The sequence below is a fragment of the Rhizobium azibense genome (assembly GCF_004342325.1).
GTDB lineage: Bacteria > Pseudomonadota > Alphaproteobacteria > Rhizobiales > Rhizobiaceae > Rhizobium > Rhizobium etli_B.
The window spans coordinates 113,900-171,570 of sequence record NZ_SMBJ01000010.1 but is presented as its reverse complement, the minus strand read 5'-3'; the positions used below and the strand labels follow the sequence as shown (position 1 = coordinate 171,570).

Genomic DNA, 57,671 nt, shown 5'->3' with positions numbered 1-57,671 from the left:
TATGCTTTTGCCCGGAGCCCCGCGGGGTCTCCGCCCTTGCGGGTGACGATCCCTCGCGCGTAGATTTTATGACAACCTGCGTTACAGAACAGGGAATTCTTGCAACAGCCGCGGCAATCAAGTCAATATTCAACCAACTAATGTTTTTGGGGAGAAGAATGGCGGGTTCCAAGTTTCAGGAGGCTTTGCGCGGTGTTGCAGCACGTATGCCAACGGTCGTCCGTGAGTATGAGATCATGCGCATTGCCGCAGCCGTGGGCGGGAGAGATGGCATAAAATCGGCCGATGCTGCCCGTCGCGAAGTACTTATTTGGGCGCAGAAGCGCGTGGGCGGCTTGCTGCCTGATCAAGCTTGGAGCGGCAATGATTTCGACCATTTCGCTGGTGGGCGGAATTGTGTTGGCGTCCGCATTACCAATGGAGGCTCAGATATTTGGGCCATTCGGATCGATGATCCCGACAAAACCGTGCCGGGTCGGAATTGGACAACCGAAGTTGTTGTCGGATTGCAGCCAGGTCAAACTGGCCAACTTAGGTTTCGATGCCACCAGCGATCCGTATTCACATCGTTTGTTCCTTGCGGAAAACCTGCTGAAACAGGATGGAACAGCGCAATGTGATCGCTGGATGAGGTCGCTGGCGGCACAAGAGAGTGTCCGACGCACCAAGCTGGGGCGAGACGTTCTGGCGTTTGCGCCGATCCGAAACGCCAGCCTTCAACTTCGCCAGACAAAGCTTATTAGCGAAGGGGCAGATGATTCTGAGCAGTTGGCAGCTGCGAATACCCGCATTGAAGCGCTTGAGAAGCAGGCTAACGACGACCATGCTACACTTGAGTTTTTCTCCTCCGAGCATGAGAAGTCGGAACTCAGGGCTGAAAGTGCCGAGCAACAATTGCGTGCTGCTGGCTTTAGAATTCGCCAGCTTCTTGACCAAATTGCCAACCAGGGTGGTTCCGCCGACACGGCATTGTCGCTCCCTACGTCCTGGGGCGAGTTTGCCCACTGGTGCGATACGCAGCTGGCGGGCCGACTGACATTGGCCCCCGCCGCCCGTAGGATGGTCAAAGACCCGATATTTGAAGATGTGGAGCAAGCCGCACGTTGTCTTGTTTGGCTTGCCACCGCTTGTCGCGAACGAAGAATGGGGATTGGTGAAGGGACATTGCGCGACGAGCCTGTCGAGGATGGCGTGCGGAATGCGCATTGCGGCGGAGATCAGTTCGATCTCGACTGGCAGGGACAACGCTACACCGCGGATTGGCACATTAAATCCGGTGGAAACACGCATGATCCAAAGCGCTGTCTTCGTATATATTACTTCTGGGAGCCCGCAAGCGAACAAATCGTAGTTGCTGAGATGCCTTCCCATCGTCGTACCGACGCGACTTAAGAATACTACGCCTTTCGTTGCTTGACGGCGTAGCAAAAGGGCTCGGGAGCCTGCCACCAAAGCAGGGACGGTTCGTGCTTCGCTGTTTCCGCCGCCATCCCTCTTTGGCGAGGGTGACGGACGGCTCCAAACGAAGCAGGTTAACCAGCTTGCTGGCTCTCGGGAGCGGTAGGTTCGGCGCTTACGTCCCGATGACCGGCAACGCCAACGACGCTTCATAGCTGCCCCCGCTGGCGCCATCGAAATCAAACTCATAGAGTGTGAGCGGCCCGATGGCGGTCGCGCGCTGGCCGAGGAAGAATGAGAATGCTCCCGGTACTGCCATGAACAAATGAACCCTTTGTCCCGGCGCTGCGTCGCGCAGAGACTTGATTTTGGCGACAAGAGATTCCGCCAGCTCGAATGCGTGACGGCCGCAAGTCACGGCGCGGGCGCCAGGCGCCGTCGCAATCCGCGCGTCAAGGATGGCGCGGGCTTCGGGCAGCGACGCAGCCGCATATCGGGACACAGCAGCGGCGACGTCATGGGTGAGACTTACTGTAACTATTATTCCATCGCCCTGCGGCTTGACATCATGCTCACTGAAGGCCCATGCCGGCCAGGCAGGATCGTGAGGCTGGTCATCGGGCGCCCACACTGCGCGGCCCGTCGTGCGTTGCTCCAGCTCGATGAGACGCCCCGATTTGATATTGAGGACAGAACCCGCCGCAAATGAAAGTGTCAGATGGGCATCAAGGATAAGCTTGATCCGCTCGCTCTCGCGCGCGGCTTCGAGAAGGAAGGTCTTCAGTGCCGGATACAGCGTTCCCCGCCAATCAGAGTCCGGCCGTATCTGGCGGTCGGCAAAACCGGGCACAAGGTTGAGCACTTTGGAACAGCGGTCTTCCAGCGGGTCTGTCGCATGTTCGAAGGACTTGACGCCATATACGCGGGGACGCCCTTCGCCGGGCTCACCGATCAGGCTCTCCTTCTCGCAATGACCGCGGAAGTTAGCGCGCGTGAATTCCAGGCGGCCCTGCGCGGCCCATTGATAGACCACTTCATCATAGATGAAGGCACTCTCGTTCGGAGGGCTGCGTTTCAGCCCCACTGCCCGAAAATGCAGATCCAGGATCTCGCGCAGACCATCGAGGGATTCCGACGTTTCTGAAAACGCGAGGGTTCGCGCGAGGATGCGCAATTCGTCATCCGTGACACCAAGGTGCTCTCGCCAAAGCTTGCGCACCCTTCCCATGGCACTGTTATCGGTGGCGGTTCCGAAAAGCATGCCGACACGAAGGGTGTGCGAACGCTCGTTGACGAGCGCGCGCAACGGGTCAGCGCGATCGATGCGCCAGTTGCTGGCGAGCCGGAAGCGCGTGCCCATGCCGTCGGGCGCGTGGTCGCGCTGTGCCTTGATGGCGCGCTGCAAGTGAGACCGCGCCGTCGCCCCGAGAAACGCCGGGTCGGCCAGCTTGGCATGGCCGTAGCTGTCGGGGCTGACATGCCATTTGCACTGGACATGCTCCCGGCGCAACGGATGTCCCTCCTGATCGAGGAGAGCCGGGTCATACTCGACCCACATGTCATCGAACCCGTTTGCGCCGCTTTCAAAGCCGACTTTTACGACGGGACTATGGGGATCGAGAAGCAGCGCCGCCTTTTGCCAAAAAAGGCGCGCTTGATAGGCCGCTCCATCGCGGGCGACGATGACAGCTTGGGTCAAGGGCAGTTCTCCATAAATGAGGCTGTCACGTTGCCTTGCCGTCGCGGAAGCGCGGCGTGGCCTTCATGGCATGAATGATCTCAACGGCGCGTTCGAACCGAACAGGCCGGTCGGGATACGCGTCGAGGATCAGTGTCGGCAGCAGGCGCTGCGTCAGGTCTGAGAACGTGTAACCGACCGCGTCCTTCTCCCCGCCGGTCAGCTTCACGATATGATCGATCTGCGTCTTGTCGAACCCCAGCTCGGTCAACGGGTCTTCAATCACGGCACGGCGCTGCTTGTCGCCGGGCCGGTCGAAATCGAAAATCTCGGCAGCGCGCCGCTGCACGGCCGGGTCGATGGCCGACAGACGGTTGGTACAAAGGACAACGGCCACCGGCAACTGCTTCTCGGCAAGCCGATCCACGCCGCGGATGAACGCGTTAACGCCTGCCCTGTCCTCATGATGCATCTGTGCGCTTTCGCGGCTCTGCGTGACGGCATCAGCCTCATCGACCAGAAAGATAATCCCGCCCGACGCCTTGCCGGACGAACGCTTGAGTTTTTCCGCGGCGAGCAGTGTGGCGTCGAATGCCGCCGAAAGCAGCCTCGTCATTTCGCCGACCTTGCCGCTGCCCCTCGTCGCAAGCGATAGGGGATAGAGTGTGACGCCGATCTTCTCCTGCCGGGCGACGGCGTCGCCGACGGTTTCGGAGAGGGCGGTTTTTCCCGTGCCGACATCGCCCGCGAGAATTACCAGGGGCGGTCGCCGCTCCAGATAGTCGAGCGCGATGGACGCGTCCTTGTGGTGCTTCTCCGCCCACTCGCGCGGGCCAGCGGGATTGACAAGAACGCCGAGAACCTTGGTGAGGCGCGTTTTCGCTTCATCGATGCCGACAAGCCGTGCGAGTCGCCGCGCCGCGCCCATATCGGGGAAATCCAGGCGCCGGTCGAAAAGGTCGTCGATCGAAAGGGAATCACTCATATTTTCCTCACTGTGCTGCGGCCGAGGCCACGGCCGCCGGCGATGTAGTTGAGATCTTCAGTCCAATAACCGGATTCAAGAGGCGGCTCGGTGCCCGATGTGCGCTGGAACGGACAGCCGTTTTCAATGGCCTGACGTTCAGCGGGCGTCTTGCTCCACCAGTTATTGCTGTACGAGAGAAACGAGGTGAAGCTTGCACCAGCGACGTCAAGGCGTGGCCTAATCTTGCCCGGATCATCATCCGAAACGAGGATGCCGCCAGAAAGGGCGCGGTAGCGCACCACGGCCTCCGTCCACTTGCCGTCGCGCTTGAACCCGTATGTGACGGTGTCCACGCAATCATGCCTCAGGAACTCGACGATCTCTTTCTCGTAGTCGTTGATCGTCGCGTCCGAGGGCACGCCGTTATAGAGCGACTGGAACCTCAGAAGGTCGGTGGCGACCTTCGAGGCGATGCGCCGGGCATGGGCGATCGTGAAGGCTTCAGTATCGGTGGTTGAATAGGAGCTCATACTGCCTCACACATTGAACGTCGCGCCAAAAATCTTCTGCCAGTAGCGCACGGTCTCGCCCTTGGTGATCGCGCGCAGCGCCGAGTCGATCGCGTCACCGGCATCAAGGGCGGCTTCAACGATCTTTTCCTTATTCTGCTGGGTGTAGAGGGCGCTGACGTTGTTCTTGTTGTTCACGGGATCCCAGATGCGAACGCGCGCGCCCGTCGCGGCACAGGTCGCCGGATCGTAATAATCGCCAAATGCGATGGCCGTCTCGAAGTCATCGTTGGCGATGAAGGCAAACACCTTCCCCAACGCAGTTGGATAATCACTGACCACGAGGCCGCGATCGGCGAGATAGGCGACGATCAGTTCGATCATGAAAGACTTGAACCGGAAATTCTCGTCCTGCTGCTTGATGAGCTGGCTCCAGAACTTCACGAACCGCACGATTTGCGCGAAATGCTTGTCGTTGGCGGTTTTCCGCTTGCGGATGAATTCGAGGTGCATGGGCACGCTTGTCATCAGCTTCTCGCCGGTGTCCTGCGAGACAAGGTCGCCTCGCCACTGCGGATCGCCAGAATAGAGAATCGGAACGATATCGACTTCGTTGCCGGTGGAGATGAAGTTCACGCCGACAGAGTAGGTCTTGCGCTTGATCTGCTCGGGCTTGAAGTTCGGGAATGCCGTTTCCAACTTCTTCGCCAGCCAGTCTACCAGGTCAGAAATTTTCTCGGGAGCCGACCCGGAAGAAACGTAGCAGCCGACGTCGATGTCGCTGATCGACTTGAGCGCCGTACCCTTGGCAAGGCTTCCCGACAGCATCATCTTACGGAGCGCGAAATCCGGGTGCTCAGCCAGGTAAGTCTCCAGGCGGTCTCTCAACCGGTTGGCCTGCGCCCGCAAATCCGATGCGTCCTCGCGCTTCAGGTTCACCCGTTCGTCGGCAAAACGAACCAGATCCGCATGACTGACGTGGTCGCGGCTCATGTTATTCACCTCTCTCGATTGACGATTCCGTACTCATGAGTTAATTTAGTATATGGATCGCGTTTAGCTGTCAATATAGTTTCTATACCCATCTGTGAGGTTGTAATGAATGATGAAGTGACCGGCATCCGGTGGGGCGTCGAACAGCGTATGGAGTTCATAGAATTCCGCCTGTTCTGGGAGGGCGGGGTTCGCCGCAAGGACATCATCGATATGTTTGGCGTCTCGGTACCGCAGGCGTCCAAGGATTTGACGCTTTATCAGGAGCAGGCGCCGGGGAACGTGGAGTACGACAAAAGCGCTAAGCGCTATGTCGCCGCGCGCGATTTCAAACCGAAATTCCTGCAGCCGGATTCGGACGGCTATCTTTCCCGCCTGCGCACGCTCGCGGAAGGACTGGCGAAACCGTCGGAATCGTGGATCGGCTATCATCCGGACTCGGATATCGCCCTCACCCCCCATCGGGAGGTCGAACCTACGGCGCTGCGGGCTGTTCTCGACGCCATGCGCGACCGGAAATCCATTGAGGTGCTTTATCAGTCCATGAACGATATCCGCACCGAGCCTGTATGGCGGCGGATGTCACCTCATGCCTTCGGATATGACGGGTTTCGATGGCACGCGCGGGCCTACTGCCATATCGACGAAAAGTTCAAGGACTTTCTACTGCCGCGGATTTTGGAGGTGCGTTCGCCCGGCCCAGGGGGAGCCCATGGCCATGACGACCTGCTCTGGCAAGAGCTCGTTGAGGTTGAGATTACACCGCATCCGCAGCTTACCGACAGCCAGAAAATGGTGGTGGCAAAGGATTACGGCATGCGGGATGGCAAGGTTGTCCTGTCTGTTCGCTACGCGATGTTGTTTTACGTGTTGAAAAGACTTGGCTTGCTACGTGATCCGGAGAAGGAGAAGCCGCGCGCACAGCATATTGTTTTGCTCAACAAGGACGATGTTCAGGCGGCACTGAAGCGCGCCGAGTTTTATGACTCAGCAGCTGCTCGAAGCGATTCCCCCAAAGCCTGATTTACCGGCGCGTCCCCATCGCCGCAGCCATGGCGGGTGACGATGCTTCGCGCAAGAAAGGGCTCTGGATCACATCTCCGAAGCAGCCGGTTTCTGCTTCACTGTTTCCGCCGTCTCCCCTTCCGTCGGTGAGGGTGACGGACGGCTCCAGACGAAGCAGATTACGAGAGTGAATACTCCCGGCACCGATTGGCGCGGATCTATATTAATTCTGGAAAATAGCTCTCCGCTTACGCCTTGCGAGTTGTGGCTGAAATAGCCATTATGGATCGACTTTTGCGGGACTCATCCTTATGAAGATAATGGCAGCTAGGGATGCCAAAAACGCGTTTGGGCTCTTGTTCGACACGGCGCGTGCAGAGCCAGTTATGGTCGAAAAGCATGGACGCCCGGTGGTTGTCGTAATGAGTGTTGAGGAATTTGAGCGGTTAAGCCGTCAACAAGAACAAGGTCGTGCTCCTAGAAACGGAGTCTCTGTCGATCAGTGAATCGTCCAAGGGGGGATGATGTCAGGTAATAGCGTCGCCAAAGTCATAAGCAAGCGGAACGTCTCGCCCTCAGCTTTAATTACCCGCTTCGCGTGTAGCTAGGGGATGGTGGTGAAACGCGATCTTCTTTCTGATTTGCTGCACGTTCGGCTTTTGGTCGGCTATCTCGGTGAGGCCGATCAATATGGCTGGTGGAAGACAAACTTCTATCAAGCAGCCAGCCAGCATTTTCTTGAACCCATCTTCCCGCGAACGAGCCACCTTGCCAGGTATCATGGTGTAGTGGAGGCCGCACGGCGCGTTCACGACGAAAGTCTCAGCGTTGGCTCCTACCATTTATTCCGGCTTCCGGAAGAGCTTGAGCATGATCTCTACGCCCTGATGACCAGCGATGCCCACAAGGGGCCGCTGGGAACAATCAGCCAGGGCAAAGACTCGGCACTAAGCGCCCTGCGGTCGCATGCGTCGGACACGGCAACGTCCGGTGAGGGCCCCGTTTCGATTGGCAACGTCGACCTTGCGCGGACTGCTGGGATTTCAGGTCAAGTAGCGGGCATCTACGCAGCCGCCTATACGCACGGAACCAAGGCGTTTCCGTACATGGTGAGACAGTAGCCATGGCGGGTGCCCCGTACACAACGCAGCTCCAAGCCGGGCTGGGATTGGTCAGCGAGACCAAGGCCCTGCTCGACCTTTGGACGCCCGGCATGGGCGCGGGGCGTTTGCAAGAGGTCGCGCGGGAATCAGGGCGCTTTCCCACCGTAACAGCGCGTCGCCTGCGCAACATTGTGGCGGAGTGTTTTGCTCCGCGGTATTTGGTAGGCGGAGCGGCTCCGGCAGCGCATCTAAAAAAATTGGCGGCCTCGATTCCGGCCGCCGATCTGTTGCAGCTCATGCTGGTCTTTACCTGCCGTGCCAATCCCATCTTGGGTGGGTTCATAAGGGAGGTTTACTGGCCGCGCTATGCTGGTGGATATACCGAAATCAGCAATGACGACGCAAAGATGTTTGTAGAACGCGCCATAGATGACGGGCGCACGTCAAAGCGATGGTCTGAGACCACCGTGCGCCGCGTTTCCGGCTATTTGACTGGATGCTGCGCTGACTATGGACTTCTCGAAAAAGGTCTGCGGTCAACGCGCCGCATATTGCCATACCGGGTTGCCCCTACCGCAGCCGGATACCTCGCCTATGAGCTGCACCTCGCAGGACTGGGAGATAATGCTGTTCTTGCCCATGAAGACTGGCAGCTCTTCGGCATGGGGCGGGAGGATGTGCTCGATGAACTCAAGCGCCTGTCTTTGAAAGGGCTGCTCATCGTCCAAGCCGCGGGCGACGTTGTCCGCATCGGCTGGAAATATCAAACTATGGAGGCGCTCTGCGATGTCATCTCTTAGAGCCGACTTTGACGAGCTCCGTGAGCGCATCAAGCATGGTCGCGAGCTTGGCCACGCCAGCTTCGAGCCAATCTTTTATCTCGTGTTTCCGCCGGAGCAAATTCTGGAAGTGAAGCGGCAGACGCCTGCCTGGCTATCTAAGCTTCATCAGGATCAATGGGAGGTGCATGTTTTTTCCATTGCTGAGCACCTCTGGGCCTTGCTGAAAGAAGACCCGTTTTGGGCGTTGTGCGTAGCCGAGGACAAATCCGCGCCGCTTGATTGGCAGCGCTCTAACAGGGCCCTCGCTGACATCATCTCGACAGGAAACGGACTGCTCGCCAGATTGGAAGACATGTTGGCGGCGCAAGAAGGCAAGAAGAACGCCCTTGTGCTCGTGACCGACCTTGAAGCTCTGCATCCGTTCATCCGTATTGGGGCAATTGAAAGCCAGCTCCAAGGTAAGTTTCATGTGCCTACCGTCTTCCTCTATCCCGGCGTGAGAACGGGCAAAACGAGACTGCGGTTTCTGGGGTTCTATCCAGAGGATGGCAACTACCGATCCGTTCATGTCGGCGGGTAAGCAACACTACTTTTTAGAGAGAACGATATGACGATCCGCGCCCTATTTGACCCGAGCAAAGACATACAGCGCACCATTGAAAAGGTGATTAGCTACGGCGCGTCGCAAGAGAGCCGCCTCAAGGCAGAAATCTCGGAATATGTCGTCACCGAAAGTATCGAGGAGCAATTCCGCAAGCTGCTTGATCGCATGCAGCTCGCCATGGAAGCGGGCGGCGAGAATGAAATCGGTGTTTGGGTCTCAGGCTTCTACGGATCGGGCAAAAGCTCGTTCACGAAATATCTCGGCATGGCTTTCGATGACAAGCGCACCATCGACGGGACACCTTTCCTTGGTCATTTGCAAGATCGTTTGCATAAGGCCCAAACAAAGGCACTGCTCGGCACAGTAGCGAAAAGATTCCCTGCTGCCGTTGTCATGCTCGACCTTGCGAGTGAAATGCTCGCGGGTGCTACGATGGAGGACGTGTCAACCGTCCTGTATTTCAAAGTGCTGCAATGGGCCGGCTATTCCCGCAATCTGAAGGTGGCCGCATTCGAGCGCATGGTCGAAAAAGACGGCCGCATGGGCGACCTCGAAAAGCATGTGGCGGCTGCGCTCCCCGGCGCAACATGGGCGCGCGTACAGAACAATCCGCTCGCCATCGACGGTCTCATTCCGAAAATCGCGCACGAGATGTATCCCGCTCTGTTCCCAGAGCTCAAATCCTTCTCTTCCAGCACAGAAGGCTTCTACGAATTTGAAGATCAGCGCGTGAAGGCGATGATCGACATCGTCAGGGAGAAGAGCGGCAAAGAGAACATCATCTTTATCATCGACGAGGTCGGCCAATATGTCTCGTCTCGCGATAACCTGATCCTTAACCTCGACGGGCTTGCCAAGAATCTCAAACGGATCGGTGACGGCAAAGTATGGATTATCTCAACCGCGCAACAAACGCTCACCGAGGATGATCCACGTGCCGCGCTGAACTCCGATAAGCTCTTCAAGCTCAAGGATCGCTTCCCGATCCAGATTGATCTTGAATCAAACGACATCAAAGAAATCTGCTATCGCCGCCTTCTTGGAAAGTCGGCCGCTGGCGAAACCGAACTCGGCAAGCTGTTCGATGCCCACGGCCAAGCACTGCGGCACAACACAAAGCTTCTGGACGCCAAATACTACGATGCGGACTTTAGCCGCGAGAGCTTCGTAAACCTCTATCCGTTCCTGCCAGCACATTTTGATATTCTGCTCCACCTGCTTGGCGCTTTGGCGAAATCAACGGGCGGCATTGGCCTGCGATCCGCGATCAAAGTCATTCAGGACGTGCTTAAAGGCGAAGGCGGCTCCAAGCCTATGGCGGACAACGCTGTCGGCTGGCTGGCCACAACCGTAACGCTGTTTGACGATCTGGAGAAAGATATTCGCCGGGCTTTTCCGTCGATCCACCAGGCTGTCGGCAAAGTGCTCGTCCAGTACCCGGATTCCGATCTTCACCAAGAGATCGCAAAAACCATCGCCGTTCTGCAAATCCTCGGAAATCTGCCCGTGACCGTGCAGAACGTGGCTGCCTTGATGCAGCCCGGTATCACGGCACCATCGCGCGTTGACCAAATCCGCAAGGCCATCGAAGAAATGCTTGCGCATGTCCGCGTGCCTCTGGGTGAGAAAGACGGAAATCTCGTCTTTTTGAGCGAGCGCCTCCGTGACATCGAGGAGGAGCGCGGCGGCATTGCGTTGCGCTCGGTCGACTTGAAAAACATCTTCGCGGCGAATCTGCGCGAAGTGTTTGATCCGCTACCGCGTCATAACCTTCAAGGCACAATGGCCGTTCATACCGGGCTGAAGTTTCAGTCAGGCAGCGCCATCACCAGTATCGCCGGCGATCAATATGCCATCCAGACCGCTGTTGAGCTGGTTAAGCCAGACGATGCCGATACGGCGCGCACGCGTATGATCGACGACTCGCGCGGTCGCCAGAATCGCAATGTGATCGGACTTGTTGCCCGAACGAACCCTGAGATCGACGATCTGACCGCAGAAATCTATCGCTGCCAGCGCATTGCCGAGCTTCATCGCAACGAGTCAGAGCAGGAAATCAGGGACTATTGCGCCGGACAGATCGAGCGTGCGGCCAAACTCGCCACGCAGCTGAGAAGCAAGATCAAGCAATCGCTTCAGGCGGGCTCGTTCATTTTCCGCGGTCAGGTGACAGCTGTGTCCGCACTCGATCCTGATCTGCTGGAATCGTCAAAGAAGCTGCTGTCAGGTGTCGCGGGCGAAGTGTTCGACCGCTACACCGAAGCGCCCGTCCGTGTTGCCACAGACAATGCCGAGAAATTCCTGAAGGTCTCTAACCCTGCGGCGCTGGGAAGCACTCTTGACCCCCTGGGTTTGGTGCAGACGGTCGCAGGCAAGGCAACGTTCCGCACCGACCACCGTGCGATGACGAGCATCCGAGATTACATCGACCGTCACGGGATCGCCAACGGCAAACGACTGCTCGACGATTTTGCAAGCGATCCGTTCGGATGGTCTCCTGACACGACACGCTACATCCTCGCCGCCATGTTGATGGCCGGAGAAATCAAGCTCACCGTATCCGGGCGCGAGGTGACGACGGCCGGGCCGCAGGCCATCGATGCGCTTAAGACAAACAACTCGTTCCGCCAAGTGGGCGTCTCGCTACGACTAGAGCGCCCCTCCAATGAAACGCTCAGCCGCGCCGCTCAACGTTTGACGGATTTGGTCGGCGATGTCGTGATTCCGCTGGAGCAGGAAATCAGCAAGGCGACAGCCAAGCATTTCACACAGTTCCAGCTGGAGTACGGAAATCTATCTGAACGGTTGAGCCGTCTCGGTCTCGGTGGTAGCGACCGCGTTAAGAGCATGAATCAGGAGCTTGCCGACGTTCTGTTCACTGACGCTTCTGATGCGCCCCAGCGGTTGGGAGCCGAAGACTCCTCAATCTACAACAATCTAAAATGGGCCCTTGAGGTCAAACGCGCGCTAGATAACGACCTGGATGCCACGCTGGACGAACTCCAGAACCATCGCCGCGAAATCGCGCAGCTGCCCGATACGGGTATCCCCGGAGACCTTCGCAGAGACTCGGCGGAAGCGCTGCAATCCATTTCCGAGAGATTGAAGTTGGATGATTTCTATCGTCATGCGGCGGATTTCAGCACGCAACTTACCGAGACCAAAGCCAGGGTGCGCGATGCTGTTGCCAGCCTCGCAGAACGCCAAAAACAACGCCTCAAAGATGGCCTGGATGATTTGCAACGCGTCCCTGAATGGAGCGAGCTGACACAAGAGGAGCGCAGCAACGTTGCCGCCAGCCTTGATGCGCTGGAGATAACGGTCGGCAACGACCTGGCGGGCCTGAAAAAGCTCGTTGCTCGAGACTACGACATCAACAGCACCATTGATGACTGGCGCCGCTCTATCCAGCGCCAGGGGCAAGAACGGATAATGCAACGCATTGCGGAGCAGCAAAAAGGCATGGAGGAAGAAGGGCCTCAAAAACTATCAGAAGCCGTCGCGCTGCCTCGCAGGGTAACGACACTTGCTGAACTGAACGCCCTTATCCAGCGTCTTAGCGAGCTGCGTGGACAGTTCTCGTCTTACCAGGACGTGGAGCTCTCCCTCATCATCGAGGGAGAGAAATAGCCATGGCGTTCGATCAGGCTACCCGCAATCGCTTGCAGCGTTTCGTCAATGACGCGCGTAAGACTCTGGAGGAGGAGTTTACCCGCCAGCTCCAGCTCGACTACGGCCTTGATCCGAAGTCCGGCATCGTCACGCCCATCGAAAACCTGCGCCACCTCAATGACGAGCAGCGTGAGACAGCCCGCATTCTGCGAGACACGCTCGATCACTACTGCGCTGGTGGCAACGCGACCGCGCTTGAAGGGCTTGATCGTATCGTTCGGGAGCAAGCCTTCACAGTTTTGAATCGCCTTGCCGCTCTGCGCATGGCCGAAGCGCGCGGGCTGCTGATTGAATCGGTTGGTAATGGCTATCAGGCTAAGGGATTTCAGCTCTATGCGCGCCTCATAGGCACGGGCTTGGGAGAAACGGGCGAAGCCTATGCCGTCTATCTTCAGAGCGTTTTCGATGAATTGGCGCTCGATTTGCCTGGCCTATTCGGGCGGTTTGCGCCGCAGGGGCGGCTCTTTCCACGCGAGCCTGTCCTTCTCCAGATTCTCAATCTCATCAATCATGGTGAGATTGAGCCGCTCTGGGCCGAAGACGAAACTATTGGGTGGATTTATCAATATTTCAATTCCAAGGAAGAGCGCAAAGCCATGCGCGACGCTAGTCAGGCGCCGCGCAACAGTCGTGAACTCGCCGTGCGCAATCAGTTTTTTACGCCCCGCTATGTGGTGGAGTTTCTGGTCGACAACACGTTAGGGCGACTGTGGTTTAACTGGACGGGCGGACATACGGCCTTACGTGACCGCTGTCAGTATCTGCTCGTTAAGCCGGACGAGAAGCCCGAACCTCTCAAGCGCCTGCGTGATCCGCGGACAATCAAGCTGCTCGATCCGGCCTGCGGGTCGATGCACTTCGGGCTCTATGCGTTCGATCTCTTCCTAGAGATTTATCGGGAAGCTTGGGAGTGGGAGAAGGCAAACGGGCCAGGCAGCTTGGACAATGAGACGGGCGGGAGCAGCGATCTGAAGCCGCTTTTGCAGACCTATGCCGATCAAGCCGCGTATATGCACGATGTCCCCCGACTCATCATCGAGCGGAATATCTATGGCGTCGATATTGACTCGCGGGCGGCGCAGATTGCGTCCTTGGCGCTGTGGCTGAGGGCGCAGCGCGCCTGGCACGAAGACGGCGTGAAGGCGAAAGATCGCCCTCAGATTGGAAGCGGTCATGTCGTCGCGGCTGTGGCACCTCCAGCTGAGGTGGAGCTGCGCAAACGGTTCATGAATGAGCTTGATCCGCTGGATGCGGAGCTGTTTGAAAAAACCCTGTTCCTCTTGAAAGGGCTGCCGGAGCTAGGGGTGCTTTTGCAGGTGGAGAAAGAGTTGCCAGCGCTGATCCGGAAGGTTTTTGGAGATCATGGCAGGCTCTTCAAAGCCGAGGATACGGCACAATGGCAGAAAGCGGAGACAAGGCTGCGCGAGGCGTTGACGGACTATGCTCGTGCGGCGCGCTCTACCTATCAAGGGCGACTGTTCGCGCATGACGCGCTTCAAGGGCTGCGGATGATCGATCATTGCCGCGAGGTATTTGACGTAGTTGTAATGAATCCGCCGTTCGGTGCGTTGGCTGCGAATACTAAAGATGAGCTCATCAAGTCCTACCCTGCAAGTAAAAACGACTTACTCGCCATCTTTGTTGAGCGTAGCTTAGAGTTAATGCGTAAGGGTGGCCGTCTGGGCGCCATTACCTCGCGCACCTGCTTCTTTTTGAAGAGTTTCAAGCTTTGGAGAGAGGATGTCGTTCTTGGACTGGCTAAACCTGAGGTCTTAGTTGATCTCGGTTTAGGTGTTATGGACGATGCTCTCGTTGAAGCCGCTGCGTACGCGCTGGAGAAGACGTAATGACGATCTTTTTTCGTTTGCTAGAAGCCATTGATAAGCGCCCGGTGCTCGATCAGCTGTCACTGTCATTTCGATCCAACTGTAGCGATGGACGCATTTTTCAAACAAATACGGAGTCCTTCAAGGCTTTTCCTGGGGCTTCATTTGCTTACTGGGTTGGAGAATCGATCCGAAGTGCGTTCAGGACACACAGCGCATTCGAAAGCGCGGATACAGGATTCGTGGCGCGGCGAGGCGTAAACTCCAATGATGACTTCCGCTTTCTGCGCTCCTGGCATGAGGTTGTTGCCGAGTCTGAAAGATGGGTTGCCCATCCGAAGGGTGGCGAGTTTCGTCCTTTTTATTCCGACGTCAACTTGGTGGTGGATTGGTATTTAGGTGGCGCATATCTGGAGGCGCCGCGTGTAACTGAGAAAGTTTATAAATCCGCAATTGTGCCTAGTAAGGAGCTGTATTTTCGCCCCGGTTTAACATGGTCTCGTAGGACAAAGAGCCGGCTTTCGATGCGGGTTATGCCGCGCGGATGTATTTTTGGTGACAAAGGCCCAGCCGTAATTGAACAAAATGACAATGAAGAGAACCTGTTTTGGGGTCTGGCTATATGCTTGAGCAGCGCATACCATAAACTTGTCGAAGTCCAGTTGGCAGCTGCCGATGCACGCCCGGGCGGTGCCGCTCACTCATTTGAAGTCGGTGTAATTCAAACGACGCCAAGCCCAATTCCTAACGACGCCGAGAAGGAGCGTCTCGCCGAATTGGCGCGCCGTGCGTGGTCTCTAAAGCGAACCCTTGATACGGTAGTGGAAACTTCACATGCGTTTTCTCTTCCATACCCTTTGCGTCAGCGTATTGGCGAATTTGATCCATCATCCATCGAACTTGAAGTTGCTGGTATCCAATCTGAAATCGACCAGATCGCATTTGACCTTTATGGATTTGACGAAAGGGATCGTGCGATTGCGTTTGATCCTTCGCACTCGACACAAATAGGTGTCAGCGAAGAACCGGGACTAGCAGAGGATTCGGATGAGGAAGAAGGTGCCGATCTAATCGATGAAGCTGACGCTTTAACAAGCTGGGCTGTTGGTGTAGCTGTTGGCCGCTTCGACTGGCGTTTAGCTACCAACGAGCGCGCAGCGCCGTCTGAGCCTGACCCGTTTGATGCTCTTCCGACTAAGAGCGCCGGTATGCTTCCTGACGATGCCGAGCCGTTCCACATCAACTCTGGGATTCTGGTGGATGATCTGGGCCACTCGCACGATCTGGCCCGGCTTATTGAAGAAGTGTTCGCCCGCGTAGATGCACCCGTGCCTGGCGATGTGCGCCGTTGGTTGCGGCGCGACTTCTTCCCCCTTCATTTGAGGCTGTACAGCAAAAGTCGCCGCAAGGCTCCAATCTACTGGCCGTTGTCCACACCGTCGGGTAGCTACACGCTCTGGCTCTACTACCCAAGCCTGACCAGTCAGACGCTTTACACCGCCGTCAATGACTTCATCGATCCGAAGCTCAAGCACGTTGGTCGTGATGTTTCGTCTCTGCGGGAGAAGGGTGGCGCACGGTCGCGTGAAGACGAGAAAGCGTTTGAGATACTCCAGGCGCTTGAGCTTGAGCTGATCGAGTTGCGTGACACGCTGCTGCGGATCGCGCCGATTTACCGGCCGAACCATGACGATGGTGTCCAGATCACCGCCGCGCCGCTTTGGCAGCTCTTCGGCCACAAGCCCTGGCAGAAGGTGTTGAAGGACACCTGGGTCAAGCTGGAGAAGGGCGACTATGACTGGGCACACCTCGCCATGGCCTATTGGCCCAGCCGCGTGCGCGAGAAATGCAGAACGGACAAATCACTCGCCATCGCTCATGGACTGGAGGATTTGTATGAAGACGCACCCGCACCAAAGACGCGCGCAGGAAAGAAGGGGGAGGGTTCGTGAAGTTTCCAGTTTGCGTTGCAAGGCCGAATGCTTTGCGCCACTCTCCAATTATTAGATCGCGGTGCGGTTGTGTTATGTATAACGCTTTGGACGCTACATTAATATGAGTATAGCGACTTTCATAAGAGACCAGATATTTTTACCCCGCCTGCGCCTGGCGGGCTGCATTGTCGTCTACGATTCTGAGAGGCGGTATCACGATCAATGCGTGAGTCTCGCCAATGAGCGAACGACCGTCGTGGATGCGTCGGAGAGCGGGATAGAGGCGCGCGAGGCGGCGCTGTCGGCGCTGCAAGAAGTCGGGAAGCCCAATTCCGGGTTGGACGGCGTCTTGATCTACGTGCCGACAAAAAAGCCTCAGACGGACGAGGAGATGCAGGTTGATCCGTTTTCAATCTATGGAAAATGCGGCGCGGTCTTCCCGCAGGATGATGGCGATGAGTATCTTAGCCTGTGCTTGAGAGCGCGGCCTGACCATATCACCGAGATTCGCAAGGCGTTCGCCGCGATGCCCGCAGGCCCCGCCTTTGCCGTTATTGATGCTATCGGCGGAGGCGCGAGTTGGCCGCATCTGCGGGCAGCTCTAGGCGTGGAATCCGGGCGTGAAATCCTCGCGGCGTTGCTGGTGCCAAATGATCGCCAATCGGTGGCGTTGAAGAGCGCGGACGCTTGGACTGATGAGGCGCGCGAGTTTTTGCGCACCACCCTGTCCATGACCGTGAAGACACGCGGCAAGACCTGGGGTTCTTTTGCGGACGAGCTGTGGCGGTATGTGCTCTTCAGTGAGTTCGTGTTCGATCTCCCTGGCGCTCTACCGGCATCGTTGAAAGACGTTCCGCATGCGCCGCCTGAAGCGCGACCTGTTGTTGAGGATGTTTGTGATCGCCTGCGCAATGATCCGCGCTGGCGTTCAACCTATGTCGAGCGGGCAGAGACGATTGAAGCCGAGTTCGATCTGCCGAATCAGTGCGCGGCTATAGAGGATTTGGGCGAGCGCGATACGTTTCCGTTCGAAGAGCGCACCTACCTGCGGGTGGCGATCAAGGGAATTACCACGGCCGATGTTGATGCCGCGCGGCGCGTCCTAATGAGGCATAAAAATTCTGTTTGGCTTGGCAAAGGAGAGAGCCAGGCTCAATGGGAGCTTGTTCGCTCTGGCCTCAATCTGATCGAAGCATGTGAGGATTATGAACGCCAGCTTCCCGATCATGCACGATCGCAGTCAGACCTGATTGACTTCTATGTAACCACCCTGCGTGAAGTGGATCGCTTGCATCGCGAGTTTGAGCAGGCCGTTGGGGAATTCATTGATCCCCATGGCATGATGCAGGAGGTCGTCCAGCAGGCGCGGCTTCGGTATCGCCGTATGGCAGAGCGCGTGCAAACGCTGTTTATGAAGCATCTCAGCGCATCAGGATGGCCGCCGGCAGGGCGTCTTGCTAATGTTGATGTCTTTGATCATTTTGTGGGAGAGCGGCTCAAGGATGCGGGGCGCCGTGTTGCCTACATATTGGTTGATGCCCTGCGTTATGAGCTCGGTGTGGCACTCGAAAAGATGGTCGCGGAAGACGGGCCTGTTGAGCTTCAGGCAGCCTATGCCCAGCTGCCGACCATCACGCCCGTGGGCATGGCGAGTCTTCTCCCCGATGCGCGCGCTCAGCTCACTCTTAGCACCGAGACAGGCGTACTTATGCCTAAGTTCGGCAGCGCTCCGGTCGCGAATGTCGGCGCGCGGATGGATATCCTTCGCAAGCGATTTGGCGACCGCTTTAGCGAGATGCTACTCAGCGATTTTGCGCGGAACAGATTGAAGATTGCGTCCACGGTCGATCTTTTGGTGCTGCGATCAACGGAAATCGACAGCCAGCTCGAAAACAATCCTGAGACGACATTAGGACTCATACCTGCGACCCTAAAGCTCGTGCGCGTTGCTTTGCACAAGCTGAAAGGAATGGGATTTAATGAGGCTGTCATCGTGACCGATCACGGCTTCTTTCTCAATGCGCAGGCCGATCATGGGGATGTGTGCAGCAAGCCTCCTGGCAAATGGACGATCAACGCGCATGACCGGATGTTGCTGGGCGCAGGCAATGAAGATGCTCATAACCTCGTCATCGCGCCCGACAAACTCGGCATACGCACCGACGCGCCTCAGACTGCTCTACCCCGAACTATGGCCCCCTACAGTAGCGGCCATCTATATTTCCACGGCGGTGCCTCGCTAGCTGAGGCTATTGTGCCGGTAATTGTGGCGCGCCTTGATGCAGCCGAGCAACCGTCTGTTTCGCGCGCCACAGTTGAGCTCAATTATCGCAATGGCTCAACGCGGATAACCACCTATGTGCCCGTCATCGAAGTCTCTCTTGTCTCCGATGACATGTTCTCGCAAGGCGTGAGTGTCGAACTCCTGCTAGAGGCGCAGGACGCCAAAGGGCGTGTAGTAGGGGAGCCGCGCCCGAGCGCCGACGTTAATCCGGCTACACGGACAATCACCCTGCTCCCTGGCCAGCGCAAGCAAATCGCTCTAGGCATGGATAGGGAGTTCGAGGGCAAATTCACGATCAAAGCGCTGAATCCCTCGACTTTGGCGAGCTATAGTACCCTCACCTTAGAAACGGACTACACAGTATGAGTGACAAGGATCACCTCGATACGAAGCTGCTCGCGGCCTTTGACGGGAAGGTGGTTCGCAAAGATCTGCTGCACCGGATCAAGAAAGGAACCAATGTTCCCACGTTCGTCCTTGAGTTTCTCCTGGCGCGCTATTGCGCCAGCGACAACCAGGCCGAGATCGATGCAGGCATGGAAGCTGTCCTCGCCACGCTCCAAGACAACTACGTTCGGCCCGATGAAGCGAATGCCGCGCAATCAAAAGTAGCGACCAAGGGCAACCATCGCTTCATCGACAAGGTTCATGTGCGCTACGTGGAGAAAGAGAAGCGCCATTGGGCTTCTCTGGAAAACTTCAATTCACAGCGTATTGCTATTGGCGAAAAATTCTACCGCGATAACGACCGCCTGCTCGAAGGTGGAATATGGGCGGAGGTCACCCTTGCTCATAACGACATCGAGGAGGACAAATACGCGTTCTACATCGAAGAATTGCGGCCGATTCAGTTGTCGCGCTTTGATTTTGCCCGCTATGCCGAGGGCAGAAATGGCTTTACGCGCGATGAGTGGATCGACGTCATTATGCGCTCGGTCGGGCTGGAGCCATCCAAACTTGACCAGCGCGTGAAGATGCACTTCATCGCTCGCCTCGCCGCATTGGTAGAGCCGAACTACAACTATATTGAGCTTGGGCCACGCGGCACCGGCAAGTCGTACTTCTTCAGTGAGTTTTCGCCTTATGCTACCCTGATTTCAGGTGGCCAGGCGACGAAGGCGACGCTGTTCTACAATAATGCCCGTCGCAAAGTCGGCCTTGTCGGCTATTGGGATACCGTAGCTTTCGACGAGGTTGGGGGTATCAAAGTGCGCGACCCTGATACCATTCAGATCATGAAGGACTTCATGGCCAATGGCCGGTTCTCCCGCGGAGCTGAAGTTATCGCCGATGCGAGCTTGAGCTTTGTCGGAAACATCGACCTTTCGGTTCAGCAGGTTGTCAATTCGACCGAGTACGACCTGTTTCAGCCGCTGCCTCCAGAACTTGATCTGGCCGTGATGGATCGCTTTGCAGCCTACATTCCAGGCTGGGAAATGCCGAAGAACAGCAGTGCGTTTCTGACGAGCCGCTATGGCTTCATTACCGACTACTTGGCCGAGGCCTTCCACTACCAGTTCAAGCACACCAATCGGTACGAGGAAGTCAGCCGCCGGGTTCGCCTCGGCAAGGCTGTCGAAGGTCGAGACGAGAAGGGGATTAAGAAAACAATCTGCGCCTTCCTGAAAGTGCTGCACCCGAATGGGGCCCCGACTGATGAAGAGTTCGAAGAGTACGTCGCATACGCGGTTGAGTGCCGTCGGCGCGTCAAAGAGCAGATGAACAAACGCAAGCCCGATGACGAATTTGCAATGATTGGGCTTTCTTACGTGAACGCAGCGGGTCAAGACGTTGTGGTCTATTGTCCGGAATCCAAAAACGCAGAAGCTACTCAGCAGCCCGCGAGACGCCGTCTCCGGCAAAGCGGAGAGCAAGCCGCCGGTGAGGCCGCGCCCAACTCATCCGTTGGCGCTGAGAACAGCCAGCCACCATTGGCGGAGACACCAGTTACGACGTTGTCCGTGCCTGACGGTAGTGTTTCCGATCTTAAGGAACAGCATTTCAACATTCTCTACGGTGACACCGGGCACAGCTACGAGTCTATTCTCGGGCCCTACCTGCGTGGGGCTAAGTCCGTGGTGATAGAAGATCCTTACATTCGCATGCCGCATCAAATCCAAAACTTTGTACGGTTCTGCGAGACGGTTCTGCGCCACAGCGTTGCCAAGAAGATTGCCTTGACCACAAGCTATGATGACAAAACCCAGTTCGCGGACATCTCAGAAAAGCTTGAGGAATTGAAGCAGAGCCTGCTTGAGCTTGATGTCGAGCTGGAGATAAACCTAAATGCAAAGCTCCACGACCGGGAAATCAGAATCGATAATGGCTGGGTTGTTAAGATCGGCCGTGGACTGGACTTCTATCAGAAGCCTGGAGGTTGGTTCGAGGTGGGGTCTCACGATCTAAGCCTACGCAAGTGCTTAGAAACGAAGGTTGACATATTCCGCAATTCTTAGGAGCCGATGGATCAGTGAAATACCGCGCGGGAACCAGAGGATTATTGAGACAAATGCACCGCAGTAACTAAGTAGATCGACAGCGTTCTCCCTTCGCGCTGGCGATCGTGCGCCAGCGTTAGACGGGAATCGTGTCGAGATCGGCTTTGTGAGGCGGCTCTCTGTGTGCAGCTAATACAGGGTCTCCGACCGTCAGATGGGCGGCTTGATATGACACGCGAGGTTTGTCCTTCTTCAGCGCCATGAGAACGACCTTGTTGCCGTTGCGACCTGCCACGATGCGCGCAATCCAGTTCTCGGCCGTACGGTGAAATGCTATGTCGCCTGCTTCCGCGGCCTCTCCCTGCCGCAGAGGTAGCTGGTTCTGGCCAACATTCGAGCAAATATCGGCCAGGCGCTGAATATCCTTGAGCCAATCCAGCTCGCTGGAAGTGAGGCCGCCGATGCTCTGGCGCGCAGTCTCCGTGACGGTTCCGTCTGAACCAATAGTCTGTGCAAGAGCCAGCACCATCGCGTTCTGTTTCATTCGTTGCTCGCATGCCTCGGGCGTTTCCCAGTGGGGCTTTTGCAAGTTCATCGTAAGACCGCAGTCCCAGGCAAGCCACAGCAGCAATCCCTTCAGTCTTGCTACCTCATCGCTATCATAGAAATCTTCACCAAGGGGTTGAAGATGGAGTAGCGAGGCACTTTGTGTGACGGCCTCCCCCTCAAATAGATTGAACATTACGGCCTCTAGCAGCGCGAGCCGCTGCTCCTTGCGAACTGTCGTCTTTCCCTTTTCGACCCAGGCGACGCGGCCATCACAGTTGCGTAGCTCTCTGAGAACAGCCAGTACGCCAAGCAATCGAACCAGTATCTTGGTAAAAGGCTGTTTGCCATCGGCGTATAGTTTGAGCTGTGAAGTCATCCGATTGACGAGAGTGCGAACTTTCGCGTTACAGACACGCAGCAAATCAGCTTGCTTTTCAGGCGTCAGTTGAGCGATCTCGCTTTCAAGATCGTCATCAGCGCCAATCTGCTCTTCTTCGTTTCGCCCAAGTCGATCGACTTCGTCGTGTGATTTTTCACCCTGGATACGCAAGTGATATATTAAGGCGTCCAAAAGATAAGCAAAATCACTAGAATGATCTAGCCGACGCTTTTTGCGGTGTTTTTTCATTTCGCTAACGTCGATGGCAAGCGTCTCGGGAGATTCAGTTTCGGCTTCCGCTTTCGTTTGTGCTGCGCCGTGAGCTTTGAGCAGCCCGGTCGCGGCAGAAGGGTTCTCCTCATCGAATATGATCTTGTCGATACATTGGATTAGCAAACCGATGTCAGGCGTGTCGGTCTCAAGACTGAGGAGAGCATCCCGAAATTTGCGCTGCGTTCCGCTCCGGGCCTGTTCTTCTACAAGGGTTGCGTGATGTAGTATGAGGTTTAATCTCTGCTCGTCAGAAGAGAACGCGTGAAGTGCGGCTGCGCGCTGAATATCGCCCGCATCGAAGTTCAGGGAGGCAAATCGGCCTTCAATCGAGACTTTGGAGGCATCGCTGATGCTGCTCCCGTCAGCTGCAGTCAATGTGAAGGTGAGGCCGCTCCTGTCAGTGAGCAGGTCAGCATCGAACATAATGCGCGTGCCTTCGGCTAGGGCAATGCCGGTGCGTATGTTGGCAGGAGGAAACTCCTCTTGCATCTGATTGATTTGAATTGCTTGCCAATCGTCTGGCGTAAGTGGGGGCAGGCTGTGAATATTACCACATCCCAGTGCATTCGCCGTCGGCAGCGCGTCCTTGCCTGTACGAGCAAGCATAAGCTCAACATTGCCTGAAGACCCCTCGGCTAACCATGCCGGCCGACTGGGATTGGCGCTGCCAGTTGCGAGTACGCAGGTGCCATCCGATTGCTCAACCAGTAAGAATTTTGCGTGCAGATACCGCTCTTCAGCGTTTTCGTCGCATCCCAATCGCTCCGCCCGAACAAACGATGCACCCTCCAAAGATGTAGTCGGCATTTGCACGGTGTCAGGCTCTACGGCTATGGTCAGCCGATGCGGTTTGAGATCGCGCCTCAGGCGCTGCAAAAAACTGAACTCTTGATCGAAGAATGCGCCGCCAACCGAGACGCGCGCTGTTTCACCGTGCAATAGGCTGGCCAGTTGTTCCCACAGTGATACGCTCCCCGGACGCCCCGCAAGCAGCTTTATGTTAGAATCAGAAGCTGGCTTGCCCTCCAGCCACGGGGCGAATTCCTTGACCCGGCGAACCATCGAGAGGACATGATCGGGAATCCCTGGCGTGTAGCTGTCGAGCCAGCTGTCTATCTCTGCCCACAGAGCCTGCGCAATTCCTACGCCGGTGCCGTCACTCTCTCCCTGAATCCCAACTACGTTAGTTATCTCGCGATTGAATCCAAATCCGGCGAGGGTCATGTTGTGACTACCAATTAAGATCGCCGCTTTGCTCTTGCCGGTTAAGAACACAAGCTTCGGATGAAACGCGCCAGGAACTTTCACGGGCAAGAGGGTGTACTGTCGTCCAGCAATGCGGGGCGGGTGAGCAGCCAAAGATGCGGCATACTGCTGCGCATCCATGAGCAATACATTGTGCCTGACTCCTGCATTAACCAGACGCCGCAAAACAACATCCTCGTAAAAAGGGAGGTAGGCGTTATAGGTTGTAATCAAAGAGGCTTCGTAACCGCCCTTCTTCAATTCCTCCATAAGTGAAATTTTAGGAAGCATCGGCAAGCTCCAACTGCGCTCGTCCAAATGCGCTGGGCTGCCAGCCCGCAGCGGTTCTCTCCAGAGCACCTATGTCCTTGAGAACGCGGATCGCTTGATTAAAGCGCGGTCTCGTGTGGACTGCCGGGGGTATGGCAATAACTTCCATGCCTCGGTCAGAAGGTCTAATCCTGAATGTTGATTGCGACTGGCCGCGGAGTTTTCGCAACGCGACCCGCAGGTGCATCTCCAAACCCCAATTGATGAGGAGCCACCTAAGGACATCGCGGATATTCAAGGAGGCCCAACTGCCTGATGCATTCCGTGCGAACGACTCCAGATTTATGGGGTAATAGCGGAAGTATTCTTCCTCAAAAATGAGGTCGGCGTACTGCCGTTCGGTACCGGTGTTCCTGCTAGCGAGGGCAATCAGCGTTTGCAAAGCGGCTTGGACGATGTCCTTGCGGCTGTCGGCGGATTTTTTGCCTCGCGAAAGGTTGGCAATGCGCTCTGTCAGTTGAATCTCGTGCAACGAGTTTTGCCAGCGCATGAGCGCGGGTAACCATTCCTCACTGTCAGCAACACACTGGGAGAAGGTTGTATCCGGCCCCAAGGCCTCTAAAGCTTCGCTGACTTCAGGCTGTGTTAGAAACCAATCAGCGATGTCGGCGCTCGCATCGAAACGCATGGCCGATGCCTCGTAAGCATCAAGCAGGGCAAAGAAAAGCCCTTGTACAGCCAGAGAGAGTAGTTCGTTGCGCGCATAGATTGCCCATCTGTCGCGGGTAGCGGAGAGCGAATGCGGGACGATCCACGGCGCCCCACCCGGCAAGCTGCCCGCGTATGTGCAGGCACGGAAATGGGTTTCGGATAGTTCGGCGTCACTCGCGCAAAGATGATCAGCAAGGTGCAAGATCAGTTGAAGCGACTTGCGTCGCGGCAGCGCTTCGCTCTCATCGAAGCCGTTTTGAACAAAGAACAGCTCTCCAAGGATTTGCTGCTCTCCAGAGTTGTTGCATAGTTGACAAGGACAGAACCCGCTTAGCTCGTCCAGTTGAGATGTTGTCACTAGGTCTGCGTCGACCGCATTCATGAATAGCTGGCGGTTTACGTTCGCATCCATCTGTTCAGCGATAACCTCGCCCACTTGTCGCGTGTAACGGACACCAGAGGATGAATCGCCATCGAGAATCGATAACTCTCTAAGAACGCCGAGGTAATACTGCCCAAGACCGCCCAGCTTGTTTGCGAAATAGCGCTTTATAGCTCCCTCGCGGAGAGAGAAATCGGATAGGCGGAGCGCGCTGTCGTTACCAAGGGATCGTGCTACGCCCGCCAATGTTTCACTGCCAACCATTGCTGCAGCGTGATCCTCGGCATCGCCCCCGCTCACGGCAGCATGACGTTGGGCGATCAAGCAGAAAAGGCAATCGGCGCGGCGAAAGCGCTCAACGAAGGAATCGTTGAATTCGCGGTATCCGGCTTTGTCGAAGGCCCACATCAGCCATGGGTAGAACGAATAGTATCGCGCTCTGTCCGTGACATTGGTAATGCCGGGAAGCATGCGCCCATATATGTTGATGCAGGGGGCTTGCACAGCAAGATGATCTAATCCGCCGACTTGGAGTGGTGGCTTTACCCACGCCGTTTCTGCTTGCATACCTTCTGTCCCTCAATGCGAGATGGGTTAAACAAAGTCATCGAGCCGTTCCCGGATAAGGACAAGCATGCGTTCCGCTGCATCGGTGACAGGTGATCTGGTGCGTGCCACCGGCGGAAGCGTTATTTCATCAAGACCTGGCCGCAGCCGAGAGACAAGTTCGTCGATCGCGGCGTCAGCGTCATTCACTCTGATTCCGATTGTGCTAGCTGTGGCGCGAAAATCGGCGCGGCGCAGACGGTCGTCCTTGGCGTTGAGTTTCAATGCCATTCGATCCCGCTCCAGTCTCGGAAAGACGCGCGTAGTGACTGCATCATAGAGCGGGGCCATTCTCACTGAATTGAACCGGTGGCTACCCGGCTCGGCGATCTTGAGAAGCGCCAGGTTCTTCAAATGCATGTCGCCGTCGGCGATCAGCCATGCAAACACGGCGCGCTTGAAGATGAGCATCACATCCTCGTCTGGGGCCGTTGAAAGCGGACGCACGGCGCGGGCAATGCGCTCTATTGTGCCATCGTATTTCGCTTCCGTCGGCACCCCTAACACTGACGCAAAATCTTCCATAGCCAGCAGTCGTTGGTCTTTGTTTTGAGCGCGTATATCAAAGCGCTCCACGAGCAGAGCGGGCGGCATCTCGTCCGGCATGGGAACGAGTGCCATTGAAGGCGTCGCAAAGCCGGCAGAAGCTGCCAACGTCAGAGATTGCCATTCGATCACCGGCAATGCTTCGAAGCCGCTCGTTCCTGCAGGTTTGAGAATATGAGTGAAGGGCGTAGCTACGCTCGGGCAAAGGGTGCCATCATGATCGAGGAACATGGGGGCCTTGATCTGAACTCCGGACAGGCGCGGTGTTTCAGAGCTTGCGAATATTTGCGCCAGATTACGTTCAAAGCTCTGCTCAATATGGTCGCGGCCCGGGCCAGCGTACCGGCCCGTAAAAACGCCGCCTTCAGAGTAGGCAGCAAGACGGGTAACCAGGATGTCCGCCGGTAGGGCAGCCAGTTCGCTTCGCTTTTCGACGATAATGATGTTCGACATATATCGCCTACCAGAGCGCAAAATGGCACGCTCATCGCGATCGTTCAGGACGGATTCGAGCCATCCTTCGGGCAGGAGCGACAAAATGAACGGTGGCAGTTTTCCCGGTGTCGTCTGCCGAATGAGCGGGGGCCCGTTCTCGTCTGTCTGTTGCCATCGCCACTCGAAGCCGTCGTGAATGAGGTTCCCGATCGGCTGACCGTGCCAAGCCACGATCAGATCAAGCGCCGCTTCGTTGCGCGCGGGGGCTGCTGCTGGGCGGTGTAGGAAATACCGTTCTGCCAGTTCGCCTTCCCTATACCACTGGTTTTGACGGGCAAGTGCCCAGACCGCGTCCGCGGCCCCTTGCGCACTGCCATGCTCTTCTCGCAGCCTGTCGGCGATAACTTCGCGCATAGTTTCGTCGATTGAGGCCGCATGCTCGCTACGGAGGCGGAAGGCTTCCAGAAACCGCTGGCGCATAGAAGAAACATCGACGTGAAACTCGCCCATGCCGTCATCGATAATGGCAGGTGCGATAGAAGGGTGATCGGGCGCTTCGTTCTGAATTATCTCCAGGGAACGGAGCCTCGTCCGCTGTTTGCGGCGGCCACTGAGGAAAAGCCGTCCATCGCGCGTTGGGCCGAGTAACACAGCGCTGGCGGCGGACAGGTAGGCGCGGGGATATAGATAGTGGGCAATCCGAACGGCGTGTTTCAGGATCGTTGCGTCGATGTCGTCGTCCGCATCAACGTAAATTCCCCGCATGAGCTGCACAAGCTTCCCCGTTTCAGCCAGGTAGTGGCTGCGCGTTTTATCGAGGGTTTCGCCAACGAGGTGAAGAGGCATCATCCTAACTTTCGCGTACCTTAGGTACGTGAAAGTTAGCATATTTAGCCATTAGCGCCACTAAAATTATAACTTTTCCATACCTCAGGTACGGGAAAGTCAGACTTTGAAGCCTAGAGGGGTTTTTTGCTTGTCAAACAGATACATATAGGCCGTCTCGCCAGGTTTCATGGCGAGACGGGCCTTATCTAGGTCAAGTCATGAGGCCACGGATGCCTCGCGGCCTCTGTTCCAATCAAAGGGCGTCACAAAGCAGCCTCCCAAAAAGGATGGCCGAAAATGTCTATGGGTGTGGCGCTGCATTCGGGGCAGTGCCACATATTAGCGGCCATCTGCGCTCCGCTAAACGCTCCGTTGCAGTGAAGACAATGCCATTCCTTCGACAACTCGGAACGCAAAGGGTGAAGGGCGTGCCCCTCTGCATCGGGCTTTGTTGAACGGCGCGGCCAGTCGGCAGCAATCCGGGAGCGGAGCCCCTCGGCAGCGGCCTGCGCTATCGCCAAAGCCTTCTCGCGAAATGCCAAGTCCAAAATGGGATTGTCTTTGGCTCGCCGGTAAATCGCAATCTGCGGCGCTTCTGACGGTGCCTGCTCGACGAGAATCGACCAGCCATCTCCGCCCATGAGCACCTCAAACGCGACGCTCAGCGTGTAGTCATGGCCATCAATGCTGCCCTGAGTCTCCTCTGGGAACAGGAAAAACGGAAGTTTGGGTTCCCCCTCACTCTTCTTAGGAGGAGCGACCTCCTGTGAAAGGCGTTCCATATTCTCCCATTGCGCAGGAGAGGGTCGCCAGCCTTTCTCCCAGGCGACTGTCAGAGCCCGCCAGTGTTGATGGTCGAGCTCGTTTGCAACGACATCAAGGGCCTCAAAATGCGCAATGCGCCTCGTCCGGGCGTAGCGTTTTGCGATCGTCTTCAGATAGTGAATGTCTTCATGATTAGTCATGGTTCATTCCTCGTTTACGAACCTGACTAGGTGCCCACTGCCAATCAAGTCCGCCCAACGGGAACGGTCATGAAATATTGGAAAAGCACTGCATTGCTTCGCGTGGGTGGGCACACCGGCCTGCGCTCAAGGCCAAATAAATGCTAAGAAAAATCTCTTTCTTGGTCAAGAAGATCGTAAGGAGGGCACACGCACGGCTCCAGCCAAGCAAGAAGTCTTCCTGGCATGCGAGTTATTTTATAGTGCAAACAATGACATAGCGGTGCCCAGTTTCATCTCGTCCGGCGCGCCATTTTTCTAATTCTGAAATCGGTCTGACCTAGACGCCGGCGTAGACCAGCCTCGTGAAGAAAGCGGGATCAATCACGAACTGACCCCACTTCTCGTCGAACGCCACCGTGGGCTTCGCCTCGACTACCTCGTCGAGGGAGCGTCCCTGGCGTTTGAGCTTCGCGACGTTCTCGCGGATGGCGACCAGCATGTCGCGGAAATCGCGCAACTCGGCGCGGTTGCTCACTGGGTTGCCATGACCCGGTATGATGATGGTCTTGTCGGTGGACGCAGCGAGGTTCGCTTCAGAGGCCGCGATCATTCCGTCGATACTTCCGCCTGTCGAGTGATCGATGAACGGATAAATGCCGTTCCAGTATGTATCGCCCACATGGAGGACATCCGCCTCGCCGAACATCACAGAGATATCGCCGTCCGTATGGGCCGGGCCGTAATATTTCAAACCGAGGGTCTCGCCATTGAGCTTCAGCGTATGCTCGTTGGAGAAGACATGCTGGGGAACACCGCTCCGCGCCAGCGGGAGAAAATTGTAATCCCAGTCCTCTACCCGTTGGACCTGCGAAAGATGCTTGCGGGTATTCTCGTGCGCGATGATTTTTGCACCGCCGGACCCGATCCAGGGATTTCCATCCGCGTGGTCGAAATGCCAATGGGTGTTGATCAAGTGGGACACGGGGTCCGGCGAGATGTCGGATAGCTCCTTGGTCATCTGTTTCCGAGAGACACTGATCCCGGCGTCCACCATGACGAGGCCGTCCTTCCCGCCCAACACCGCGACGTTGCCGCCGGATCCTTCGAGGATGGTGATGCCGTTCCTCAGCTTGTGGGTGGAGATGGCGGACTTGGCGGCGCTGTCCTTTATGAGGCTAACCAAGCCGCGCGCCTCCGCATAGGCCTCGCGGGGGCTTAACCACCCTCCCGTGGCGGCGAATCCTGCAGCACCGATGCAGCAGAGGCAGAATCCACGGCGCGAGAGCATGTGATCGGATTTCATGACATACCTTTCCGCAGCCGGTCTCGAACGAGCCGACGGCTTTCGAACGGGGTTTGGTGAGGTCGAGGGCAGGTTGCGGCCCGCCCGGCCGTCAGGCGTTGATGAAGGCCAGAAGGTCTGCGTTGATCACGTCGGCGTGCGTCGTGAACATTCCATGGGGGTAGCCGTCATAGACCTTGAGCTTCCCGTTCTTGAGCAACTTCACCGAAAGTTCCGCGGAGCCGGCGATGGGAACGACCTGGTCGTCGCTGCCGTGCATCACGAGGACCGGGACGTCGATGACCTTCAGGTCTTCCGTGAAATCGGTCTCGGAAAAGACCTTGATGCATTCGTAATGCGCGTTCGCGCCGCCCATCATGCCTTGCCGCCACCAGTTGCGGATCGTTCCTTCGGAGATGGCCGCACCGGGGCGGTTGAAGCCGTAGAACGGCCCGCTCGCGATATCGAGGTAGAGCTGCGCCCGATTTGCGGCCAACGCCGCGCGGTATCCGTCGAACACCTCGATCGGAAGTCCGCCCGGATTTTGCTCGGACTTGACCATGACCGGAGGGATTGCGGAGATGAGCACCGCCTTGGCGACCCGGCCCTTGCCATGTCTGGCGACATACCTGGTGACTTCGCCGCCGCCCGTCGAATGGCCGATGTGGACGGCGTCGCGCAGGTCGAGAGCCTCAGCCAGGGCTGCGACGTCGGCTGCGTATGTATCCATGTCGTTGCCGCCCGAGGTCTGACTGGAGCGGCCATGACCCCTTCGGTCGTGGGCGATGACCCGGAAACCCTTGCCCAGGAAGAATAGCATCTGGTTGTCCCAGTCGTCGGCACTGAGTGGCCAGCCGTGGTGGAATACGATCGGCTGACCGGAACCCCAGTCCTTGTAGAATATCTGCGCGCCGTCTTTCGTGGCGATGCTGCTCATGATCTCACTCCCGGTTTCAATGGTTGCACTGGTTGGATTTGAAGACGCCGTGGCCGCGAGCGCCTGCATCGGCAGGGCCGTGACTGCCGTTGCGGCGGTCCCTATCAAGACCTCCCGTCGTGTGACGGCGGGTATCGGAAAATGTACTCTGGAAGTCATGGTCCTTTTCCTTCTTCGCTCGGATGGCTCCGCGCGCGGGCGGAAGTGACGCGTCCGGCTTTCAAGTTCTTGCCCGCGGCTCACGATGCAGGGCGTCAGCCACGGACCGGCGCGGCGTCGGCCCACTCTTTGCGGGTGGTCGGATTGCCGTCGATCGTCTCGACGATGTCCCTGGACTTCGAAAGAGTTGTCATCAGAGACTTTGGCCCCTCGAACGGCCTGCCGCCGATGTGCCAGCCATCCGTGTGCAGCTCCTCGATCAGGACCCAGACGACTTCGCGAAAAGCCTCCGATCCTTCAAACTTGACCATGACATCGGTCAAATGCCTTGGCCATGGCGTGTTTTTCCTCCGGCGTGAAGACGCCGTCGACCAGCTTTACGTTTACGAATGGCATGCCTTTGTTTCCTTCGTTCTAGCGGGTTGAGACTCCCACCTAGCCGGCGACGTCGATGACGATCTTTCCGTTGGCAGTGCGGTTTTCGATTTCGGCATAGGCTTCGGCGATAGTCTCGAAGCTGAAGCGGCGCGGGTCTAGGAGCGGCGTGACCTTCCCAGCCTCGACCAGGCGTTTCGCCTCGCGCAGGATCGCCCCGTGATGGGCGCGTCCTTCACCGGTCAGGATCGGCAGGAGCGTGAAGACGCCCGAGTAGCTCGCAGCCCGGAAGGAGAGCGGTCCGAGGGAATGGGTGCCCCATCCGAGGCAACTGACGACGTGGCCGAACCTGCTGACGGCGTTGAATGCTGCATCGATCCCTGCCCCGCCGACGGTATCATAGACGACGTCGAAGCCGCGTTCGCCCGTGTGGTCCTTCACGTACTCCTCGACTGTGGTCTGATGACGGTCGATTGCCGTCGCACACAGCTCTTCGATCTGCCTCTGCTTCGAAGCCTTATCGACGGCGAAGACATCGGCTCCGAAGGCGCGTGCAATCTGGATTGCTACATGACCGACGCCGCCTGCACCGATTACGAGTACCTTTTGCCGTGCCTGCACCGCTGCGCGATCAACCAGCCCTTCCCAGGCGGTAATGAAGACGAGCGGCAGAGCGGCCGCCTCACGCATGGTAAGGTTGCTTGGCTTTGGAGCGAGGAGATCGGCGTCGACCGAGACGAAGGTCGCCAACGAGCCCTGCAGGCCGCCTACGCCGCCAGTCAAGCCAAAGACCTCGTCCTGCGGCTTGAAGGATGTGACCCCGGGACCGACTGCCTCGACGACCCCGGCTAAGTCCATTCCAAGGATGGCGGGCAACGGGTGGCGAGCGTGCGGGGCCTGTCCGCTCTTGATCTTGAGATCGAGCGGGTTGACGCTGCTCGCCTTGACGCGGACGAGAACCTCCCCCGCCGCGGGAGCCGGGCAGACCATGCGCGTGCGGACAAGCTCCGAGTTCGTTTCAGTGAGGACGAGTGCGTCCATTTCTATAGGCGTGGTGGTCTTCATCAGCCTGCCCTTCATGCTGCGTTGCCGACAATCCGGCGACGGGCAGAAGATGGCAGAACAGGACGGTCCACAGACAGTGAATTGTGGTGAATTCTTGTGTGACGGCCAAGGGCGCGCGCCTGGGGAAAGGCAATTTCTCGGTCAGGAAAGTTCGGCCAGTACCGCCTTCGCCGCGATCAAATCTGCAGTATCCAGACCTTCGCTGAAGCGGTCGTAGACTTCGGCCAGGGCCTTGCGCGCACCAATCCTGTCGCCGCGCGCCAGCAGCGACCGAGACAGACTAACGGCTGCTCTCAGCTCCAGGGAAAGCGCATCTTGCTGTCGCGCCAGTTCCATGGAGCGGAGATAGCACTGCTCGGCTTCGTTGCCGTGTCCACATTGCGCAAGGATGTCACCCTTCAGACGGTAGAGTTCCGTGATGTACCAGAGTTCGTCCTTGTCTTCGCTTGCGGCAATGGCCGCCTCAACGAGCGCGCGTGCTTCGACGTGCTCGTTGAGCGCGGCAAGACCCTCGGCCATGAAGCACACAAATCTGACGTTGTAGAGGTTGAACAGCTTGACCTGGCGCAATTCCGCCAGTGCGTTGCGGAGAAGCGGAACGCCTCTTTCGGCGTATCCCCGTTCGATCAGCAGAGCAGCTTTCCAGCATCGGCCGAACACCTCCCACGGACCAAGCCCGTTCAGCTTGGCCAAATCGAGTAGTTCCGTGATCGCGCAATCAGCCGCCGCGAGGTCCCCGACATGAACGAGGATTGGACATGACCACCGGGCCAACGCTTCGCATAGGGAAATCGCGTGGCCGGAAGCCCTCGCCGCCTCGACAGCGGAATCGGCGGCGCGCACGGCCTGATCCGGGAAGCCCTGCATCCACAGAAGCTGAGCGGGCTGTATTCGTGCCGAAACGGACTGACCGAACCTGAACCTGACGGACCCGCCAGGGGGAATGTCGGTGAAGACATCGTGGGCCAGCATGAGATCGGCGTGGCGGCGGGCACCTCGGAAATCTCCCATGCAGAAGAGGGTCATGCTCAGCATGCGGTCGCCGATGAACCTGTCGAGGCTGTTTTGGGCAAGCCTTACGAACCGATCTGCGTTATCGCGCGACGCACGATACTCGCCCATACCCACCTGCGCCACCCACAAGCCCCAAAGGGCTTCCGCTTGTGCGTCGATGTCTCCCAGCTTCTCGGCTATCTCAAAGGCCTTCGAGAACGCGGCAGGAGCCTGCGGCGCGAACCCGACCTTGAAGGCCTGAGCGAGGCCGAGCGCCCTATAGAGCTGCATGACCTGACGAGCGCGACCGTCCCGCTTCTCTCCTGGATCGAGGCCCAGAAGTGCGCGTTGCACACACGTCAGGCACTCATCGACCAGCGACAGTTGATACCAGAGGGGGACGGCCGAAACAGTTACGGCAATGCCTACATCGGCGTCGCCGTCGTCCGAGTAGGCCCAGTCAAGGACGTAGCGGACATTGTTGATTTGAGAACCGTACTTGTGCAGCCAATCCTCGCTTGACAGGGTTTCAACTTCTTCGTGCGAATGCTCGAGAGTCTCGCACAGGTACTTCGCAAGGCGCCGGACGACGAGGCTGACCTCCTCTTCTTCCTGCAATTTGCTTGCAGCGAAGGCACGTGTCGTATCGAGCAATCGGTATCGTGCCACCTTGCCGTGCGTGTCGACAGCCAAGAGGGACTTCGCCACAAGTTGCGCGAGTTGCCCAGGTACATCGCGTTCGGCGAGTGGGTCGAAAGCAACGGCTGCCGCTGCCTCGCGACCGAATTCGCCAGCGAATACGGCAAGCGCTCGCAACACCGTCTGCTCCTCAGGCGAAAGCGCACCGTAGCTCCAGTCGATCATGGCAGCCAGCGTCTGGTGACGCGGAAGAGCGGTGCGCCGACCACCCGTCAGCAATCGTAGACGATCATTCAAAAGCTCCGCTATCCCTCGTGTCCCGAATGCTTCGACCCGGCCCGCAGCGAGCTCAATTGCGAGGGCGATTCCGTCGAGCTGGCGGCATATGTGGGTGACGATCGGAGCCTCGTCGTCATCGAAGGCATACTCGCTTCCAGACGTTGCCCGCTCCACAAAAAGGCGAATGGCGGGAAATGCCAAGGCATCGGCCGCGGTGAGGCCCGAGCCAAGCGGCGGCATATCCAGGGGCGGAAGCCTGAACACACTCTCCCCTTCCACCCGCAAGGCCTCTCGGCTGGTGGCCAGAACGCTGATGCCTGGAGCCTGCCGGAGCAAGGTCTCCGCTAGTCGCGCGGCGGCGTCCAGTACCAGTTCGCAACTGTCGAATACCAGCAGCATACGTTTGTCACGGAGGTGCGCGTTCAACAGGGAAACGGGATCACCCGTTATCTCCGGGAGCCGAAGCTGTGACGCCAGCACCGACGAAAGAGACGAAGGATGCGGAAGCGGTGCCAGGTCCATAAAGCACACGCCGTGTTCGTACGATGAAGATAGTTCCTCTGCCACGCGGATGCCGACGGTTGTCTTTCCAATGCCGCCCGGACCGACAATGGAGACCAGACGAAACCGTTGCACGCGTCCTTCAAGGATTTCGATTGCCTCCTCCCTTCCGATCGGCCGCGTAAGTTGCCTTGGAAGATTGTTTGGCGCGGCCTCCTCGGCAGGCTTGCTCGCGACCTCCGAATGGGAAAGCGGCGCGATAAACCGATAGCCCCGCGAAGGGACGGCAGCAATATAGCGCGGGGCGGAATGGTCCTCGCTCAGCGCCTTGCGAAGCACGGCGATCTGCGCTCTGAGGTTCGATTCCTCGACTATCGAGTTGGGCCAGGCGCGCGCAATCAGCTCGTCCTTCGTCACGAGCTCGCCAGGCCGCTCCGTCAGCGCGATGAGGATGTCGAGCGCTCGCGACCCGATTGCCACCGGCTCCTGGTCTTTGACAAGGAGGTGCCGCCCCGGATACAGCCGGAATTCGCCGAAGAATTTCGCCACATCCGACGTCGTGGATCCGTTAGGGAATGCGTGTCGCTCCATCCTGACCTGCTCTGAGAGCCAACGGGGAACCCGGCCGATCATAGTCGAACCTGTCGGGTCGGAGAATGACAGCCCAATACAATCTTGGCTCGCGAATGTATGGTAACGAACTAGCGGGCCGTCCCATCTTCTTGGGGATCAGTACGTGCCGTGCCGTCGTCGTAAGGCACCGCGAGATACAACACTGTGCTTCAGGTTATTGCAATATCCAGACCCGTCAACATCGCGCTCATTTGCCACAAACTTTCGGCCTTCTCTGGGTCGATCGCATAAGGGCGCACCCCGAAGGGTCTTTCGGTCTCGACAGAAGCGATATCGCAGTTCTCGCAGTATACCCCTCCTAGAGAATTCAGTGCCGGGAAAGTTGCACACCAGACCGCCGTAGCCGCCCCTTGCCCGGGGGTTTTCTTATCTGCAGCCGGGTCTATCACAGGAGTTCCGTCCGGCTCGAGCGCGCCGACAGCGTCGAATTCGTCTCGGGTTAGATGGCGAATACCTGGTGTGACGATCATCCCCGGATGAACAGAAAAGGCGCGAACTCCATCCGCCTGTCCGCGCCTGTCGAGCGCTACCGCGAAAAGAGCGTTCGCTGTCTTGGATTGACCGTAGGCTATCCACTTGTCGTAGGGTCGGCGAACGAAATCGATATCCTCGAGATCGACATCAGACATCTGGTGGCCTCGGGACGACATGACGATCACTCGCGATGTTCCGGCGGCCAGCAATGCTGGCCACAGAAGCGCCGTGAGCCGATAGTGTCCCAGAAAGTTGATCGAGAAATGGCCCTCACGACCACGCGGATCACGGAAAAGCGGCTGCGCCATTATTCCCGCGTTGAGAACGAGGATGTCGAGCCGATCCTCACGGTCGAGGAAAGCTTTCGCAAACCCTCTAACCGATGCCTCATCCCCAAGGTCAAGGGGCCAGACATCAACACTGTCGATCCCTCTCAACGCTGCGTGGGCGGCGACGGGGTCGAGAGCGGGAACCTGTACGCGTGCCCCCGACATTGCCAGTGCGCGGGTTGTCTCAAGTCCGAGGCCGGAAGAACCCCCAGTCACCACCACAACGTGTCCCCTCAGGTCCAAGCCGCGAGCGACCTCCATAGCCGACATAGCGGGCCCGAACCCGGTCAGCAGCGGTTTTTGAAGCATTCGCAATGTACCTCAGGAGTTTTATCGCCGCCAATGATCCGCACTCGTGGATCATAGATATTACTTGGCCTGCTGTCGCCACGTTCGCTTCGGTGGAGTCGACCTACGCACGGCTCCCGTGGGTCTGTGCCAAACGAACCCATTGTGCCGCCGCCAGCCGACACGCCACCGCGAACATCGGGATTTTCCTCGCCGCGCGAACGTGGGAAATCACCCGGAGTTCCGTTGACGCTTGACCCCTTCAACACCATCTGCTGCGACATGCCCAAGACGAAGACGAAAAGGAAGGAAAGCGACGATCCCGAGTTGATCAGGGAGTGGCCGCTTCCCGTGGTTGCGACGCTCGGATCCGGCGTCAGAGTGAAAGGAATCCTGCAGGAAATCCGCTCCCGGCTACCATCCCCGGTCCGCAAGTCGCTGGATATGCAGGCGGGCGGGCTCATCCTCGTCATGCCAGAGAGTTCGAAGACAGCATTCAGAGCGACGGCATCGGCCATTTCCAACGCGCTGGACGGCATCGCAAGCCTTCCGGTCATTCCTCGTGAGATCGAGGATATCCTGACGATCACGGCATCAGAGCGGAAGCGCTGGCTCGAAGACGGTCGCCTGCCCAGCGCTGGGACGCGAACAGTCAGGCTGCAAGGGCGCGCAAGGAAGATCACCTTTCACGTATTCGACCCACGAGTTGTCGAGGATCTGCTCGACCGTGGCGCCGTGGACGAATGGCGGGAGGAAGACGCTGCGGCGAGGGCGGAAAATCGTAGGCGGGCCGCGTATCAGGCGAAGTTGACGCGTTCGCTGAAGAAAAAGGAAAAAGCCAAACAAAACGAACGAGCCGATGAAGCCGCAGCCGGGTTGAGCGGATGGGACGAGTTCGGGAGCGACGGCCTCCTTCGGTAGGATCGCCAAGGCGCTTTCGCTTCAGTGGAAGTTTCGTGCTTTCACCTTCAGAGTGTCGATGTGCAGATCCCTGACGAAGATATCCCTCGGCTCCGGCACGGGCTTCGGTCGATCCCGCGAATCCGGGCTCGCAGGATAGCCATGCGCGAACTCGTCGCCCCTCCCCGTCGGTAACTTGAAGTCGATATCGCGGTCGGCCAGCCCGGAAAGATCTCCGCTCAGATCAAATAGCTGCTGGGCCACTAGATGAACAACCTCGCCCTCGCGCTGTATCTTCCCGTGGATCGCCATCATCGATGATCCGAGGACGACGCGCCGCTGTTTCTCGAAGAGAGAAGGCCACACGACGATGTTCGCGGGACCGGTCTCATCCTCGATGGTGATGAACATGACATCTTTCGCGGATCCTGGCTTCTGCCGAACCAGAACGAGGCCGGCCGCGCAGACCCATCGCCCGTCGCGGGCGTTCATGGCATCCGCACAAGTGACGACGTTGTGGCCCTCATCTGTCGGAGCACGACATTGGATTCCTGCTGCTCGGCGATCGTCCGCGATGCCAGTCCTGCTGTTCACCAAGGAAGAGATCGATGTGTGGATGCACGCACCCTGGGACAAGGCCAAAGAGTTTGCCCGCCGGGCCCCCAACGAAGCGATTGCGGTCACCTCGCGGGAGCCATATGGATCAAGCATCATCTCGAAGGAGGGTGACCCTCTTCAGGCGAGCCTTTTGTGACTGGAATTTCATGGTGAGGCAAAGTAACATCCAAGCATCTGATGATCGCAGTCAACTGGTACGGCCCATACCGGGACCTCGACGAGGTTCGCTCCATTGCCAGAGAAGAATGGGACCACGCGCTGTATATGTGTATCGGAATGCGGCCGTATCAGCGAAGGGTCAGCATGCAGTACATCGGCATCGGCGGTGCCATACACACCCGCATGAAGCATGATCACCACAAGCTGAAGGAAGTCACGCGCGACCGAGCGTCTGGCTCGGGGAGATTGCGACCGCTGAACCTTCAGGAAAACGCTTGAAGGCTACCAAGACTACGCTCGATTACGCCGAATGGCTTTCAACACGCCGAATAGAGAAGACATAGGTAACAGAACCTACCTAACACATGGGTGACAACCTCGTGCCGAACGGGTTGTCGATGGTTTGTCCTCCCACCATCACTTATCGTCCCACAATGAGGTTGGGTGGGTGCCGCCCACGGCCGACTCACTCCAATGCGTTTTCGCAGGCGCGACGAAAGCGTCGAAATCGCTCCCGCCCGACTGACAATCTGGCGGCCGGTCGGGCCGGATGCACCAAGGACCGTACTTTAGGTGAGGCTGAACGCGTCGGGACGCAGTCATCATTTGTCCCGGCAAGACAGGGCGCCTCCTCAAGAGGCTGCCCTGTTGCTCGTGTTCCGGTGATGATTAGAGCGTTCCCTCTGCCAGCAGTTCGCGGGTCCGCTTCAGCGTCGACAGCAGGGCGGCCTTGTAGCCGTGTTCGCTGGCGAGCTGAGCCTGCTCCGTCTGCTCTTCGCGACCGTTCGGCTGTTTGGCACGTAGGCCCATGTAGCAGTAGAAGCGGATGTGTAGTGCGCCATCTTCATCTTCATACAGTTCGTTGATGATCGCTCCTTCGCGGGGCCCGTCCGCCTGAAAGAAGGTGATCCTACTCTCATGTTCGAGCGTCACGATTTCACGCAGGTCCTTGCCTCCGATCTGCTTCCCGCACGAAATGTGTAGTGCTTTCCTCAATGACCTCGCAACGTGTGCAAAGCCCTGGGGCCAGAAACGAGCGCGCGTCGCGTGCTTTGAGTTCAAGCCCTTTCCATGCCTGAGCGCGCGTCAATGGGGCTTCGCCTTCCGGGTTCACCGGAACTGTGGCAGTTGAATAAATCATGACGATCCCTTGTGGTCAGATAGCTGCTGCGCTTCCGTCAGGCGGAGGCAGCGGTTTCCGAGGCAAAGTCGCGATATGCGCGCAGCGGGCGGCCCAGAAGCGCGGTCAAGCGCTCGACGTCGCCGGCCTCAGGCAGCATCCCATCGGTCAAGAAGCGTTCGCCCATCAGACGCATGTCGTAAGCCATCCAAGCGGGCACGAACTGCTTTAGGTTCTGTTCAAAGCCTTCGGTGCTGTCGCCGCCGTAGTTGATTGGGCGAGCAAGGACGTCTGACCAGATGGAGGCGATATCGGTTCCGGTCAGCACTTCTGGTCCGACTAGGTTGATCCGGTTGAGTGGGAGCGGCTCTGGAGCCTGTTCACGGCGCAGAAGCTCGCGGGCGGCTATTTCGGCAATATCACGGGCATCAATCATCGCAAGACCCTTCGCACCGATCGGCATTGTGTAGGCGCCGTAGCCCGTGATGACGTCTTTGACCATCAGATCGTTCTGCATGAAGTATGCGGGACGCAAGATCGTAGCTTTGAAGTTCATCTGCTCAATCATCCGCTCGACGCTGAACTTGCCAGCGAAGTGCGGCACGTTCACGTAGACGTCGGCGTGGATTACCGACAGATAGACGATCCGCTCGATGCCAGCCGACCGTGCAACGTTCAGTGCGATCAGCGCTTGCGTGAATTCATCTGGCACGACTGCGTTCAAAAGGAAAAGCGTAGAAACGCCAGACATGGCATTGCGTAGTGAATCCACGTCGAGGAAGTCGCCCTGCACGACAGATACGTTCGCCGGTAAGTTCGCTTTCGACGGATCGCGGGCAATGGCGCGCACGTCAGCACCCTGCTTGACGAGGTGTTCGACAACTTGGCGGCCAATATTGCCTGTGGCGCCGGTGACGAGAATGGTCATGGAATTTCTCCGTGTCGGATTGCTTGACACGTCGAATATGTGTGGTTCATTGAGAGTCCAATAGACGGAAAATTTAGACACTCCGTCTCACTGGTGGAACACTCATGGACCTTCTTGCGCTAGCTGATTTCAATCTCGTTGCCCGCCATGGTGGCTTCGGCAAAGCGGCGCGGGCGACCGGCCGGCCGAAGGCGACATTGTCGCGCCGTGTCGCCGAGTTGGAAAGCGATCTCGCTCTGCGGCTGTTTGAACGGGGTGCGCGCAACCTGAAGCTCACCGAAGAAGGACGGGCGCTGTTCGAGCGGACCGGGGCGTTGCTCGCCGAACTGGACGAGACGGCTGCGACGATTGCGTCCGGCGGTCAGAAACCCAAGGGGAGATTGCGGATCAGCGCCCCGTTGCACTTCTCCCAGACCGCCATGGGCAGGATCGCCGCGGGCTTTGCCCTCCAATATCCGCAGGTGAGGCTTGAAGTGACGAGTGAGGACCGGTCCGTCGATATGATCGAGGAAGGCTACGATCTGGTTATCCGAGTCAATCCCGATCCCGACGAAAGCCTGGTCGGGCGGGCGTTTCTGCGCGACCGGCTGGTGGTGGTGGCAAGCCCCGGACTTCCCCGCCCGACCGGCGGACGCGCTGCTCCCGGCGTTGCGCGTGGCGCAGGCGAAGCGCAAACTTGGCAGGTGAAGACAGCCGTCGGCCGGTCGACGATCAAGATCGAACCCGTGCTCATTTTGTCAACGCTCATCACGGTCCGCGATGCGGTGCGCGCCGGCGTCGGTGCAGGACGCCTTCCCATTTCGCTGGTGAGCCACGACCTCGCGGACGGCACATTGGTCAATTGGGGGGAAATCGACGGCCCCGAGGTCACTCTATGGACCCTCTACCCCTCTCGGCGGCTGCTCAGCGCGCGCGTCTCGGCGTTTCTGGACTTTCTCAAACAGGCATTTCCAAATGGAACGCCGGACGAACTAGCCGCCTATATTGGCAGGTGATGACCGAACCCGCTTCGGGCCTTAAAGCCATGCAAAGGACGAAATCGGAGATTTCTGGAAGCTCCATCGAGCGTCTCTGAGACGGTCCGCCTCATCTCGACGACTTGTAGCACTAATTTCGAACGAATGCCTTCAGCCGAGAAGAACCACGTGAACCACTCCAATGACCTCAAGCGCCCGATCCACGTTCGAACTGCATATCGCCGTTCCGTACGTCCTCAAGCTTATGGTGGCCCCGAATCTCTTTAGTCACTCGGGTGCTGGCGTCTGAGCGGGTCCTGGATGGTGCTGATCCAGGACATGGCCGCCGCCGTGAACGGCCTCGACTGGAAGATCCGTCAAGGCCACGTCGGCAACATCATCAGCTGGAGCTGCCCGCAGTCCTTGGTACCGGGAATGCGATGCGTTGGACAAGGTTTGCAAGGTCGTTGACATACACAATATATCCGTTATTCTGGATATATGGAATCTAAATTCGCGATAACAGCGCTCGGCGCTTTGGCCCAAGCTACCCGTCTGGAAACTTTCCGGCTACTCGTTCGGCGTGAGCCGGACGGAGTTCCTGCTGGCGAACTCGCGCGGCTTCTGGATGTGCCTCAGAACACGATGTCGGCGCATCTCGCGACGCTCTCGCGAGCGGGCCTTATCAAGAGCGAGCGTCAGAGCCGCTCCATCATCTATCGCGCTGATCTTGACGGGCTTCGCGCGCTGACACTCTTCCTTCTCAAGGACTGCTGCAACGGAGCGACAGAGCTGTGCGCTCCTCTGATCGCCGAACTTACGCCGTGCTGCACTCCGGGGGCGAAGCTGTCATCATGAGTGATCTGCGGCTTGAACCGATCCCAGGAACCGACCCCAAGCTTAGGAGTGCGCTGCTCGAGGCACATCTGCCGACGGAAGACATCGATGAGGCTGGCCGCACCTTCTTCGAGGCCGTCTCCGGCGACGGCGAGACCTTAGCGTTCTCTGGGATCGAAAGCTGCGAAGGGAGCTGCCTGCTCCGATCCGTCGTCGTTCTACCGGAGCACCGCAAGTCCGGTATCGGGCGTCGCGTCGTCGAACTGACATTGAAGGCGGCTTCGGACGATGTCTTCCTCGCCACCACTTCAGCCGCTGAATTCTTCGGTGCGCTCGGATTCAGGGAAGTGCGACGGGAAGCAGTTCCGGCCGCGGTTCTCGCGACGCGCCAGCTTTCATCCATCTGCCCATCGTCGGCCACCATCATGAAACTAGACAGGCCGCCGACCTAACACGGACGAAACTAATGACTGAGAAGACCTACAACGTGCTGTTCCTCTGCACGGGCAACTCCGCTCGCTCTATCCTGGCCGAATCCATCCTCAACAAGGAGGGTGGCGGGCGCTTCAAGGCATTCTCCGCAGGCAGCCTGCCCAAGGGAGACGTGAATCCGCACGCGCTGAAGGAACTGGATGTTCTCGGCTATCCGTCGACGGGCTTCTCATCCAAAAGCTGGGACGTGTTCGCCGAACCGGGCGCACCGGAAATGGATTTCATCTTCACCGTCTGCGACAACGCCGCGGGTGAAGCCTGCCCGGTCTGGATCGGCCATCCGATGACCGCCCACTGGGGTGTCGAGGATCCTGCCGCCGTTGTCGGGTCAGAGGTCGAGATCCAGCGCGCCTTCGCCCAGGCGGCCCGCTTCCTCAAGAACCGCATCACCGCCTTCATCAATCTGCCCCTGGCCTCCATCGACCGCATGGCGCTCGAGCAGCACGTCCGCCAGATCGGTTCGCTCCAAGGCGCTTCCGTCAAATCCGCGAAGGCCGAGTAAGATGTCAACGTTCGAACGATACCTTACCGTGTGGGTCTTTCTCTGCATCGTCGCTGGCATCGCCCTCGGGCATGTGATGCCCGGCGTGTTCCATGTCATCGGAGCGGCAGAGATCGCCAAGGTCAACATTCCGGTCGCAGTGCTGATCTGGCTGATGGTCATCCCGATGCTGCTCAAGATCGACTTCGGCTCCCTGGCGAAGGTCGGCAGCTACTGGCGGGGGATCGGTGTCACGCTCTTCGTCAACTGGGCGGTCAAGCCCTTCTCGATGGCGCTCCTCGGCTGGCTGTTCGTCGGCTGGCTCTTTCGTCCCCTACTCCCTACCGATCAGATCGATTCATATATCGCGGGCCTAATCATACTCGCCGCGGCCCCATGCACGGCCATGGTTTTCGTATGGTCGAACCTCACCAAGGGCGAACCGCACTTCACCCTGTCCCAAGTGGCGCTCAACGACGCCATTATGATCGTCGCTTTCGCTCCGATTGTCGGACTTCTTCTGGGATTGTCGGCGATCACGGTCCCGTGGGACACGTTGGCGATCTCTGTCGTCCTTTACATCCTGATCCCGGTGGCCGTTTCCCAGATCGTGCGCAAGCGGCTCACTGCGGACCGCACGACGAGGTCGCTCGACCGTCTTCTCGGCCAACTACAGCCGCTCTCGCTTCTTGCATTGCTCGCCACGCTGATCCTGCTCTTCGGCTTCCAGGGCGAACAGATCATGGCACAGCCGGCTATCATCGGCCTTCTGGCTGTCCCGATCCTGATCCAGGTCTACTTCAACTCGGGACTGGCCTACCTGCTGAACCGGATGTCGGGCGAGCAGCACTGCGTTGCCGGTCCATCCGCACTCATCGGGGCCAGCAACTTCTTCGAACTCGCAGTTGCCGCCGCCATCAGCCTGTTCGGCTTTCAGTCAGGCGCAGCCCTCGCTACCGTCGTTGGCGTTCTCATCGAGGTCCCTGTGATGCTGTCGGTCGTATGGATCGTGAACCGCACCAAGGGCTGGTACGAGGCAGCACCCGCCGTCTCCAAGAACACCGCAACCGAAAGGACCTGACGATGGACGTCAAGATCTACCACAATCCCGCCTGCGGGACTTCAAGGAACACGCTTGAAATGATCCGCAACGCTGGCATCGAGCCGACGGTGATCGAGTATCTCAAGACCCCGCCATCGCGCGAGGAATTGGTGAAGATGATCGCCGATGCCGGCCTTTCGGTCCGGGAGGCGATCCGGGAGAAGGGAACGCCATACGAAGAACTCGGTCTCGCCAACCCCGCGCTCACGGACGACCAATTGCTCGACGTCATGCTGAAGGAGCCGATCCTCATCAACCGACCGTTCGTCGTGACACCTCTCGGCACCCGTCTCAGCCGCCCGTCTCAGGTCGTCCTCGATATCCTGCCCGATACCCACAAGAGTGCCTTCACGAAGGAAGACGGGGAGAAGGTTCTCGACGAGAAAGGCAAGCGAATTGGCTGACACATTCCCGGCACTTCACGATTATCATCTTGTTCCAACAGACCTCGAAGCGCTCAGGCCCGCCTTCTCGAAGCACAAGCCCCGTATTCTCATCCTCTACGGCTCGCTCCGGGAGGTGTCCTACAGCCGCCTGCTGGCGCACGAGGTCCGACGGCTCCTCGAGCGGCTGGACTGCGACGTGCGGGTTTTCGATCCGAAAGGCCTGCCGCTCCCTGACGAAGCGCCCGTCAGCCACCCGAAAGTGCAGGAACTGCGCGAACTGTCGCAATGGTCTGAAGGCCAGGTCTGGGTGAGCCCCGAGCGCCACGGGGCGATGACAGGCATCATGAAGTCGCAGATCGACTGGATCCCGCTATCGGTCGGATCGGTTCGTCCCACGCAGGGAAAGACGCTTGCAGTCATGGAGGTGTCCGGCGGCAGCCAGTCCTTCAACGCCGTGAACCAGATGCGCGTCCTCGGTCGCTGGATGCGCATGATCACAGTCCCTAACCAGAGCAGCGTCGCGAAGGCTTTTCAGGAATTCGACGCCGAGGGGCGAATGAAGCCGTCATCCTACTACGACCGTGTCGTCGATGTCTGCGAGGAGCTCGTCAAGTTTACTCTGCTGACCCGCGATGCGTCGTCCTATCTGACCGATCGCTATAGCGAGCGGAAGGAGGAGGCGTCGAAGCTGGAACAACGGGTGAATTTGAAGTCGATCTGACGGCTACTTACGCCGCCACACCTTCATGGCAGAACGCAGCAGCATAACCTCAAGCGCAGGAAGAAGAACCGCGTTCGTGTGAAGCCTTATGCAGACAGGCCGGAACACAAGCAATTGATGAGTGATCGTCAGCTACTCCGCCGCGACGAGATCTCGCCTTGTCGCAATCGCCACGCTGATGAATGCGACCATGCCGGCGGTCCCGAGGGCAGCGATCGCGAACAAGGAAAGGCCGATCCCGAAGCTTTGCATCGCCGCCGCGAAGGCGAACGGCGCTGCCGCACCGAGCGCGAGCCTCGCGGCCGCCATCTTGCCCGTGATCGCCCCGTACCCATCGCTGCCGAACAGATAGAGCGGAAGGCTCCCTTGAGCGATGGAATTGATCCCCGATCCGAGTCCAAGGCAGATGGCGAACGCAGCCGCGCCCGGCAGCGAGTTCCCCGTCACGGCAAGGACCACGATGCCGAGGACCATTAGCGCAGCCGAGATAACCGCAAGCATCGGCGGAGAGAGGCTCGTGCCGAATATCATGTTGACGAGACGGCTCATGATCTGAGCAGGGCCGAAGAGCGAGCCGATCACCACGGCTGTAGTACCCAGTCCCAGCGTGCCGAGCATGGGAACCATATGGGCGAGGACGGAGGCCAAAGTGAAGCCTAGGATGGCGAAGGCAGCAGAGACGACGATCATCGCGCCGCGGCGCCTTTCCGGCGGAACCGCACCCACCACGTGCTCGCGCGCCCGATTGACACCTCGAACACCTTCAGCCTTGCCCTTCCTCGCCATCCAGAGATGCAGCGGCATGCAGACGAACAGATTGAGGGCCGCGAAGACCAGATAGATTTCCCGCCATGTGAGATATCCGACCAAGGCGGCGGTGATCGGCCAGAAGATCGTCGAGGCAAAGCCACCGATCAGTGTGAGGTAGGTTATGCTTCGCGATGCCGTCCTGGGATCGCTTTGCACCAGTGCCGCGAATGCAGCCTGATACTGGACCATTCCCGAGGAGATTTCGATGAGGATGATGGCAAGAGCGAACACGAACACGGAGGGTGACCACGCGCACAGTGCAAGCGTCAGCGCGGACAGAGCCGATCCGATGGTCAGGATAGTGGCTGCGCCCATCCGGTCCATCTGCTTTCCGATATACGTCGCGGACAATCCGCCGATGAACAGCGATGCCGAAAATATCCCGAAGACCTGTGCAAGCGTCAGCCCGAGATCCTCGGCCATTTCCGGTGCCAGGATGCTGAAGCTGTAGTAGAGCGTGCCGTAGCCGATGATCTGGGTCATGCCGAGGGCGGAGACGATAGCGGCCGGGATCTTGCTGTCACGCAACGGCATCATCCTTGCTGGTGGCTTCTCCGGTTGGGCAGCAGCCATCTTGGCGATCCACCGTCTCCCGGACCGCGGGGTGGCCCGCGCAGCAGTCCTCCATCAGAAACTTAACGAGAGCAGCCAGGGAGTCGTAGCTGGCACTGTAGACGATCGAACGAGATTTGCGCCGCTGCAGGATCAGGCCTGCGCGTTCGAGTTCCTTCAGATGGAACGACACATTCGATGGGCTGACACCCATCCGCGCTGCAATGAGGCCTGCGGCGAGTCCCTCCGGCCCCCCGACGACCAGCGTCCTCACGATGCCGAGGCGGGTCTCCTGAGAGAGTGCGGCGAATGAAGAGAGGGCTTGACGTTCATCCATATTTCAATATTCCTTGAACCATTGAAACAAGGAGTAGCGCACATGAACGCGATCGACAAGAAGCTTTCGACCGACATCACGCTCGGCCATCTTCTCGATGCCCTGGCGGCCGCGCCGGATGCACCTGTCGTCTTCCACTACGGCGGCACCCCGGTAAAGGCGGGCTATCACGTGACCGAGGTGAAGGCGGGGCAGTTCTCGGCCATCGACTGCGGCGCAAATCCCGAAGCATGGTCGGAGATTTTCGTGCAACTCTGGGACATCGACGGGGATGGGCGGACGCACATGCCCGCAGGGAAGTTCGCTACGATCATCCGGAAGGTGTCGGATCATGTCCGGCTTGAGCCATCCGCAAAGCTCACGTTCGAGGTCAGCGACGGTGTGAGGCCGATGGCGCTGTATTGTGCACGGCCGCCTCGCTTGAAAGGAGGTTCGTTCGAGGTCATCCTCGATGCCCGACCATCGAGCTGCAAACCACGCGACCGATGGCTGGCCGAGGAAAAGGCAAAGACTGCGTGCTGTGGGCCATCGTCCGGCACAGACTGCTGCGCCTGACTGCGCGGGCGCTGAAAACAGAATGGCGGGGCGAAACCGAACCGGCCTGTCAGTTCATTTGAAAGACACATCAGATCAGCCAGAACGAAGCGTCTGCACTTCGCATCGCTTCCTTCGGAGAGAGCTCCAGGATCTCTGCACCCGGCAGCTCCAGTCGAGGGGCAAGTTCGTCGGCAAGCATCAGTCAGGCATTTTCGATGCCGCTGGAGGATGTCCCTGCGCTGGCACTGCTCCCCGGTAAACCTATGATTTCAAGGTGGCCGAGGGTGAGCATGATAAGGCCGCAGCCGCCATTTTTGGTCTTCGATTAAAGAGGAATGCGTCAGAAAATGGCCAAGATCAACGTGTCCGGGTTCAGGCAGCGACGACGTGGCATCGTGATTTGATCCGGCAGTACTACTTGCCATTCTCAGCGTCGCCCCTGTCGGGAACAGCCATCGAACTCTCGTTGAGCAGCTGCGAGATCGCTGTGACCAATTGCGCGAGGGCGAACGGCTTTTGAAGCATGATACTGTTCGGCACGCCTTTCGACGCCCAGTCGGCCGCACTGTCGCCACTCGTGTAGACGACCGGCATTAGCGGCTCGATTTCCCGCGCAGCGCGGGCCACTTCCCAGCCGTCAGGCCCGTCGCCCAGTCGAATATCTGTAATCAATCCCTGCACAGGCGGATCGGCCGCGGCCAAATACTGTATAGCCTTTCGTCCGTCTGCGACGGTGCGCACCTCAAAGCCCGCGTCAGCAAGCGCATCCTCGAAGACGTTGAGCACCGACGCCTCGTCATCGACGAGCAGTATTGTGACCGGATCCATCTGGCGTTGTCCCCCCAAAACAAAGGCTGGTTCGGCAACGCGCAATTGGGGAAACAGTTCCGCTAACGATCGTCTTGAATGGGGAAAGGGTCAGCGCCATCGACTTTACCGCACCTGCGCCCGTCTGCGATTCAATCAGACAATCGCTCTTCCGTTGCCTGCAACTGCCCTCGGAAGTTCGTCGCAAACACATGATAAAGACGGCCCTCGCCGCCGCTCTTGAAAAAGGACGTGAAAGCGAACCCATCAAGTGCGACGGCGTGAGGCGCAATTGCTTGAAACAGAAGCGTCGGCTGCACCCGATCAGGCAATCGCCAAACGGTCGGCTGATTCTTTCGAAATCCTGCTGAGTTCGGCCGCATTCGCATTTGAACAAAACCCCGCTTCCGCTGGTTATCCTGCAGAATCGCGAGAAAACGACGATGGATTTCCTAGAGGCGATCAACGCTGCCGGATCCTGGCTGCAGGCTTTCCTTCTCAATGAGTGGACGCTCTATCAGTCCGCCCTGATTGTCGGTGGTTACCTGCTTTCCGGCTGGCTTGCAAAACGAATCGAGCCTGCACTGGAATCGCGCGCCCGCACGATCAAGGGAAATCCGGATCTTCTTCGCGTCATCATCGCTTTCATGCGGCGAACGCGGTGGCTTTTTCTGATTGTGCTGCTGGCGATTGCGGATGTGGTGCTTTTGCGATTTGCCTGGCCATCGCACCGCTGGCTGGTGGCGACAGCCCTCACACTCGTGGTGGCGTGGTTCGTTATCTCGGTGCTCACGCGCATCATCCGAAACCAGATGCTGGCGCGTGTCGTTGCCGCTGCCGGCTGGTTCTACTTCGCGCTTTACGCGCTTGGACTGGATCGCGCACTCCTGGCAGCACTCGATGGTATTGCCGTCAATCTCGGCGCCGTCCGCCTGTCAATGCTGCTCGTCCTGAAGGCCATCATCCTTTCCGTCGCGCTGATATGGCTTGCAGTTCTCATCGGCAACATGTCGTCGAACTGGATCCAGAAGTCTGCGGATCTGACGCCCTCCTTGAAGGTTCTCATCAGCAAACTGATAAAGATAGGGCTGATTGTCTTTGCGGGAACGATCGCCTTGTCTGCAACAGGCATTGACCTGACGGCGCTCACGGTTTTTTCAGGTGCTGTCGGCGTCGGCATTGGTTTCGGCCTGCAGAAGGTCGTCTCCAATTTCATATCCGGAATCATCATCCTGCTCGATAAATCCATCAAACCGGGCGACACAATTACGCTAGGGGAGACTTTCGGCTCCATCCGCGACCTGCGCTCCCGCTTCGTTTCCGTCATCACGAGAGATGGCAAGGAATACCTCATTCCGAACGAAGACTTCATTTCCCAGCAAGTCGTCAACTGGTCGTTTTCCAGCGAGTATGTCCGCATCGAGGTTGATTTCGGAACCTCGTATGACAGCGATCCGCGCGAGGTTTCCCGCATCGCGATCGAGGCCGCCAAGACTATTCCGCGGGTTTCCGGCACCTACGCCCAGCCGGTCTGCTGGATGACGGCCTTTGGGGCTTCTTCGATCGATTTCAAATTGAGATTCTGGATCTCCGACCCGAGCAACGGGCTCACCAACGTGCGCGGTGAAGTACTCATGGCATTATGGGATGCATTCAAGGCAGCCGGCATATCGATCCCGTTCCCGCACCGCGAAATCATCATGAGGACACCTGTCGAGCTTGCCCGCGCATCTGTTCGGCAACACCAAGATGATGACTGCGCTTCCGGCAGCTCAAGATCCGGGAACTGAACTGCCTCAGAGACGTTCGGCAATATTGCTCACGAGGTCACCGCCATGCGCTGCGCCGTTTTCTCGCTCTCCCTCGCACTCGCCTGCTCCCAGCCACATGCCGCAGCCGCTCAGGAAGCCGATTTCCTCCGGTCGCTTTCCGGAAACTGGCAAGGTGCAGGCCAGGTGCTGATGCGGATCGGCAGCGATCCGGTCAACGTGCGGTGCAGCTTTGCAACGAGGGCGGGCCTAGCCAACTTCTCCATGAACGGGAGCTGCCGGGGCTTTATCGTCGTGCGCCGGGCCGTTTCGGCGAACCTGAGGGTCAGCGGCGGGCGCTATTCCGGGACATATGTCGGACCGATGGGTCTGCCGTCTGCGCTTTCTGGAAGCCGCCGCGGAAACGCCATCAATCTTTCCGTACGCTGGGCCCGCCCCGTTAACGGCGACCGAAACGCCACCATGACGATCGAGAAGATCGGGGCGGACGGCCTGCGTCTGCGGACGGTCGATCGCGACCATGCGACCGGAAGATCGGTCATCACCAGCAACATCGATCTTAGGCGTCAGTGAACTTGCGCAAGCCTGCTCAGCCGGTTCTGTCAATTGCCCGTCCGCCCCGGCCGCTTCCGAGGCCGATCCGTTTCTGGCGAGCTGCCCGATGACCACCAGCACGAGCACGGCAAGGGCGCCTGCCGCCGATGTCATTGCCAGCGAACCCGGCGACGCCGAGGCTGATGATCAGGTAGGCCAGCGCGAAAGGTGCGGCTGCCGACACGATCAGCGCCGCCATGACCTGGACCTGCATTTTTCCATACCCGTCGCTTCCGAAGGGAATAAGGGCAAGCGCTCCCGTAACGGCCGCTCCCCCGCCCAACGGCGATTGCGAATGCGACGGCGCCGGCAACGGAAGGCGGTCGGGATGAGCAGGAATACCGCTGCCGACATAAGCGTGGCCGTTCTGATGGCAAGCTTGAGCGGCGGCAGGTTCGGCAAAGAGCATGACGGCGAGACGGCGTCTTCTCCGCGACCATGCCGGCGGCCATGCCGTCTGGACCGGCGACCACCAGCATCCGGACGATCTGCAGGCGGGGCGGAAGCCAAGGATACGCCCTTGGAGTCCATTCCGATGAAACCGGGCTACCAAGTAACCGAAGTCAAGGTCGGCGAGTTCGTAGCGCTCGACTGTGGCGCCATCCGGAAGCATGGCGAGAGATTTTCTTCCAACTATGGGACTTCGAAGAGAACGACAGCACGTACATGCCGGCGAGATGTGTAGCTCGATGGGTCTGCCAGGCTGACATTCGAAGTCAGCGACGGCGTGCGGCCAATGCAGCTTTACTGCGCGGCCATGCCGGCCTTGCTGGGCTGTGCTGTGCACGTCGAACTTGCGCCGCGCCCGGCAGGCTGCATGCCGCGCGACCGCTGGCTCTGAGAAGAAGCACGCAAGACTGACGCCTGCTGCAGGCCCACGCATGGAAAAATCCCTGCTGGCGGCATCTCCGGCCCTTGTTAATCATATTGGGCAGGTTGATATGTCGCCGGGACACTGCCGTTATACGTGCCATGAGGTTTGTGCTGTTTTACATTGTAACGTGCGTTTCCGTCAGCCTTGCTCTGGGCATTGCCATATATCCGATCTTTGGTACGGCCCCGGGGCGGGCTCATGGTCCATCGCTCCAAAGTACCCGTGTTCCAGCAGCCGGAACGGCGGGAAAGACCTCTCGCCTGGCGTCTTGCGCCCATGTCTCGTCCTGCCGCCGGGCGCCATCGAGCGCTACTCCGAACGACGCTTTTCGTTTCCGCCCACCGGTATTTGTGCCGGCCTCTCCTCTCACCCCGTCGGCGGATGCGCCGGCGAGGCGTGAGCTTTAAATGGTTGCCCGGCGCCAGATGAAACCTGCCGCATCGCCGCATTCCGGCAGCGGGCGTACCGAATGGGCAGATGCAAACGTTTCATTAACCACGTCCAGCGTACTTTCGGCAAAACCAAGGAGGTCGGCAGGTTGAGGGGGCGAATAGCATTAGCTCGTAGCGCAGCATGTTGCGTAGTCGCGTCTTTGCTGGCGGGCTGCGTGAGCGGACCGGACCACACGCCTCCGGAGATGCCGCTGCCGGCGAAGTTCGGTGAAGGCAGCAACAAGAATATCGGTGATGTAGCGACGGTGGCCTGGTGGTCGGCCTTTCGCGACAGGCAGCTTGACAGCCTGGTTGCGCGCGGCATCGACCAGAACCTCGACGTTCTGCAGGCGATGGAACGCATCAATGCGGCGTCCTCCAATGTGACGGTCGCCGGGGCTGGCTCGCTGCCGAGCCTGGTCGTCGGCGCCTCGCACACGGTGTCGGGCCAGATGGGCTCGGAGCGCACCCGGGTGGGTGCGACCAACACCTCTGGCGGCGAGGCCAATGTCTCCTGGCTGCTCGATCTCTTCGGCCAGTACCGGCGCTCCAAGGAAAGCGCGCTTGCTTCGCTCGATTCGGCCTATGCCAGCGCCGACGTGGCCCGGCTTGCCTTCCTGCAGGATCTCGTCTCGACCTATATCGACGCCCGCTTCTACCAGGAGCGCATTGCGCTGTCGAAGGCCAACCTGCAATCGCGCCGGGAGACCTACGATCTTACCAAGTTCCAGCTGGAAGCCGGTGCCGCCTCCAGGCTCGACGTCGTCCAGGCCGAGGGCCTGGTGCAGTCGACGCAGGCTGAAATCCCCGGCCTGGAAACCAACTTCCGCGTCTCGGCGCATCACATCGCCACGCTGCTCGGCCTGCCGGCCTCCTCGCTGATGGCCGAGCTGCAGAAGGGAGCCGCCCAGCCGGTCTACCGTGCTGGCATCATCTCCGGCATCCCGGCCGACCTGATCCGCAACCGTCCCGACATCCGCGTGGCCGAGCGCAATCTGGCAGCGGCGACCGCCAATATCGGCGTCGCCGAATCGCAGCTTTATCCGTCGATCTCGCTGTCCGGCTCGATCTCGCCGAACTGGGTCAATGCGGCCGGTGGCAGCGGCGGCGGCCTGACCACCTGGTCCTTCGGCCCGACGCTCAGCCTGCCGATCTTCGACGGCGGCCGCCTGCGCGCCAATGTCGACATCGCCAAGTCGGACGCCAAGACCGCCTATCTCGCCTGGAAGGCAGCGGTGCTCAACGCCGTCGAGGAGGTGGAGAACGCGCTGTCGGCCGTGCGCCGCGACGCCCAGACGGTGGAAGCGCTGCGCGCCCAGGTCAAGACGACGCAGGAATCGCTGGAACTGTCGACGGCAAGCTACAAGGACGGCGCCTCCTCGCTGCTCGACGTGCTCGACGCCCAGCGCCAGGTGTCGCTGGCCCAGGCAAGCCTGGCGGCGTCCGTGCAGCAGATGGCCAGGGACTACGTCTCCCTCAACGTCGCAATCGGCGGCGGCTATGCCCCCGGCGGCAAGGTCAACGCTGTCTCCGCCACCGTGGCAAAAGGCCCCTCAAAGAGCTGAAAGAGCCCACGATGGACGAAAGCGCTGCGCGGCTGCACTACCAGGGAAAAAAGGCTCGTCCTGCCGATTGACGAGCCCTTCTTCCTTCATCGGAGGAGTAAAGAGACGGTCTCGCAAGCGTGGTACCGTCCAAAGGCATCAGACCACGGATTTCGCCTCTTGAACATTTCTACAAACGGATGAGCCGCCTACGCCCCCGATACGTACCATGGCGATCGCGCAAACGGGCCGCTTGCGCCGGAAGAAGGGGAGGAAGAGGCCAATCGGCTATCACCCAAAGGGATTAATTGATTTCGTGCGGTAGTATGGCATCCTCCACTTGGGACTCGGGGGCAGTACCGAGTAGAACCAGTTCCAAATGCGGCAGCTAATACTCGCGGGCTAATGACCGCGAAAAGCTCCTTGCGGAAGGGCTCGCTTCATTGCTGAAGCGAGCCCGGCTTTCTAGGCCTCCAAGAATATCGAGCAATCTTCAGCCCTTTACAGAAAACAGCATTCCCGCCTGCAGGGCACGCGGGGACACCCAGATCTGTTTGTTTCCAGCCTCAAGCACATCAGTGTGCGCCTCCTTCGCAGGCGAACCGTCCAATCCACCTCCTACCCAGGCGACACTCGAGACGGCGCTACCCGCGAAAACTGCGAAGCCTTCACAGCAGTTGCGGGAGTTCAGCAGCAACCGCGCACGATCAATGCATGAAATCCCTGATCTTATAGGCAACCTCCGTCCGGTTGGTGGCATTCAGCTTTTTCATGATGTTGCGGATGTGAACCTTCACCGTACTTTCGCAAAGCTTCATTTCGTACGCGATGATCTTGTTCGCCTTGCCCCGCAGCAAGGCTTCCGCCACGACCGCTTCGCGCGGCGTGAAGAGTTCATCGGTGCAGTTCATGCCATTGCTGACAGCACTGATCACGTGCCTTGCTGCAAGAATGCTGCTTGCGGGAATGAAAATTCCCCCTGCCTGGGCCAAGCCGATCGCTTCTGCAGCAACGCCAATACTGACAGTGGTGGGTATATAGCCTCGAGCGCCGTATTCGAGCGCTTTGAGGATTTGCGAAAGTTCGTCGCTCTCCGCCCCCACGACGACAGGGCTGGATTTGAACTTCTCGGTCAATTTCGCGATCGCCTGCCCCACATCGGCATCCGTGATCTTCTTTCCGCCGATCATCAAAAGGATGACGGCCGGATCATGCTGGATATGCTGGTTCTGCCAGTCCTCCAGCGAATTGGCGGAAATGATGTTCAAGGCCGGTTGATAGTCGCGAAGGCTGCGTGAAAGGCACTCGCGGTCAAGCGCCCGCGAATCGATCAGCAGCAGATATTCCGTATGCTCTTCCGTCGTAACGAAATTTGACGACGACAGACTCCGTACCGGATCCCTCGCCTTCAAGGAAATAAGACGCGTTGTCCTTGCGATACCAGTATTTTCGTTGGTTATTTGTTGCCCGTTCATAGCCGACTCCTACTCTCAACAAAATTGGCAGCCAAAACTAGAGACCAATTTGAAATACATACGCTTTACTTGCAAATCATACAATTAGACCAAACGTTTGCGCTTGATCTAAAGTATTTTTACAGTCGTATGAAATTCAAACGCCCAACATTAAACTTGCATTAATTATAAATGTCGGCATTAACATATGTTAACCACTACTCATAAAAGATCACATCTAGATCTTATTTCTTACTGTACAACAACATTGCCCCTAATCATTTTAGCCACAAAGAGCTACGATTATTGTGAATAATCCTCATATTTTATAGGATTATCCACAGAGATGCATTGTCGGCTCTTCTTTCGAATAGCCCCCATAACACGTGGAAGTATTTCAGGAATTTATAAGCGCCGCTCCGCCGGCGGCGCCAGGTAGGTTGGGTCGAAATCGACCAGTTCCTCGAGTTTCTTCCTGTCCAGGAATTCGACGACGCCACTTTTGAATACAAGCAGGCCGCTAAGACGCATATCTTTGAGGACACGATTGATATGGACGGTCGAAAGACCGACGGCATCACCGATCTCGGCCTGTGTCAGCGGACATTCAAAACCGTCCGCCGACTCGTGCTGGAAAACACCCAGCCGGACGGCCAGCTCGAGAAGAAGATGCGCAGTCCGGGCAAAAGCATCGCGGCGCCCGATATTCGCCAACCTTTCAGTCAGCCGAGCCTGACGGCGCACCATCTCCAGGAGCAGCGCGCGGTGCAGGTCGGTCGACGCGCTCTCGGGCTTTCGATCGCCAAGCGCCGGCAGTTCGTAGATGCGAATGTTGGAGAGCGCCTGCATCGTCTCGCGCGACAACTCCGCCGAAGCCGTCCAGACGATATCTCCGGGAAGCGAAAAATCGGAAACCATGCGTGCCCCATTTGGAAGCAGTTTCCAGGAGATGATCCAGCCGCTGACCAGATAGAAGATGCGGGCCCGGCGATTTCCGACCTCGAAGATCGTTTCGCCGGCATGGTAACCCCGGTACGCTCCTCCCGCAAATTCGCGACGCTTGAGATGACGATTTGCCGAAAGCTCATATTCCGCGGTCGTCAGTGTTACCATTCCCCAAACCCCGTAAGCGAACATCAGCTTTGACTGAACAAAAGTATAATCTTAAGGTTGGAAAATACACAATATCATGCGTCTTTTGCCGTGTCGCTTACTCCAATTTGCTTAGGTTGCTTGGGAACGCGATGTTGCGCTGTGCCAAGGCACTTTACGCGCATACATTGAATCTTTTGCGGCAACGGGAATCAACGCTGCGCTGTGATGGGCAAGCCAGAGAACTATCTGGCCTTTCAATTTGCAATTCAACGGGGGCCGGCAGCAATGCCTCGCACGTCGTCGGCAATCGAATATTCGCTGACAAGGCCCGGCCGCAGGGCAAATCGCAAGCGCCGCATTCCCGTTTCCGCACAGTCCATCGTCAGATTATATCTTTCCTGATCAATACCTTGGGCGAGCGCGGCCCTTAAAAGAGCGGGAATATCGCTCACCGGCACATGCTCCGCATCCACAAAATAGGCTTCGCGCCCGACGGAGCGGAAGAAGCCCTCAACCTTTTTATCCCAGCCAAGTCCGATATGCGGAATGCCAAAGGAATAGGCGGCGATGCAGGCGTGGAGACGGTGGGAAATGATCGCATCCGCAGCATTCAGCAGCCGCAGCAACTGTTCTACGTCGGCGGGCCGATCGGCAAGATGGAGTACACCTGAGGTAAGATGACGCGCCATCGAGCCTTCGTTCACAATCGTCCTCGCGAAAATGTGATCTTCCGTGGCGCCGTTACAAAACAGCGTGACGTTCAATCCGTCTTCGATCAGCGCCTCAATAAGCTTGCGGTACCCGGCCGCGTCCCCCAGCGGGATCGGACCGGTCTGGCTGGCATGGCGCGTGAGCACGACCGGTTCCGTGACGCAGATGGCGACCTTGTTTCCCCGGTTCGGTCCGCGCGTCGTATGGGCTATCTGGCCGATCAAGAGCCCGGGATCGGGAATAATGTCGGGAACAGGCCCGGCGGGAAAATGACTGCGCCAGCTATCGTAGGCAAACCTGTCCCGTACCGAGACGTGCAGCAGCCGGACACCGCCGATGCGGGCAAAAAGCCGCCTGGCTGGTTCTGACCAATCGGCACTTACGCCGACAGCATAAATCCCAAGCGGGCGATCGAAGCGACGAACGCAATCCAGGACGGTTCCGATCTTCAACGGGAAATTCAGGTCGTCGTCCTGAAAAAGATTGCCGCCGCCGATGACGACTGCATCCGCCGCGGCAATCTTGCGTTCCCATTCGCCACGCTGCCGCCGGAGCGCTCGCTGGACGAAGAACCCGACAGCCAGCCGCCGAACAGGCTTTGGCAACCGTTGAAGCAGCTTGAGCAGATGCCGGCGCCGGCTGCTGCTTGCACCGCCGAACCCGTGACGGCCGGCAAGATCGACAGTCTCCACCTCTATGCCGCCGCCCGTCTGCGCAAGGCCGTGCTCGATGCACAGAGCCAATATGCCGTCGCCCAGGTTCTCGCTGTATTTGACGTTGAAGACGACGATCTTGAAGGGCGTCCTGCTCATGACCGTCTCTCCATTAGGCTCATGGTGTGAGAGGCAGACGCCCTCGCGCGCAGCGGATAGGGCTCAGTTAGCGCGGTCGTGGCGCCGGCAAGAATGTAGATCATCAGCCCGAGATCATAGACGGTTCCGGATGTGGAAGCCGTGACCAACACCGCGACGATCCCCATTTTCGCGGCGCGTATCGCCGAACCGCATTCAATCGGCTGCGCCGATCCAACAGCAGGCTTCAACGACAGTACGGACCATATGAACAGCGCGAACAAGAACGCGCCGAGCACCCCCAAATTGGACAGCAGCACCAGCACGAAGCTTGAGGCCCGCGCACT

45 protein-coding genes and 7 pseudogenes (1 of these 52 cut by a window edge) are annotated in these 57,671 nt (G+C 58.2%); 26 read left to right on the top strand and 26 right to left on the bottom strand.

Translation table 11 applies throughout. The features are described from left to right. Window positions 1-363: 363 nt before the first annotated feature. On the top strand, window positions 364-1,392 hold the full coding sequence (locus tag EV130_RS24250) for a hypothetical protein (RefSeq protein ID WP_132661730.1): 1,029 nt from the start codon (window positions 364-366) through the stop codon (window positions 1,390-1,392). A 256-nt stretch (window positions 1,393-1,648) separates the two neighbouring features. Here the strand turns inward: EV130_RS24250 and EV130_RS34270 are convergent. The 4 genes and pseudogenes from EV130_RS34270 to EV130_RS24230 all read right to left on the bottom strand — a co-directional run. After that, window positions 1,649-2,626: pseudogene (locus tag EV130_RS34270) on the bottom strand (SAVED domain-containing protein); the annotation flags it as partial. A gap of 496 nt (window positions 2,627-3,122) precedes the next feature. Beyond that, complete coding sequence (locus EV130_RS24240) at window positions 3,123-4,061, bottom strand: AAA family ATPase (protein WP_132661726.1); 939 nt, start codon at window positions 4,059-4,061, stop codon at window positions 3,123-3,125. Then, the gene (locus tag EV130_RS24235) at window positions 4,058-4,573 is read right to left on the bottom strand and encodes an HORMA-1 domain-containing protein (protein ID WP_132661724.1); all 516 of its coding nucleotides are present in this window, start codon (window positions 4,571-4,573) and stop codon (window positions 4,058-4,060) included. The genes EV130_RS24240 and EV130_RS24235 overlap by 4 nt, the downstream gene beginning before the upstream one ends. Before the next feature lie 6 nt (window positions 4,574-4,579). Then, window positions 4,580-5,545: a CBASS oligonucleotide cyclase gene (locus EV130_RS24230; protein ID WP_132661723.1), complete on the bottom strand. Its 966-nt coding sequence runs from the start codon at window positions 5,543-5,545 to the stop codon at window positions 4,580-4,582. 105 nt (window positions 5,546-5,650) lie between these two features. Between EV130_RS24230 and EV130_RS24225 the strand changes: the two genes are divergently transcribed. The 10 genes from EV130_RS24225 (at window position 5,651) to brxL (ending at window position 21,211) form a co-directional block, all read left to right on the top strand. Then, window positions 5,651-6,568 (top strand): BrxR family helix-turn-helix transcriptional regulator, encoded by a 918-nt coding sequence (locus tag EV130_RS24225; protein ID WP_132661721.1) that lies wholly within the window; start codon window positions 5,651-5,653, stop codon window positions 6,566-6,568. Window positions 6,569-6,861: 293 nt separating this feature from the next. Then, the gene (locus EV130_RS24220) at window positions 6,862-7,056 is read left to right on the top strand and encodes a type II toxin-antitoxin system prevent-host-death family antitoxin (protein WP_132661719.1); all 195 of its coding nucleotides are present in this window, start codon (window positions 6,862-6,864) and stop codon (window positions 7,054-7,056) included. Window positions 7,057-7,167: 111 nt separating this feature from the next. Then, window positions 7,168-7,671, top strand: a complete 504-nt coding sequence (locus EV130_RS24215; RefSeq protein ID WP_207900898.1) for a BrxE family protein — start codon at window positions 7,168-7,170, stop codon at window positions 7,669-7,671. A gap of 2 nt (window positions 7,672-7,673) precedes the next feature. Beyond that, on the top strand, window positions 7,674-8,453 hold the full coding sequence (locus EV130_RS24210; protein ID WP_132661715.1) for a BrxA family protein: 780 nt from the start codon (window positions 7,674-7,676) through the stop codon (window positions 8,451-8,453). Next, window positions 8,440-9,015 (top strand): BREX protein BrxB domain-containing protein, encoded by a 576-nt coding sequence (locus tag EV130_RS24205; RefSeq protein ID WP_132661713.1) that lies wholly within the window; start codon window positions 8,440-8,442, stop codon window positions 9,013-9,015. The genes EV130_RS24210 and EV130_RS24205 overlap by 14 nt, the downstream gene beginning before the upstream one ends. A 27-nt stretch (window positions 9,016-9,042) precedes the next feature. Beyond that, complete coding sequence (gene brxC / locus EV130_RS24200; protein ID WP_132661711.1) at window positions 9,043-12,669, top strand: BREX system P-loop protein BrxC; 3,627 nt, start codon at window positions 9,043-9,045, stop codon at window positions 12,667-12,669. Window positions 12,670-12,671: 2 nt separating this feature from the next. After that, window positions 12,672-14,558, top strand: coding sequence for an Eco57I restriction-modification methylase domain-containing protein (locus tag EV130_RS24195; protein WP_132661709.1), 1,887 nt, complete (start codon window positions 12,672-12,674; stop codon window positions 14,556-14,558). Beyond that, the gene (locus tag EV130_RS24190; RefSeq protein ID WP_165918566.1) at window positions 14,558-16,489 is read left to right on the top strand and encodes a BREX-1 system adenine-specific DNA-methyltransferase PglX; all 1,932 of its coding nucleotides are present in this window, start codon (window positions 14,558-14,560) and stop codon (window positions 16,487-16,489) included. Before EV130_RS24195 ends, EV130_RS24190 begins: the two co-directional genes overlap by 1 nt. 103 nt (window positions 16,490-16,592) lie before the next feature. After that, window positions 16,593-19,121, top strand: coding sequence for a PglZ domain-containing protein (locus tag EV130_RS24185; RefSeq protein WP_132661707.1), 2,529 nt, complete (start codon window positions 16,593-16,595; stop codon window positions 19,119-19,121). Next, window positions 19,118-21,211, top strand: coding sequence for a BREX system Lon protease-like protein BrxL (gene brxL / locus EV130_RS24180; protein ID WP_132661705.1), 2,094 nt, complete (start codon window positions 19,118-19,120; stop codon window positions 21,209-21,211). The genes EV130_RS24185 and brxL overlap by 4 nt, the downstream gene beginning before the upstream one ends. Before the next feature lie 118 nt (window positions 21,212-21,329). Here the strand turns inward: brxL and EV130_RS24175 are convergent, their stop codons facing one another. The 10 genes and pseudogenes from EV130_RS24175 to EV130_RS24130 form a co-directional block, all read right to left on the bottom strand. Next, window positions 21,330-23,930, bottom strand: a complete 2,601-nt coding sequence (locus EV130_RS24175; RefSeq protein ID WP_132661703.1) for a phospholipase D-like domain-containing protein — start codon at window positions 23,928-23,930, stop codon at window positions 21,330-21,332. Beyond that, window positions 23,920-25,569 carry a hypothetical protein gene (locus EV130_RS24170; protein WP_132661701.1) on the bottom strand — a complete coding sequence of 550 codons (1,650 nt, stop codon included), beginning with the start codon at window positions 25,567-25,569 and terminating at the stop codon, window positions 23,920-23,922. The genes EV130_RS24175 and EV130_RS24170 overlap by 11 nt, the downstream gene beginning before the upstream one ends. 27 nt (window positions 25,570-25,596) lie before the next feature. Next, a complete protein-coding gene (locus tag EV130_RS24165) occupies window positions 25,597-27,435 on the bottom strand; it encodes a type II toxin-antitoxin system HipA family toxin (protein WP_132661872.1) in 1,839 nt (612 codons plus the stop codon). A 245-nt stretch (window positions 27,436-27,680) separates the two neighbouring features. Next, a complete protein-coding gene (locus EV130_RS24160; protein WP_132661699.1) occupies window positions 27,681-28,382 on the bottom strand; it encodes a hypothetical protein in 702 nt (233 codons plus the stop codon). A 319-nt stretch (window positions 28,383-28,701) separates the two neighbouring features. Next, the gene (locus EV130_RS24155; RefSeq protein ID WP_132661697.1) at window positions 28,702-29,667 is read right to left on the bottom strand and encodes an MBL fold metallo-hydrolase; all 966 of its coding nucleotides are present in this window, start codon (window positions 29,665-29,667) and stop codon (window positions 28,702-28,704) included. A 91-nt stretch (window positions 29,668-29,758) separates the two neighbouring features. Beyond that, window positions 29,759-30,583: an alpha/beta fold hydrolase gene (locus EV130_RS24150; RefSeq protein WP_132661870.1), complete on the bottom strand. Its 825-nt coding sequence runs from the start codon at window positions 30,581-30,583 to the stop codon at window positions 29,759-29,761. Window positions 30,584-30,837: 254 nt separating this feature from the next. Further along, a pseudogene (locus EV130_RS24145) lies at window positions 30,838-31,138 on the bottom strand (tautomerase family protein). A gap of 39 nt (window positions 31,139-31,177) precedes the next feature. Continuing rightward, window positions 31,178-32,182 (bottom strand): zinc-dependent alcohol dehydrogenase family protein, encoded by a 1,005-nt coding sequence (locus EV130_RS24140; RefSeq protein WP_132661695.1) that lies wholly within the window; start codon window positions 32,180-32,182, stop codon window positions 31,178-31,180. A gap of 141 nt (window positions 32,183-32,323) precedes the next feature. Next, entirely contained in the window at window positions 32,324-35,185 is a 2,862-nt protein-coding gene (locus EV130_RS24135) for an ATP-binding protein (RefSeq protein WP_132661693.1), read from the bottom strand. A gap of 191 nt (window positions 35,186-35,376) precedes the next feature. Continuing rightward, complete coding sequence (locus tag EV130_RS24130) at window positions 35,377-36,339, bottom strand: SDR family NAD(P)-dependent oxidoreductase (RefSeq protein ID WP_165918564.1); 963 nt, start codon at window positions 36,337-36,339, stop codon at window positions 35,377-35,379. A gap of 261 nt (window positions 36,340-36,600) precedes the next feature. Here EV130_RS24130 and EV130_RS24125 point away from each other — a divergent pair, with 261 nt between their 5' ends. Next, window positions 36,601-37,239 carry a hypothetical protein gene (locus EV130_RS24125; RefSeq protein ID WP_132661868.1) on the top strand — a complete coding sequence of 213 codons (639 nt, stop codon included), beginning with the start codon at window positions 36,601-36,603 and terminating at the stop codon, window positions 37,237-37,239. Between the two features lie 21 nt (window positions 37,240-37,260). On the opposite strand, the pseudogene EV130_RS24120 reads toward EV130_RS24125, so the two are convergent. Further along, window positions 37,261-37,734 (bottom strand): annotated as a pseudogene (locus EV130_RS24120) (OB-fold nucleic acid binding domain-containing protein); the annotation flags it as partial. 55 nt (window positions 37,735-37,789) lie between these two features. Here EV130_RS24120 and EV130_RS24115 point away from each other — a divergent pair. Further along, window positions 37,790-37,972 (top strand): annotated as a pseudogene (locus tag EV130_RS24115) (SOS response-associated peptidase); the annotation flags it as partial. A gap of 41 nt (window positions 37,973-38,013) precedes the next feature. Beyond that, the gene (locus EV130_RS24110) at window positions 38,014-38,274 is read left to right on the top strand and encodes a hypothetical protein (RefSeq protein WP_132661689.1); all 261 of its coding nucleotides are present in this window, start codon (window positions 38,014-38,016) and stop codon (window positions 38,272-38,274) included. Between the two features lie 390 nt (window positions 38,275-38,664). On the opposite strand, the pseudogene EV130_RS24105 reads toward EV130_RS24110, so the two are convergent. Next, a pseudogene (locus EV130_RS24105) lies at window positions 38,665-39,136 on the bottom strand (AtaL-like protein). A gap of 37 nt (window positions 39,137-39,173) precedes the next feature. Continuing rightward, entirely contained in the window at window positions 39,174-40,043 is an 870-nt protein-coding gene (locus tag EV130_RS24100) for an SDR family oxidoreductase (protein ID WP_132661687.1), read from the bottom strand. Window positions 40,044-40,147: 104 nt separating this feature from the next. On the opposite strand from EV130_RS24100, the gene EV130_RS24095 reads away from it, so the two are divergent. From EV130_RS24095 to arsH, 7 genes are all read left to right on the top strand, one after another. After that, window positions 40,148-41,038: a LysR family transcriptional regulator gene (locus EV130_RS24095; RefSeq protein WP_132661685.1), complete on the top strand. Its 891-nt coding sequence runs from the start codon at window positions 40,148-40,150 to the stop codon at window positions 41,036-41,038. 462 nt (window positions 41,039-41,500) lie between these two features. Further along, window positions 41,501-41,857 (top strand): ArsR/SmtB family transcription factor, encoded by a 357-nt coding sequence (locus tag EV130_RS24090; RefSeq protein WP_132661683.1) that lies wholly within the window; start codon window positions 41,501-41,503, stop codon window positions 41,855-41,857. Continuing rightward, a complete protein-coding gene (arsN2, locus tag EV130_RS24085) occupies window positions 41,854-42,288 on the top strand; it encodes an arsenic resistance N-acetyltransferase ArsN2 (RefSeq protein ID WP_132661681.1) in 435 nt (144 codons plus the stop codon). Before EV130_RS24090 ends, arsN2 begins: the two co-directional genes overlap by 4 nt. Window positions 42,289-42,302: 14 nt before the next feature. Then, complete coding sequence (locus tag EV130_RS24080) at window positions 42,303-42,830, top strand: arsenate reductase ArsC (RefSeq protein WP_132553221.1); 528 nt, start codon at window positions 42,303-42,305, stop codon at window positions 42,828-42,830. 1 nt (window position 42,831) lies between these two features. Beyond that, entirely contained in the window at window positions 42,832-43,890 is a 1,059-nt protein-coding gene (arsB, locus tag EV130_RS24075) for an ACR3 family arsenite efflux transporter (RefSeq protein WP_132661679.1), read from the top strand. Between the two features lie 2 nt (window positions 43,891-43,892). After that, complete coding sequence (gene arsC / locus EV130_RS24070) at window positions 43,893-44,315, top strand: arsenate reductase (glutaredoxin) (RefSeq protein ID WP_132553223.1); 423 nt, start codon at window positions 43,893-43,895, stop codon at window positions 44,313-44,315. Continuing rightward, a complete protein-coding gene (gene arsH, locus EV130_RS24065; protein ID WP_132661677.1) occupies window positions 44,308-45,018 on the top strand; it encodes an arsenical resistance protein ArsH in 711 nt (236 codons plus the stop codon). The genes arsC and arsH overlap by 8 nt, the downstream gene beginning before the upstream one ends. A 132-nt stretch (window positions 45,019-45,150) precedes the next feature. Here the strand turns inward: arsH and arsK are convergent, their stop codons facing one another. Both arsK and EV130_RS24055 read right to left on the bottom strand, forming a co-directional pair. Next, window positions 45,151-46,362 carry an arsenite efflux MFS transporter ArsK gene (gene arsK / locus EV130_RS24060; RefSeq protein ID WP_245520098.1) on the bottom strand — a complete coding sequence of 404 codons (1,212 nt, stop codon included), beginning with the start codon at window positions 46,360-46,362 and terminating at the stop codon, window positions 45,151-45,153. Beyond that, complete coding sequence (locus EV130_RS24055; RefSeq protein WP_074061991.1) at window positions 46,349-46,717, bottom strand: ArsR/SmtB family transcription factor; 369 nt, start codon at window positions 46,715-46,717, stop codon at window positions 46,349-46,351. The genes arsK and EV130_RS24055 overlap by 14 nt, the downstream gene beginning before the upstream one ends. 42 nt (window positions 46,718-46,759) lie before the next feature. On the opposite strand from EV130_RS24055, the gene EV130_RS24050 reads away from it, so the two are divergent. Next, window positions 46,760-47,272, top strand: a complete 513-nt coding sequence (locus EV130_RS24050; RefSeq protein ID WP_132661673.1) for a DUF6428 family protein — start codon at window positions 46,760-46,762, stop codon at window positions 47,270-47,272. 396 nt (window positions 47,273-47,668) lie between these two features. Here EV130_RS24050 and EV130_RS24045 read toward each other — a convergent pair whose 3' ends face one another. Then, window positions 47,669-48,082: a response regulator gene (locus EV130_RS24045; RefSeq protein ID WP_132553228.1), complete on the bottom strand. Its 414-nt coding sequence runs from the start codon at window positions 48,080-48,082 to the stop codon at window positions 47,669-47,671. A 422-nt stretch (window positions 48,083-48,504) separates the two neighbouring features. Between EV130_RS24045 and EV130_RS24040 the strand changes: the two genes are divergently transcribed. After that, window positions 48,505-49,851, top strand: coding sequence for a mechanosensitive ion channel family protein (locus tag EV130_RS24040; protein ID WP_132661671.1), 1,347 nt, complete (start codon window positions 48,505-48,507; stop codon window positions 49,849-49,851). 45 nt (window positions 49,852-49,896) lie between these two features. Next, window positions 49,897-50,403 (top strand): hypothetical protein, encoded by a 507-nt coding sequence (locus EV130_RS24035; protein ID WP_132661669.1) that lies wholly within the window; start codon window positions 49,897-49,899, stop codon window positions 50,401-50,403. Window positions 50,404-50,419: 16 nt separating this feature from the next. On the opposite strand, the gene EV130_RS33460 is transcribed toward EV130_RS24035, so the two are convergent. Both EV130_RS33460 and EV130_RS33455 read right to left on the bottom strand, forming a co-directional pair. After that, window positions 50,420-50,638 (bottom strand): hypothetical protein, encoded by a 219-nt coding sequence (locus EV130_RS33460; protein WP_132661667.1) that lies wholly within the window; start codon window positions 50,636-50,638, stop codon window positions 50,420-50,422. Window positions 50,639-50,848: 210 nt separating this feature from the next. Next, window positions 50,849-50,918: pseudogene (locus EV130_RS33455) on the bottom strand (transcriptional regulator); the annotation flags it as partial. Window positions 50,919-50,923: 5 nt separating this feature from the next. On the opposite strand from EV130_RS33455, the pseudogene EV130_RS33450 reads away from it, so the two are divergent. Further along, window positions 50,924-51,265 (top strand): annotated as a pseudogene (locus EV130_RS33450) (DUF6428 family protein); the annotation flags it as partial. Between the two features lie 583 nt (window positions 51,266-51,848). Next, window positions 51,849-53,294: an efflux transporter outer membrane subunit gene (locus tag EV130_RS24015; RefSeq protein ID WP_245520097.1), complete on the top strand. Its 1,446-nt coding sequence runs from the start codon at window positions 51,849-51,851 to the stop codon at window positions 53,292-53,294. A 686-nt stretch (window positions 53,295-53,980) separates the two neighbouring features. On the opposite strand, the gene EV130_RS24010 is transcribed toward EV130_RS24015, so the two are convergent. The 4 genes from EV130_RS24010 to EV130_RS23995 form a co-directional block, all read right to left on the bottom strand. Beyond that, the gene (locus tag EV130_RS24010) at window positions 53,981-54,748 is read right to left on the bottom strand and encodes a LuxR C-terminal-related transcriptional regulator (protein WP_074061999.1); all 768 of its coding nucleotides are present in this window, start codon (window positions 54,746-54,748) and stop codon (window positions 53,981-53,983) included. A 384-nt stretch (window positions 54,749-55,132) separates the two neighbouring features. Next, the gene (locus EV130_RS24005; RefSeq protein ID WP_132661663.1) at window positions 55,133-55,840 is read right to left on the bottom strand and encodes a Crp/Fnr family transcriptional regulator; all 708 of its coding nucleotides are present in this window, start codon (window positions 55,838-55,840) and stop codon (window positions 55,133-55,135) included. Between the two features lie 248 nt (window positions 55,841-56,088). Beyond that, window positions 56,089-57,345 (bottom strand): polysaccharide pyruvyl transferase family protein, encoded by a 1,257-nt coding sequence (locus tag EV130_RS24000; protein ID WP_132661661.1) that lies wholly within the window; start codon window positions 57,343-57,345, stop codon window positions 56,089-56,091. After that, a protein-coding gene (locus EV130_RS23995) for an O-antigen ligase family protein (protein WP_132661866.1) crosses the window boundary here: on the bottom strand, window positions 57,342-57,671 show its 3' portion. It continues 1,104 nt past the right edge of the window; the window shows 330 of its 1,434 coding nt (coding positions 1,105-1,434); its start codon lies off the right edge, out of view; its stop codon occupies window positions 57,342-57,344. The genes EV130_RS24000 and EV130_RS23995 overlap by 4 nt, the downstream gene beginning before the upstream one ends.

Bases quoted from the DNA above. Each gene is read 5' to 3' on its own strand.
- EV130_RS24250 (WP_132661730.1), top strand. From the start codon at position 364: ATGATTTCGACCATTTCGCTGGTGGGCGGAATTGTGTTGGCGTCCGCA.
- EV130_RS24240 (WP_132661726.1), bottom strand. From the start codon at position 4,061: ATGAGTGATTCCCTTTCGATCGACGACCTTTTCGACCGGCGCCTGGAT.
- EV130_RS24235 (WP_132661724.1), bottom strand. From the start codon at position 4,573: ATGAGCTCCTATTCAACCACCGATACTGAAGCCTTCACGATCGCCCAT.
- EV130_RS24230 (WP_132661723.1), bottom strand. From the start codon at position 5,545: ATGAGCCGCGACCACGTCAGTCATGCGGATCTGGTTCGTTTTGCCGAC.
- EV130_RS24225 (WP_132661721.1), top strand. From the start codon at position 5,651: ATGAATGATGAAGTGACCGGCATCCGGTGGGGCGTCGAACAGCGTATG.
- EV130_RS24220 (WP_132661719.1), top strand. From the start codon at position 6,862: ATGAAGATAATGGCAGCTAGGGATGCCAAAAACGCGTTTGGGCTCTTG.
- EV130_RS24210 (WP_132661715.1), top strand. From the start codon at position 7,674: ATGGCGGGTGCCCCGTACACAACGCAGCTCCAAGCCGGGCTGGGATTG.
- EV130_RS24205 (WP_132661713.1), top strand. From the start codon at position 8,440: ATGTCATCTCTTAGAGCCGACTTTGACGAGCTCCGTGAGCGCATCAAG.
- brxC (WP_132661711.1), top strand. From the start codon at position 9,043: ATGACGATCCGCGCCCTATTTGACCCGAGCAAAGACATACAGCGCACC.
- EV130_RS24195 (WP_132661709.1), top strand. From the start codon at position 12,672: ATGGCGTTCGATCAGGCTACCCGCAATCGCTTGCAGCGTTTCGTCAAT.
- EV130_RS24190 (WP_165918566.1), top strand. From the start codon at position 14,558: ATGACGATCTTTTTTCGTTTGCTAGAAGCCATTGATAAGCGCCCGGTG.
- EV130_RS24185 (WP_132661707.1), top strand. From the start codon at position 16,593: ATGAGTATAGCGACTTTCATAAGAGACCAGATATTTTTACCCCGCCTG.
- brxL (WP_132661705.1), top strand. From the start codon at position 19,118: ATGAGTGACAAGGATCACCTCGATACGAAGCTGCTCGCGGCCTTTGAC.
- EV130_RS24175 (WP_132661703.1), bottom strand. From the start codon at position 23,930: ATGCTTCCTAAAATTTCACTTATGGAGGAATTGAAGAAGGGCGGTTAC.
- EV130_RS24170 (WP_132661701.1), bottom strand. From the start codon at position 25,569: ATGCAAGCAGAAACGGCGTGGGTAAAGCCACCACTCCAAGTCGGCGGA.
- EV130_RS24165 (WP_132661872.1), bottom strand. From the start codon at position 27,435: ATGCCTCTTCACCTCGTTGGCGAAACCCTCGATAAAACGCGCAGCCAC.
- EV130_RS24160 (WP_132661699.1), bottom strand. From the start codon at position 28,382: ATGACTAATCATGAAGACATTCACTATCTGAAGACGATCGCAAAACGC.
- EV130_RS24155 (WP_132661697.1), bottom strand. From the start codon at position 29,667: ATGAAATCCGATCACATGCTCTCGCGCCGTGGATTCTGCCTCTGCTGC.
- EV130_RS24150 (WP_132661870.1), bottom strand. From the start codon at position 30,583: ATGAGCAGCATCGCCACGAAAGACGGCGCGCAGATATTCTACAAGGAC.
- EV130_RS24140 (WP_132661695.1), bottom strand. From the start codon at position 32,182: ATGAAGACCACCACGCCTATAGAAATGGACGCACTCGTCCTCACTGAA.
- EV130_RS24135 (WP_132661693.1), bottom strand. From the start codon at position 35,185: ATGGAGCGACACGCATTCCCTAACGGATCCACGACGTCGGATGTGGCG.
- EV130_RS24130 (WP_165918564.1), bottom strand. From the start codon at position 36,339: ATGCTTCAAAAACCGCTGCTGACCGGGTTCGGGCCCGCTATGTCGGCT.
- EV130_RS24125 (WP_132661868.1), top strand. From the start codon at position 36,601: ATGCCCAAGACGAAGACGAAAAGGAAGGAAAGCGACGATCCCGAGTTG.
- EV130_RS24110 (WP_132661689.1), top strand. From the start codon at position 38,014: ATGATCGCAGTCAACTGGTACGGCCCATACCGGGACCTCGACGAGGTT.
- EV130_RS24100 (WP_132661687.1), bottom strand. From the start codon at position 40,043: ATGACCATTCTCGTCACCGGCGCCACAGGCAATATTGGCCGCCAAGTT.
- EV130_RS24095 (WP_132661685.1), top strand. From the start codon at position 40,148: ATGGACCTTCTTGCGCTAGCTGATTTCAATCTCGTTGCCCGCCATGGT.
- EV130_RS24090 (WP_132661683.1), top strand. From the start codon at position 41,501: ATGGAATCTAAATTCGCGATAACAGCGCTCGGCGCTTTGGCCCAAGCT.
- arsN2 (WP_132661681.1), top strand. From the start codon at position 41,854: ATGAGTGATCTGCGGCTTGAACCGATCCCAGGAACCGACCCCAAGCTT.
- EV130_RS24080 (WP_132553221.1), top strand. From the start codon at position 42,303: ATGACTGAGAAGACCTACAACGTGCTGTTCCTCTGCACGGGCAACTCC.
- arsB (WP_132661679.1), top strand. From the start codon at position 42,832: ATGTCAACGTTCGAACGATACCTTACCGTGTGGGTCTTTCTCTGCATC.
- arsC (WP_132553223.1), top strand. From the start codon at position 43,893: ATGGACGTCAAGATCTACCACAATCCCGCCTGCGGGACTTCAAGGAAC.
- arsK (WP_245520098.1), bottom strand. From the start codon at position 46,362: ATGCCGTTGCGTGACAGCAAGATCCCGGCCGCTATCGTCTCCGCCCTC.
- EV130_RS24055 (WP_074061991.1), bottom strand. From the start codon at position 46,717: ATGGATGAACGTCAAGCCCTCTCTTCATTCGCCGCACTCTCTCAGGAG.
- EV130_RS24050 (WP_132661673.1), top strand. From the start codon at position 46,760: ATGAACGCGATCGACAAGAAGCTTTCGACCGACATCACGCTCGGCCAT.
- EV130_RS24045 (WP_132553228.1), bottom strand. From the start codon at position 48,082: ATGGATCCGGTCACAATACTGCTCGTCGATGACGAGGCGTCGGTGCTC.
- EV130_RS24040 (WP_132661671.1), top strand. From the start codon at position 48,505: ATGGATTTCCTAGAGGCGATCAACGCTGCCGGATCCTGGCTGCAGGCT.
- EV130_RS24035 (WP_132661669.1), top strand. From the start codon at position 49,897: ATGCGCTGCGCCGTTTTCTCGCTCTCCCTCGCACTCGCCTGCTCCCAG.
- EV130_RS33460 (WP_132661667.1), bottom strand. From the start codon at position 50,638: ATGCAGGTCCAGGTCATGGCGGCGCTGATCGTGTCGGCAGCCGCACCT.
- EV130_RS24010 (WP_074061999.1), bottom strand. From the start codon at position 54,748: ATGAACGGGCAACAAATAACCAACGAAAATACTGGTATCGCAAGGACA.
- EV130_RS24005 (WP_132661663.1), bottom strand. From the start codon at position 55,840: ATGGTAACACTGACGACCGCGGAATATGAGCTTTCGGCAAATCGTCAT.
- EV130_RS24000 (WP_132661661.1), bottom strand. From the start codon at position 57,345: ATGAGCAGGACGCCCTTCAAGATCGTCGTCTTCAACGTCAAATACAGC.